The sequence below is a fragment of the Roseomonas sp. TF40 genome (genome assembly GCF_057219975.1).
On record NZ_JBXVVR010000012.1, the window covers coordinates 55,647 to 112,366 of the forward strand.

The 56,720-nt window shown below is 70.9% G+C and carries 48 protein-coding genes and 2 tRNA genes (2 of these 50 cut by a window edge); 27 read left to right on the plus strand and 23 right to left on the minus strand.

Going from position 1 to position 56,720, the window contains the following annotated elements; all coding sequences use genetic code 11:
* A protein-coding gene (locus AC2D9U_RS23400; protein ID WP_484753793.1) for an ABC transporter substrate-binding protein crosses the window boundary here: on the minus strand, positions 1–607 show its 5' portion. 215 nt of this gene lie to the left of the window's left edge; 607 of the gene's 822 nt are visible here — the first part of the coding sequence; it begins with the start codon at positions 605–607; its stop codon lies beyond the left edge, outside the window.
* A gap of 28 nt (positions 608–635) precedes the next feature.
* Positions 636–1,559, minus strand: a complete 924-nt coding sequence (locus AC2D9U_RS23405) for a dihydrodipicolinate synthase family protein (protein WP_484753795.1) — start codon at positions 1,557–1,559, stop codon at positions 636–638.
* Between the two features lie 65 nt (positions 1,560–1,624).
* On the opposite strand from AC2D9U_RS23405, the gene AC2D9U_RS23410 reads away from it, so the two are divergent.
* On the plus strand, positions 1,625–4,498 hold the full coding sequence (locus AC2D9U_RS23410; RefSeq protein WP_484753797.1) for an FAD-dependent oxidoreductase: 2,874 nt from the start codon (positions 1,625–1,627) through the stop codon (positions 4,496–4,498).
* A gap of 49 nt (positions 4,499–4,547) precedes the next feature.
* On the opposite strand, the gene AC2D9U_RS23415 is transcribed toward AC2D9U_RS23410, so the two are convergent.
* Genes AC2D9U_RS23415 through AC2D9U_RS23425 form a run of 3 tightly spaced genes read right to left on the minus strand, consistent with a single transcriptional unit; the run spans position 4,548 to position 8,148 of the window.
* Positions 4,548–5,561 (minus strand): S1C family serine protease, encoded by a 1,014-nt coding sequence (locus AC2D9U_RS23415; RefSeq protein ID WP_484753800.1) that lies wholly within the window; start codon positions 5,559–5,561, stop codon positions 4,548–4,550.
* A 30-nt stretch (positions 5,562–5,591) separates the two neighbouring features.
* A complete protein-coding gene (locus AC2D9U_RS23420) occupies positions 5,592–5,915 on the minus strand; it encodes a hypothetical protein (protein WP_484753803.1) in 324 nt (107 codons plus the stop codon).
* Between the two features lie 55 nt (positions 5,916–5,970).
* Entirely contained in the window at positions 5,971–8,148 is a 2,178-nt protein-coding gene (locus tag AC2D9U_RS23425; RefSeq protein WP_484753807.1) for a malate synthase G, read from the minus strand.
* A gap of 256 nt (positions 8,149–8,404) precedes the next feature.
* Between AC2D9U_RS23425 and AC2D9U_RS23430 the strand changes: the two genes are divergently transcribed.
* From AC2D9U_RS23430 to serA, 3 genes are all read left to right on the plus strand, one after another.
* Complete coding sequence (locus AC2D9U_RS23430) at positions 8,405–9,100, plus strand: GntR family transcriptional regulator (protein WP_484753810.1); 696 nt, start codon at positions 8,405–8,407, stop codon at positions 9,098–9,100.
* 100 nt (positions 9,101–9,200) lie between these two features.
* Positions 9,201–10,400 carry a phosphoserine transaminase gene (locus tag AC2D9U_RS23435; RefSeq protein WP_484753812.1) on the plus strand — a complete coding sequence of 400 codons (1,200 nt, stop codon included), beginning with the start codon at positions 9,201–9,203 and terminating at the stop codon, positions 10,398–10,400.
* Positions 10,400–11,986 (plus strand): phosphoglycerate dehydrogenase, encoded by a 1,587-nt coding sequence (gene serA, locus AC2D9U_RS23440; RefSeq protein WP_484753814.1) that lies wholly within the window; start codon positions 10,400–10,402, stop codon positions 11,984–11,986. Before AC2D9U_RS23435 ends, serA begins: the two co-directional genes overlap by 1 nt.
* Positions 11,987–11,993: 7 nt before the next feature.
* On the opposite strand, the gene AC2D9U_RS23445 is transcribed toward serA, so the two are convergent.
* Entirely contained in the window at positions 11,994–12,533 is a 540-nt protein-coding gene (locus AC2D9U_RS23445) for a hypothetical protein (protein WP_484753817.1), read from the minus strand.
* A 145-nt stretch (positions 12,534–12,678) separates the two neighbouring features.
* Between AC2D9U_RS23445 and AC2D9U_RS23450 the strand changes: the two genes are divergently transcribed.
* The 5 genes from AC2D9U_RS23450 (at position 12,679) to AC2D9U_RS23470 (ending at position 17,575) form a co-directional block, all read left to right on the plus strand.
* A complete protein-coding gene (locus AC2D9U_RS23450) occupies positions 12,679–13,311 on the plus strand; it encodes a dioxygenase family protein (protein ID WP_484753820.1) in 633 nt (210 codons plus the stop codon).
* A gap of 86 nt (positions 13,312–13,397) precedes the next feature.
* Positions 13,398–14,540: an ATP phosphoribosyltransferase regulatory subunit gene (locus AC2D9U_RS23455; protein ID WP_484753823.1), complete on the plus strand. Its 1,143-nt coding sequence runs from the start codon at positions 13,398–13,400 to the stop codon at positions 14,538–14,540.
* Positions 14,541–14,544: 4 nt separating this feature from the next.
* Positions 14,545–15,834 carry an adenylosuccinate synthase gene (locus AC2D9U_RS23460; RefSeq protein WP_484753827.1) on the plus strand — a complete coding sequence of 430 codons (1,290 nt, stop codon included), beginning with the start codon at positions 14,545–14,547 and terminating at the stop codon, positions 15,832–15,834.
* Positions 15,835–15,859: 25 nt separating this feature from the next.
* Positions 15,860–16,390, plus strand: coding sequence for a GNAT family N-acetyltransferase (locus AC2D9U_RS23465; RefSeq protein ID WP_484753831.1), 531 nt, complete (start codon positions 15,860–15,862; stop codon positions 16,388–16,390).
* A 66-nt stretch (positions 16,391–16,456) separates the two neighbouring features.
* A complete protein-coding gene (locus AC2D9U_RS23470) occupies positions 16,457–17,575 on the plus strand; it encodes a Calx-beta domain-containing protein (protein ID WP_484753834.1) in 1,119 nt (372 codons plus the stop codon).
* Between the two features lie 3 nt (positions 17,576–17,578).
* Here the strand turns inward: AC2D9U_RS23470 and AC2D9U_RS23475 are convergent, their stop codons facing one another.
* From AC2D9U_RS23475 to AC2D9U_RS23485, 3 genes are all read right to left on the minus strand, one after another.
* Positions 17,579–18,094 carry a VOC family protein gene (locus AC2D9U_RS23475; protein ID WP_484753836.1) on the minus strand — a complete coding sequence of 172 codons (516 nt, stop codon included), beginning with the start codon at positions 18,092–18,094 and terminating at the stop codon, positions 17,579–17,581.
* A 251-nt stretch (positions 18,095–18,345) separates the two neighbouring features.
* Positions 18,346–19,224: an RNA polymerase sigma factor RpoH gene (gene rpoH / locus AC2D9U_RS23480; protein WP_484753838.1), complete on the minus strand. Its 879-nt coding sequence runs from the start codon at positions 19,222–19,224 to the stop codon at positions 18,346–18,348.
* Positions 19,225–19,507: 283 nt separating this feature from the next.
* Complete coding sequence (locus AC2D9U_RS23485) at positions 19,508–20,533, minus strand: RluA family pseudouridine synthase (RefSeq protein WP_484753841.1); 1,026 nt, start codon at positions 20,531–20,533, stop codon at positions 19,508–19,510.
* Here AC2D9U_RS23485 and AC2D9U_RS23490 point away from each other — a divergent pair.
* From AC2D9U_RS23490 to AC2D9U_RS23550, 13 genes are all read left to right on the plus strand, one after another.
* Positions 20,508–20,789, plus strand: a complete 282-nt coding sequence (locus AC2D9U_RS23490) for a DUF6476 family protein (protein ID WP_484753845.1) — start codon at positions 20,508–20,510, stop codon at positions 20,787–20,789. The genes AC2D9U_RS23485 and AC2D9U_RS23490 overlap by 26 nt on opposite strands.
* Position 20,790: 1 nt before the next feature.
* Entirely contained in the window at positions 20,791–20,985 is a 195-nt protein-coding gene (locus AC2D9U_RS23495; RefSeq protein WP_484753847.1) for a DUF2256 domain-containing protein, read from the plus strand.
* 42 nt (positions 20,986–21,027) lie between these two features.
* A tRNA-Glu gene (locus AC2D9U_RS23500) sits at positions 21,028–21,103 on the plus strand.
* Between the two features lie 138 nt (positions 21,104–21,241).
* On the plus strand, positions 21,242–21,832 hold the full coding sequence (locus AC2D9U_RS23505) for a hypothetical protein (protein WP_484753850.1): 591 nt from the start codon (positions 21,242–21,244) through the stop codon (positions 21,830–21,832).
* A 201-nt stretch (positions 21,833–22,033) separates the two neighbouring features.
* A complete protein-coding gene (locus tag AC2D9U_RS23510) occupies positions 22,034–22,999 on the plus strand; it encodes a Bug family tripartite tricarboxylate transporter substrate binding protein (RefSeq protein ID WP_484753854.1) in 966 nt (321 codons plus the stop codon).
* 325 nt (positions 23,000–23,324) lie between these two features.
* A complete protein-coding gene (locus tag AC2D9U_RS23515) occupies positions 23,325–23,681 on the plus strand; it encodes an ArsR/SmtB family transcription factor (RefSeq protein WP_484753858.1) in 357 nt (118 codons plus the stop codon).
* Positions 23,678–24,754, plus strand: a complete 1,077-nt coding sequence (arsB, locus tag AC2D9U_RS23520; protein WP_484753862.1) for an ACR3 family arsenite efflux transporter — start codon at positions 23,678–23,680, stop codon at positions 24,752–24,754. Before AC2D9U_RS23515 ends, arsB begins: the two co-directional genes overlap by 4 nt.
* 284 nt (positions 24,755–25,038) lie before the next feature.
* Positions 25,039–25,908 (plus strand): substrate-binding domain-containing protein, encoded by an 870-nt coding sequence (locus AC2D9U_RS23525; RefSeq protein ID WP_484753866.1) that lies wholly within the window; start codon positions 25,039–25,041, stop codon positions 25,906–25,908.
* Positions 25,908–27,338, plus strand: coding sequence for a sensor histidine kinase (locus AC2D9U_RS23530; protein WP_484753870.1), 1,431 nt, complete (start codon positions 25,908–25,910; stop codon positions 27,336–27,338). The genes AC2D9U_RS23525 and AC2D9U_RS23530 overlap by 1 nt, the downstream gene beginning before the upstream one ends.
* Positions 27,301–28,656: a sigma-54-dependent transcriptional regulator gene (locus AC2D9U_RS23535; protein ID WP_484753873.1), complete on the plus strand. Its 1,356-nt coding sequence runs from the start codon at positions 27,301–27,303 to the stop codon at positions 28,654–28,656. The genes AC2D9U_RS23530 and AC2D9U_RS23535 overlap by 38 nt, the downstream gene beginning before the upstream one ends.
* A 180-nt stretch (positions 28,657–28,836) precedes the next feature.
* On the plus strand, positions 28,837–30,213 hold the full coding sequence (locus tag AC2D9U_RS23540) for a molybdopterin-dependent oxidoreductase (RefSeq protein ID WP_484753877.1): 1,377 nt from the start codon (positions 28,837–28,839) through the stop codon (positions 30,211–30,213).
* Positions 30,214–30,302: 89 nt separating this feature from the next.
* On the plus strand, positions 30,303–30,680 hold the full coding sequence (locus tag AC2D9U_RS23545) for a c-type cytochrome (RefSeq protein ID WP_484753880.1): 378 nt from the start codon (positions 30,303–30,305) through the stop codon (positions 30,678–30,680).
* Between the two features lie 118 nt (positions 30,681–30,798).
* The gene (locus AC2D9U_RS23550) at positions 30,799–31,761 is read left to right on the plus strand and encodes an MBL fold metallo-hydrolase (protein ID WP_484753882.1); all 963 of its coding nucleotides are present in this window, start codon (positions 30,799–30,801) and stop codon (positions 31,759–31,761) included.
* Between the two features lie 1,277 nt (positions 31,762–33,038).
* Here AC2D9U_RS23550 and AC2D9U_RS23555 read toward each other — a convergent pair.
* From AC2D9U_RS23555 to AC2D9U_RS23575, 5 genes are all read right to left on the minus strand, one after another.
* Positions 33,039–33,998, minus strand: coding sequence for a tripartite tricarboxylate transporter substrate binding protein (locus AC2D9U_RS23555; RefSeq protein ID WP_484753885.1), 960 nt, complete (start codon positions 33,996–33,998; stop codon positions 33,039–33,041).
* Positions 33,999–34,070: 72 nt separating this feature from the next.
* A complete protein-coding gene (locus AC2D9U_RS23560; RefSeq protein ID WP_484753888.1) occupies positions 34,071–34,811 on the minus strand; it encodes a maleate cis-trans isomerase family protein in 741 nt (246 codons plus the stop codon).
* A gap of 13 nt (positions 34,812–34,824) precedes the next feature.
* Entirely contained in the window at positions 34,825–35,667 is an 843-nt protein-coding gene (locus AC2D9U_RS23565; protein ID WP_484753892.1) for a sugar phosphate isomerase/epimerase family protein, read from the minus strand.
* Between the two features lie 625 nt (positions 35,668–36,292).
* Positions 36,293–36,382 (minus strand) — tRNA-Ser (locus AC2D9U_RS23570).
* A gap of 329 nt (positions 36,383–36,711) precedes the next feature.
* Complete coding sequence (locus AC2D9U_RS23575) at positions 36,712–37,698, minus strand: tripartite tricarboxylate transporter substrate-binding protein (protein WP_484753895.1); 987 nt, start codon at positions 37,696–37,698, stop codon at positions 36,712–36,714.
* 203 nt (positions 37,699–37,901) lie between these two features.
* On the opposite strand from AC2D9U_RS23575, the gene AC2D9U_RS23580 reads away from it, so the two are divergent.
* Positions 37,902–41,102 carry a calcium-binding protein gene (locus tag AC2D9U_RS23580; protein ID WP_484753898.1) on the plus strand — a complete coding sequence of 1,067 codons (3,201 nt, stop codon included), beginning with the start codon at positions 37,902–37,904 and terminating at the stop codon, positions 41,100–41,102.
* A 3-nt stretch (positions 41,103–41,105) separates the two neighbouring features.
* On the opposite strand, the gene lepA is transcribed toward AC2D9U_RS23580, so the two are convergent.
* Positions 41,106–42,911, minus strand: coding sequence for a translation elongation factor 4 (gene lepA / locus AC2D9U_RS23585; protein ID WP_484753904.1), 1,806 nt, complete (start codon positions 42,909–42,911; stop codon positions 41,106–41,108).
* Between the two features lie 124 nt (positions 42,912–43,035).
* On the opposite strand from lepA, the gene AC2D9U_RS23590 reads away from it, so the two are divergent.
* Positions 43,036–44,016, plus strand: coding sequence for a hypothetical protein (locus AC2D9U_RS23590; protein ID WP_484753908.1), 981 nt, complete (start codon positions 43,036–43,038; stop codon positions 44,014–44,016).
* Between the two features lie 49 nt (positions 44,017–44,065).
* Here the strand turns inward: AC2D9U_RS23590 and AC2D9U_RS23595 are convergent, their stop codons facing one another.
* From AC2D9U_RS23595 to AC2D9U_RS23630, 8 genes are all read right to left on the minus strand, one after another.
* Entirely contained in the window at positions 44,066–45,238 is a 1,173-nt protein-coding gene (locus AC2D9U_RS23595; RefSeq protein WP_484753911.1) for an MFS transporter, read from the minus strand.
* Complete coding sequence (pheT, locus tag AC2D9U_RS23600; protein WP_484753913.1) at positions 45,235–47,709, minus strand: phenylalanine--tRNA ligase subunit beta; 2,475 nt, start codon at positions 47,707–47,709, stop codon at positions 45,235–45,237. Before pheT ends, AC2D9U_RS23595 begins: the two co-directional genes overlap by 4 nt.
* A 149-nt stretch (positions 47,710–47,858) precedes the next feature.
* Positions 47,859–48,944 carry a phenylalanine--tRNA ligase subunit alpha gene (pheS, locus tag AC2D9U_RS23605; protein ID WP_484753916.1) on the minus strand — a complete coding sequence of 362 codons (1,086 nt, stop codon included), beginning with the start codon at positions 48,942–48,944 and terminating at the stop codon, positions 47,859–47,861.
* A gap of 75 nt (positions 48,945–49,019) precedes the next feature.
* A complete protein-coding gene (gene rplT / locus AC2D9U_RS23610; protein ID WP_484753918.1) occupies positions 49,020–49,385 on the minus strand; it encodes a 50S ribosomal protein L20 in 366 nt (121 codons plus the stop codon).
* A gap of 17 nt (positions 49,386–49,402) precedes the next feature.
* The gene (gene rpmI, locus AC2D9U_RS23615; RefSeq protein ID WP_484753922.1) at positions 49,403–49,609 is read right to left on the minus strand and encodes a 50S ribosomal protein L35; all 207 of its coding nucleotides are present in this window, start codon (positions 49,607–49,609) and stop codon (positions 49,403–49,405) included.
* A gap of 309 nt (positions 49,610–49,918) precedes the next feature.
* A complete protein-coding gene (locus AC2D9U_RS23620) occupies positions 49,919–50,890 on the minus strand; it encodes an ATP-grasp domain-containing protein (protein ID WP_484753926.1) in 972 nt (323 codons plus the stop codon).
* 110 nt (positions 50,891–51,000) lie between these two features.
* On the minus strand, positions 51,001–51,888 hold the full coding sequence (locus AC2D9U_RS23625; protein ID WP_484753928.1) for a metallophosphoesterase family protein: 888 nt from the start codon (positions 51,886–51,888) through the stop codon (positions 51,001–51,003).
* A gap of 11 nt (positions 51,889–51,899) precedes the next feature.
* Positions 51,900–53,450 (minus strand): ABC transporter substrate-binding protein, encoded by a 1,551-nt coding sequence (locus tag AC2D9U_RS23630; RefSeq protein WP_484753930.1) that lies wholly within the window; start codon positions 53,448–53,450, stop codon positions 51,900–51,902.
* Positions 53,451–53,581: 131 nt separating this feature from the next.
* Here AC2D9U_RS23630 and mtaB point away from each other — a divergent pair, with 131 nt between their 5' ends.
* The 3 genes in view from mtaB to AC2D9U_RS23645 are tightly spaced (at most 54 nt apart) and all read left to right on the plus strand, a layout consistent with a single transcriptional unit that may run on beyond the window.
* Positions 53,582–54,811: a tRNA (N(6)-L-threonylcarbamoyladenosine(37)-C(2))-methylthiotransferase MtaB gene (gene mtaB / locus AC2D9U_RS23635; RefSeq protein WP_484753933.1), complete on the plus strand. Its 1,230-nt coding sequence runs from the start codon at positions 53,582–53,584 to the stop codon at positions 54,809–54,811.
* Positions 54,811–55,926 (plus strand): signal recognition particle-docking protein FtsY, encoded by a 1,116-nt coding sequence (gene ftsY / locus AC2D9U_RS23640; RefSeq protein ID WP_484753936.1) that lies wholly within the window; start codon positions 54,811–54,813, stop codon positions 55,924–55,926. The genes mtaB and ftsY overlap by 1 nt, the downstream gene beginning before the upstream one ends.
* A gap of 54 nt (positions 55,927–55,980) precedes the next feature.
* Positions 55,981–56,720 carry the 5' portion of a patatin-like phospholipase family protein gene (locus AC2D9U_RS23645; RefSeq protein WP_484753940.1) on the plus strand. It continues 481 nt past the right edge of the window, so the window shows 740 of its 1,221 coding nt (coding positions 1–740); it begins with the start codon at positions 55,981–55,983; its stop codon lies beyond the right edge, outside the window.

Sequence of the window (56,720 nt, forward strand, 5' to 3'; positions counted from 1 at the left end):
CCGCATCCACGCTCGTCACCGCTTCCACCTGGCCCGCGCGCAGCGCCTGGAAGGCGATGGCGAAATTGTCGAAGGTGCGGATGTTGATCGGGCGCAGCCCGCGCGCGACGAGATCCGCGCTGATCGCGCGCGTGCGCGCTTCCTCGAAGCCGCCGATCTCCACGCCCACGGTGCGGCCGGCGAGGTCATCGACGCCGCGGATGTTGAGCGGATTGCCGCGCGCGGCGGAAAGGGCGACCGCCTGGTTCTCGTAGCGCAGCATCTGCATGATGCGCGCGCGTTCCTCGGTGTAGAAGGTGCCGGTGTTGATCATGTCCCACCGCCGCGCGGCGAGGCCCGGGATCATCGCGCTGAACTCGATGCGCACCCATTCCGGCGTCAGGCAGAGCCGGCGCGCGATCTCCTGGCCCAGCTCATAGCGCAGGCCCTGCAGCTGGCCCTGCGCGTTGACGAATTGCAGCGGCGGCAGGGTCGGGTTGATCGACATCACCAGCGTGCGCGGCTTGATGAGTTCGCTGTCCGCCACGCGCGGCGTGCAGGTGGGGGCTTGCGCGAAGGCGGGTGTGGCGGCCACGGCAAGCACCGCGGCCAGGATCATGCGACGCATCGAAGTGTCTCCCTCTCGGATCGGAACATCAGGCGGCTTGTTGGGCGGGGTAGCGTGCCCCCTCGGCGAGCAGGCCAAGATTCTGCAGCACGGCGGCCAGTTGCGGCATGTCCGCGCCGGGCAAGGGCAGGCGCGGCGGGCGCGGATCGCCCATGCTCATGCCCATCAGCCGGAAGCCCGCCTTGGTGCCCGCGACGTAGCGCGGCCCACCGACGAAGGGCAGCAGCGGCACCAGCTTGCGATACAGCGCCAGCGCGCGGTCCCTGTCCTTGTCGAAGGCGGCGGCGTGGAACATCTCGGTGGACAGGCGCGGCGCGAGGTTCGAACACACCGCCACCCAGCCGATCGCGCCCAGCCACGCGCTCTCATAGCCGAGCACGCCGGCGAAGACCTCCATGCGGTCTTCGCAGAGCGCGACGATGTCGCGCACGCGCGTCACCTCCAGCGTGCTTTCCTTCACGTAGAGGCAGTTCGGAATCTGCGCGAGCTTCGCCAGGATCGGCGGCGTGAGGTCCACATTCGCCGTCGCGGGATTGTTGTAGACCATGATCGGGATGCCGATCGCATCCGCCACGGTCTTGTAGTGGTGGAACAGCTCGGCCTCGGTCGGCACCGAATAGAAGGGCGGGATGATCATCACGCCATCCGCGCCGAGCGATTCGGCTTCCTTCGAGGTGCGCACCACCTCGCGCGTGTCCTCGGCGCCGGTGCCGATCAGCACGGGCACGCGCCCGCGCGCGGTACGCACCACCGTCTCGACGATCGCGGTGCGCTCCTCGGGCGAGACGGAGAGGAACTCCCCCGTGCTGCCAAGGGGAATCAGCCCTCGTATACCTTCGGCGATCTGGAATTCCACCAGCCGCGCCAATGCAGGCAGGTCCACCGCCGCACCGCCTTCGGTGAAGGGCGTGACGAGAACCGTGTAGCAGCCGCGGAAAGGATTTTGCGCCATCGCCATCATCCACGCTATCGAGGAGCGCATCGGAACCTCTTTCGACAGGCACGACAAGCCCGTTCATGCGGCTGACCCATCCAGACATCACCGTCTCTGCCCAAGAGGTCGGCATCACCTTCGACGGCCGCCCGATTCGCGCGCTCGCCGGGGAGAGCCTGGCCGCGGCGCTAGCGGCGGCCGGCATCGCCACCTTCCGCCACACCGGCAAGGGCGCGCCGCGCGGCCTGTATTGCGGCATGGGGGCCTGCTTCGACTGCCTCGTGACCATCGATGGCCGCGCCAGCCAGCGCGCCTGCCTCGCCAAGGTGCGCGACGGGCTGGTGGTGCACAGCGCCGCTCCCGCGCAACCCGCACCCCTCGCGCCACCGCCCGAAGCTGCGGCGGCGGAGAAGCCCTGCGACGTGCTCGTCGTCGGCGCAGGCCCCGCGGGCCTATCGGCAGCCATTGCGGCGGCGGAGCATGGTGCGACGGTGGTTGTGCTGGATGAGCGCGATTCAACCGGCGGTCAGTATCTCAAGCCGCTCGCGACGAGCCACAGCCACGCCGCGCCCGACCGGCAGTTCCGCCAGGGGGCGGCGCTGCGGGCGCAGGCCGAGGCGGCCGGCGTGGTCTTCGCCTTCGGCGCCACCGTCTGGGGCGCCTTCGCCCCCGATGAGGTGGCCGCGCTGGTGGCGGGCGAGAACACCATCTTCCGTCCGCGCCGGCTGATCCTCGCCGCCGGCGCGCATGAGCGCCCGGTGCCCATTCCCGGCTGGACCCTGCCCGGCGTGATGACCACGGGCTGCCTGCAGACGCTCGCGCGCGCCAACCGCGTCTCGCCCGGAGAGCGCGTGGTGATCGCGGGCAATGGCCCGCTCAACCTGCAGCTCGCCTGCGAGTTGATCGAGGGCGGCGTGCAGGTGGCCGCGGTGCTCGAGGCCGCGCCCAGGCCGGGCTTTGCCGCCTGGCGCCAGACGCTGCGCCTCGCCGCCAGCGCGCCTGACCTGGCCTGGGACGGCGCGCGCTACCTGCTGACGATGAAGCGCGCCGGCGTGCCGCTGCTCTGGGGCGCCCGGCCGCTGGCCGCGGAAGGCGAGGGCCAGTTCCGCGTCCTGCGCGCCAGCACCCCCACCGGCGAGATCCGCATCGAGGCCGATGCGCTGGCGCTCAACCTGGGCTTCCAGCCGGAGACGGGGCTCGCCCGCGCGCTCGGCTGCGCGCATCGCTTCGTCGACAGCGGGCTCGGCCGGCTCGAGACGATCACCGACGCCGATGGCCGCACCTCCCTGCCCAGCGTCTTCGCCGTGGGCGATGGCGCGCAGATCGGCGGCGCGCGCATCGCGCTCGCCCGCGGGCGCCTCGCCGGGCTGGCCGCCGCGCGCGACCTGCGGCAGGCGGTGCCGGAGGATGAGGGCACGCGCCGCGCGCTCGATCGCGCCATCGCCTTCCAGGACGCGCTGTGGCGCTTCTTCGCGGTGCCGGAATTCGATGCCACGGCCCTCGCCGACACCACCCTGGTCTGCCGCTGCGAGGAAGTGACGGCGGGCGAGATCCGCGCCGCGCAGCAGGGCGGGGCAGGCTCGCCGGGCGCGATCAAGAAGGCGACGCGGGCCGGCATGGGCCGCTGCCAGGGCCGCATGTGCGCCGCCACCGTGGCCCGGCTTTCCGGCGTGGCGGCCGAGACGGATTGGGCCGCGCCGCGCGCGCCGCTCAAGCCCGTGCCCGCGCTGGCGCTCGCCATGCAGCGTCCCGAATGGGTGGAGGGGCCGAGCGCCGATCCCGGCCCGGCCATCCGTGTTGCCAGCGCCCCCCCGCGTGAGAGCCAGGAATGCGACGTGCTGGTGGTGGGGGGCGGCGTGATGGGGCTGTGCATCGCCACCGCCCTGGCGCGCGAGGGCCTGGGCGTGGTGCTGGCCGAGCGCGGCGAGATCGGGCAGGGCGCGACCACCGCCAATGCCGGCAGCCTGCATGTGCAGCTTCATGCCTATGACAGCGCCGGCGATGCCGAGGGGCCGGACAGCCCGGCGGCGCAGATCCTGGCCATTGGCCCGGCCTCCGTCGCGCTCTGGCATGACATCGCGCGCGAGGCCGGGGAGAGCCTGGGCATCCGTGTCGCGGGCGGGATCATGCTGGCCGAGACGCCCGAGCAGCTTGCGCGCCTCGCCACCAAGACGGCGCTGGAACGCAGCTTCGGCGTGGACAGCCGCGTGCTGGGCGCCAACGAACTCTACGCCGAGGCGCCCTACCTCGCCCCGGGCTTCGCGGGCGCGGCCTTCTGCGCCGCCGAGGGGCAGATGGACCCGCTGCGCGGCCTCTCGGCGCTGCTGTCGCTCGCGCGCCGCGCCGGCGTGGTGCTGCGCAGCGCCTGCGGCGTGGCGCAGCTTCGCCATGACGGCACCGCCTTCCGCGCCGAGACGACCGATGGCCTCGCGATCCGCGCCGGTCGGCTCGTCAACGCCGCCGGCCCCTGGGCAGGGGACATCGCGCGGCTGCTCGACGCCCCCATCCCCGTCTCCGCCGCCGTGCAGCAGGTGCTGGTGACCGAGGCCGCGGGCAGCGAGATCATGCGCCACCTGATCCTGCACGGCAGCCGCCACCTCTCCCTCAAGCAGGGCGATGCGGGCCACCTGGTGATGGGCGGCGCCTGGCCCGGCACGCTCGACCCGCTCGGGCGGCCGCGCAACCTCCGCGGGTCGATCGAGGGCAACCTCTACGTCGCCAAGACCGTGCTGCCGGCGCTGGGCGGCCTCAACCTCATCCGCGCCTGGACCGGGCTGAACGTGCAGGTGCCCGGGCCGATCCTGGGCGCCGACCCGCGCCTGCCGGGGCTGTTCCACGCGGTGACCTTCAACGGCTGGACGCTGGGGCCCGTGGTCGGGGCGCTGATCGCCGAGGCCATCACCGGGCGCGGCGGGCCGCCGGCGGCCTTCTCGCCCGGAAGGTTCCTCCGCGGCTGAGGGATGCGTGCTGGCGGGCGTTGCCCCTCCGCAGAGGCTGGCGCGCCCCTCAGTGCAGCCGGGGTGCCTTGAGGAAGCGCGCGCGGTCGGAGGTGGTGATGGTCAGGGTGAGGCGCCGGCCGTCGCGCTCCGCCACCAGCGTCACGTTGATGCCGGCGGGTCCGCGCGACCACAGGCGGCGCCACAGGGCGGCCAGGTCTGCAGGTTCCTCGCCATCGAGGCTGAGGATCCGGTCGCCCGTGCGCAGACCCGCCCGTTCCGCCGGGCCCTTGGGGGCGAGGGAGGCAACGACGATGCCCTCTTCCTGGTCGGCGGCGTAGAGGCCGATCCACGGGCGGGGAGGTTTGTTGACGCGCCCATAGGTCAGCATGTCGCCCAGGATCGGGTGCAGCAGGCCGATCGGCACGATCATGTTGAGGTCGAGCTTGCGGCCCTTGGGGTCCTGGTGCTGCAGCACCAGCGAGCCGATGCCGTGCAGCTTGCCGTCGGGTCCGATCAGCGCGGCGCCGCCCCAGGCGGGGTGGGCGGGGGCGGTGAAGAGCGCTTCTTCCAGCAGGTATTCCCAATAGCCGGCGAAGGCCTCGCGTGCGACGACCGAGCAGGCGATGGCGCCGCCGGACGGGGTGCGGCTGCGCCCGCCTGGCTGCGGCGCGGCGGCCAGGATGGTCTGGGTGCCGGTCTCGGGCAGCGTACCGTCCGAGAGTTCGAGACCGGAGCAGTCGAGCCGGCCCAGGGCCTGAACCAGGCCGAAGCCCGTCTCGAAATCATAGGCGAGGGCGTGGCCAGGGACAGCACGCCCGGCGGCGGTGGTGATCCACACGCTCTCGGCTTCACCGATCAGGTAGCCGATGGTCAGCACCAGGCCGGGCGGCGCGCCGGGGGCGGTGATGACCACGCCGCTGCCCTCGCGCTCCGTGCCCAGCGTGCGGGCGGAGAAGGCATCCGCCGGCACGCGGGCCCGCAGCGCCACCACCTGGCTGAGCGCGGCCGGCACGTCGAAGCTGAACTCGGCCGGGTCCGGGCGCAGATCCTCGGGGATGCTCCACTCATCCTCGTCGGACATCAGCGTTCCTGTGCCAAGGGCGGGGCCTGGCTAGAAGGTGGGGCCAGGGCGGAAGCCCGGCGTGTCGATGCCCACATCGGGCGGGGTCAGGAAGCCGGGCACCGCGCCGGGGCAGCGGAAGGCGATGCGGTAGTCGGTGACGCCGATCTCGGTGCGCACGGCCTCGAATTCGCGGCCACGGGCGGCGCAATAGGCGCGGGCCTCGGCCACGCCGGCGCGCGCGGCGGTGGCGGGGCTCGCGGCCTGCATCGTCAGGGCGAAGAGCCCGCCCTCAAGCTCCACCACCGCGCTGCGCGTGGCGCAGGCGGCAAGCAGGAGAAGCGGCGTCAGCAGCAGGGCGGGGCGGGCGGGCATCGGTTTCCGGGCAAGGACAGCCAAGGTTACGCGCGGCCTTGCCCTTCTGCCAACCTCAGGCCGCGGCCTTGGCTTCGCGGCGGCGCCGGTGCAGCACGAATTCGGTGTAGCCGTTCGGCTGCGCCGCACCTTCGAACACCAGGTCGCAGGCCGCCTTGAAGGCCGGGCCGTCGAAGCCCGGCGCCATCGGCGTGTAGAGCGGGTCGGCGGCGTTCTGGCGGTCCACCACCGCGGCCATGCGGCGCATGGTTTCCTCCACCTGGGCGCGGGTGACGATGCCGTGGCGCAGCCAGTTGGCGATGTGCTGGCTGCTGATGCGCAGCGTCGCACGGTCTTCCATCAGGCCGACATCGTTGATGTCCGGCACCTTCGAGCAGCCCACGCCCTGGTCCACCCAGCGCACGACATAGCCCAGGATGCCCTGGGCGTTGTTGTCGAGCTCGGCCTGCACCTCGGCGGGCGACCAGTTGGTGTTCTGCGCCAGCGGCACGGTCAGGATGGCATCCAGGCTCGCGCGGCGCCCGCCGGCCGCGATCTCCGCCTGGCGGGCGGCGACCGAGACCTCATGGTAGTGCAGCGCGTGCAGCGTGGCCGCGGTGGGGGAGGGCACCCAGGCCGTGCTCGCCCCCGCCTTGGGGTGGCCGATCTTCTGCGTGAGCATCGCCGCCATCATGTCCGGCATCGCCCACATGCCCTTGCCGATCTGCGCGCGCCCGCGCAGGCCGCACATCAGGCCGACATCGACGTTCCAATCCTCATAGGCGGCGATCCAGGGGGCGGCCTTCATGTCGCCCTTGCGGACCACGGGGCCGGCTTCCATGCAGGTGTGGATCTCGTCGCCCGTGCGGTCGAGGAAGCCGGTGTTGATGAACACAACACGGTCCTTCGCCGCCTGGATGCAGGCCTTGAGGTTCACCGTGGTGCGGCGTTCCTCATCCATGATGCCCATCTTCACCGTGGCGCGCGGCAGGGAGAACGCGTCCTCCACGCGGGCGAAGAGCAGGTCGGCATGCGCGACCTCCTCCGGCCCATGCATCTTGGGCTTGACGATGTAGACGCTGCCCTTGCGGGAATTCATGCGCTTGCCGCGGCCGGGCGGCTGGATGTCGTGCAGCGCGATCGCCACCGTCACCAGCGCGTCCAGCGCGCTCTCGGGCACTTCGGCGCCGTCCAGCGTGACGACGTCGGTCATCATGTGGTGGCCGACATTGCGCACCAGCATCAGCGAGCGGCCCGGCAGCGTCACCGCGCCACCGGCCGGGCGCGTCCAGGCGCGGTCGGCGTTGAGGCGGCGGGTGATGGTCTTGCCGCCCTTCTCGAGGGTCGCGGTCAGGTCACCCTTCATCAGGCCGAGCCAGGCGCGATAGACGTCGATCTTGTCGGCGGCGTCCACGGCGGCGACGCTGTCCTCGCAATCCATGATGGTGCTGAGCGCGGATTCCAGCACGAGGTCCGAGATGCCGGCCGGATCGGCGCGGCCGATCTCGCTGCTGCGATCGACATGGATCTCGAGATGCAGGCCGTTGTTCACCAGCAGGATCGCGCCCGGCGCCCAGGGCTCGCCCTGGTAGCCCACGCATTGGCCGGGACGTGCGAGGCCGACCTTGCGGCCATCGGCCAGCGTCACCGCCAGCGCGCCCGCCTCGATCGCGTAGAAGGTGCTCTGCGCATGGCTCGCCCCGCCGGCGAGCGGCGCGGCCTTGTCGAGCACGCCGCGGGCGAAGGCGATGACCTTGGCGCCGCGCGCCGGGTTGTAGCCGCGCCCGCGCGCCGCATCCCCGGTCTCGGGCAGGGCGTCGGTGCCGTAGAGCGCGTCATAGAGGCTGCCCCAGCGCGCATTCGCCGCATTCAGCGCATAGCGGGCGTTGGAGACAGGCACGACGAGCTGCGGGCCGGCCAGGTCCGCGATCTCGGGATCGACATCGGTGGTGCCGACCGAGAAATCGCCGGGCTCGGGCAGCAGGTAGCCGATCTCGCGCAGGAAATCGTTGTAGGCCTGCTGGTCGATGGGCCGTGCCGGGTTGGCGCGGTGCCAGGCATCGATCTGCGCCTGCAGCGCATCGCGCTTGGCGAGCAGGGCAGCGTTGCGCGGCGCCCATTCGGCGAGGATGTTCTCCATCGAGGACCAGAAGCGCGCCGGCTCGACCCCCGTGCCGGGCAGGGCCTCGGCCTCGATGAACGCGCGGAAGGCGGCATCCACGCCGAGTTTCCCGATCTGCACCCGCTCAGCCACTGTTCAATCTCCTCAACCCTGCGGCCCAAGGCAGACAGGGGCGGGCCGGCAGCGGCGCGGGGTTTGGGGGCAATCCTCGCGGGTGGCAAGAGGGGAAGCAGGGATGTCCTACCAGGAAGATGCCCGGCGGATCGATTCATTGATCCCGTCTTGCAACAGATGAAATAAATTGACTAGGTTGTGGAGCATGTTAACCAGAAACCCTCCCCCAGTCGCCGCAACCGGGCTGCCGTCAATCGACGCGGCGTCCCTGGGCATGTCGGCGCGCCGTCTTGCGCCGGTGCAGACCCGCACGCTGGTCGAGCAGGCCGCCGAGGCTGTCGTCGCCGCCGCCGCCCGCGGTGCCTTTCTGCCCGGTGACCGGCTGGTCGAGGCCGAGATCGCCCGCGAACTCGGCATCAGCCGGGTCCCCGTGCGCGAAGCGCTGCGCCTTCTGGAAAGCCAGGGCATCGTCGTCAGCACGCCCTACAAGGGCATGCGGCTGATGCGGGTGACCAATCGCGGCGTGGCCGAGCTGATGCGGGTCCGCACGGCACTCGAGATGCTCGCGATCCGGGAGATCGCCCAGGCCGGCCCGCTGCCGCCGGAGGCCATCAGCCTCGCCCGTGAGGCCGCGGCGGCCTATGAGGCCGCAGCGCGTGGTGGCGACAAGGCCGAGATCGTCGCGGCGGATGAGGCTCTGCATGGCCAGCTCTGCCGGTTGTCGGGCAATACCGTGCTGCTGGGAATCTGGCTGGGCTTGGCGCGGCAGCTCTCCGTGGTCTGGGGGCTGGGCCATGCCGTGCGGCCCACGGCGGTGACGGTCGCTGAGCACACCGCCTTGCTCGATTCGCTCGAGCGTGGCGATTGCGACGCCGCGAGGCGCCAGCTCGCCGCGCATCTCGCCTGGCATAGCGAGCTGGATTTCGAGGCCGAGATCGAATCCCGCCGTCGGGCCCGCGACAAGGGCTGAACCACCTCCCTCTTGCCGGCCCGCAGCCGCGCCGCTAACCCTTCCCGCGGGCCACGCCCCCCCACCGGGGCGCATTCGCTTCTGGAAGGGAGCCACCGCCATGAGCACCAAGCCGGACATCCGTCCGTCGAACCCCCGCCCCGGCGACAAGCCGGCAAACCCAAAGTTTTCCTCAGGTCCCTGCGCCAAGCGTCCCGGCTGGACGCTGGAGGCGCTGGCCGGCGCGCAGCTTGGCCGCAGCCATCGCGCCAGCGGCCCCAAGGCCGCGCTGGCCGAGGTCATCACCCGTTCCAAGGCTGTGCTCGGCATGCCCGCCGATTGGCGGCTCGGCATCGTCCCCGGCTCGGATACCGGCGCGGTCGAGATGGCGATGTGGTCGCTGCTGGGCGCGCGCGGCGTGGAGATCCCGGCCTGGGAATCCTTCTCGGCCGATTGGGCCGCCGATGTGGTGAAGGAACTCAAGCTCGCCGACGCCCGCGTGGTGAAGGCGCCCTACGGCAAGCTGCCGGACCTCAAGGCGCTCGACTGGTCGCGCGACGTGGTCTTCGTCTGGAACGGCACGACCAGCGGCGTGCGCGTGGCCGATGGTGACTGGATTCCCGATGACCGCGAGGGCCTCGCCATCTGCGACGCCACCTCGGCCGCCTTCGCGATGGACCTGCCCTGGCACAAGCTCGATGTCGTGACCTGGTCCTGGCAAAAGGTGCTGGGCGGCGAGGCCGCGCATGGCATGCTGGCGCTCTCGCCACGCGCCGTCGCGCGCCTTGAATCCCACACACCTTCCTGGCCGATGCCCAAGGTCTTCCGCCTCACCAAGGGCGGCAAGCTGGTTGAGGGCATCTTCAAGGGCGAGACGATCAACACCCCCTCCATGCTCTGCGTCGAGGATGCGCTGGATGGCCTGCGCTGGGCGGAAGGCGTGGGGGGGCTGAAGGGCCTGGTGGCGCGCTCCGAGGCCAATCTCGCGGCCATCGCGGCTTGGGTCGCGCAGTCGAACTGGGCCGCCTTCCTGGCGGAGGATCCGGCCACGCGCTCCTGCACCTCGATCTGCCTGAAGATCGTGGCACCGTGGTTCACCGCGCTGGATGCCGAAGGGCAGGCGGCGGCGGCGAAGAAACTGGCCTCGCTGCTCGAGAAGGAAGGCGTGGCGCTGGACGCCGCGAATTACCGCGACGCGCCGCCGGGCCTGCGCATCTGGGGCGGGGCGACGGTCGAGACCGCCGACATCGCTGCCTTGCTGCCCTGGCTCGACTGGGCCTTCGCCGCCGTCGAGGCCGAATTCGCCAAGGCGGCCGCGTGATGCCCAAGGTCCTGATCAGCGACAAGCTCTCGCCCGCCGCCATCGCCATTTTTCGGGCGCGCGGGATCGAGACGGATTTCAAGCCGGGTCTCGCCCCCGCCGAGCTGCGCGCCATCATCGGCGACTATGATGGCTTGGCCATCCGCAGCGCCACCAAGGTAACTCGGGAAATGCTCGACGCGGCGCCGAAGCTGCGCGTGGTGGGCCGTGCGGGCATCGGCGTGGACAATGTCGATGTGTCGAGCGCGACCGCGCGCGGCGTGGTCGTGATGAACACGCCGCATGGCAATGCCATCACCACGGCCGAGCACGCCATCGCGATGATGTTCGCCCTCGCGCGCCAGATCCCGGAAGCCTCCGCCTCCACCAAGGCTGGCAAGTGGGAGAAGAACCGCTTCATGGGCACCGAGCTGTCGGGCAAGACGCTCGGGCTGGTGGGCGCGGGCAATATCGGCTCGATCGTCGCCAACCGCGCCATCGGGCTGCACATGAAGGTCATCGCCTACGACCCCTTCCTCAGCGAGAAGCGCGCCCTTGAACTCGGCGTGGAGAAGGTGGAGATCGACGCGCTGGTGGCGCGCGCCGACATCGTGACGATCCACGCCCCCTATACCGAGCAGACGAAGAACATCCTGAATCGCGCGCGCATCTTCGGACTCAAGAAGGGCGCGCGGGTGATCAACTGCGCGCGCGGCGGGCTGGTGGATGAGGCCGCGCTGTTCGAGGCCCTGCAATCCGGCCACCTCGCCGGCGCGGCGCTCGACGTGTTCGAGACCGAGCCCGCGACCGACAGCCCGCTCTTCACGCTTGAGAACGTGGTCTGCACCCCGCATCTGGGCGCGGCCACCGCCGAGGCGCAGGAGAATGTGGCGCTGCAGGTGGCCGAGCAGATGAGCGACTTCCTGCTCACCGGCGCGGTCTCCAACGCCATCAACATGCCCAGCGTGACGGCCGAGGAAGCCCCGCGCCTCAAGCCCTATATGGAACTCGCCCGCCAGCTCGGCGCGCTCGCCGGCCAGCTCACCGCCGCGCAGGGCGAGGAGATCAAGGCGATCCGAGTGGAGTATGAAGGCCAGGCGGCGGATCTCAACCATCGCCCGCTGACCGCCGCCGCGCTCGCCGGCGTGCTGACGCCCATCATGGGCGCCGTGAACATGGTCAACGCCCCCGTCGTCGCGCGCGATCGCGGCATCGAGGTGGCGGAGACGGTGCTGGAACGCTCGGGCGACTACGCGACGCTCGTGCGTGTGACCGTGGTGACCGAGGGGCTGCACCGCTCGGTCGCCGGCACGCTGGTCGGCACCGGCAAGCCGCGCCTGGTGGAGATCAAGGGCATCGCGGTGGAGGCCGATTTCGCGCCCCACATGCTCTATGTGACGAATCAGGACCGCCCCGGCTTCATCGGCCGCTTCGGCACGACGCTGGCCGAAGCCGGCATCAACATCGCCACCTTCCATCTCGGCCGCAACGCGCCAGGTGGCGATGCGATCTGCCTGGTGAGCCTGGACGCGCCGATCCCCGACAGCGTCCTGGCCGCCGTGCGCGCCCTGCCGCTGGTGGTGCGCGCGGTGCCGCTGGCCTTCTGAGGCGGCTTCAGCTCCGCCGCACGCGCCCGTCGCGGCGGCGGACTTCCACCGCCGCCGCGCCGGCGGCTTCGGCCACACGCGGCAGGCGCGGCAGGCTCGACAGGCGGCGCAGCGTGGCAGGCCCGCCGAGCGGGAAGGCGGGGCCGGTCAGCGCCGCCTCGGCCCGCACGACGCTGCCCGCATCCAGCGCCGCCGAGGCCTCCCGCAGCGATCCGATGACGAGGTCGCTCGGGGCATCGGGGGCGATGCCGATGGCCTCGCGCATCTCCGCCCGACCTAGGCGCGTGGCGTTGATCACGGTGATGCTGGCCTCGATGTTCCAGCGCGGATCGGTCTGGAAGCCCTCGGTCAGCACCTCCAGCTGCACGGCCGCCAGCGCCGCCTCGCTCGGCCGCCCGGCGAGGCGCGAGGTGTCGCCCAGCATCGCGGGCGCGGCCAGCGAAGCCGCGCGCACGGGGTCCCCGAAGCCGAGCAGCTGCTCGGCGGCCGGATCGGCGCAGGCGGCGAGGGCGACGAGGGGCAGGGCGAGCATCAGGCGGCGGCGCATCGGCGATCTCCAGGGTTGCGCCAACAGATGGCGCAGCGGCGCCGCCACACCAAGTGCCGGATTGTCGCAGATCGAGACGCTTCGTGACTTGGCCTGGCGGGGGGTGTGCTGCGCATGGTGCGGCGCAACAGACCGGAGCCAGCCGATGTCCGCCTCCCCACCCATCCTCGCCCGACGCGGCATGCTGCTGGCCGCGCCCGCGCTGCTGCTGCGCCCCGCCCAGGCCCAGACCCCGACGCAGAGCCTGCGCACGCCCGCCCAGATGGAAGGCCCCTATTATCCCCGCGCGATCCCGGCCGACGCCGATGCCGATCTGCGGCGCGTGGCGGGCCAGGCGGGGGCGGCGCGGGGCCAGCCTTTGCTGCTCACCGGGCTGGTGCGCGGTCCCGATGGCGCGGCGCTGCCGGGCACGCGGGTCGAGATCTGGCAGGCGGATCACCGTGGCATCTACCTCCACCCCGGCGATGCGCGCCTCGCCGAGCGCGACGCGGCCTTCCAGGGCTATGGCCGCGCCGTGGCGGATGGCGCCGGGCGCTACGCCTTCCGCACCATCCGCCCGGGCCTCTATCCGGGGCGCACGGTGCATATCCACTTGCGTGCCCAGGCCGCTTCGGGTGGGGCGGCGCTGACCACCCAGGTCTATTTCCCGGACGAGCCGCGCAACGACTCCGACATGCTGCTCCGCCGCCTGACCCCGGATGCGCGGCGGCTGCTGATGGCGGTGGTCACGCCGAGCGATGAGGGGCAACAGGCGGTCTTCGACATCTTCCTTGGCTGACCCAGGGGCGGGATCGGCCGGGCAGGGGTTGCGGCCGGCGCCCCCCCCTGCCACACACGCGCCGCCCTTTCGGCCCTGTAGATCCCATGACCGACGACCCGCCCAACCCCGCCCTTCTGCCCGCCGGCCTCGCCGACCTGCTGCCGCCCGAGGCGGAGCAGGAGGCGCATCTGGTCGAGCGCCTGGCCGAGTGCTTCGCCCGCCACGGCTATGAGCGCGTGAAGCCGCCGCTGCTGGAATTCGAGGACAGCCTCTTCGCCGGCTCCGGCGCCGCCATGGCCGAGCAGACCTTCCGGCTGATGGACCCGGTCAGCCAGCGCATGATGGGGCTGCGCGCCGACACCACGCCGCAGGTCGCGCGGATCGCCGCCACGCGGCTCGCGGGCGTGCCGCGGCCGCTGCGGCTGAGCTATGCCGGCCAGGTGCTGCGCGTGCGCGGCTCTGAACTCGCCCCGGCGCGGCAGATCCCGCAGGCGGGCATCGAGTTGATCGGCATCGATACGCCCGAGGCCGATGCCGAGGTCGCGGCCGTGACGGCCGAGGCGCTGCGGGGCTTGGGCGTGCGCGGCGCCTCGCTCGACATCACGCTGCCGCGCATGGCGCCCGCGCTGCTCGACGCGGCCGGCGTGGCGGGTGAGGCGCGCCGGCGGCTGGCCCGCGCGCTGGACCGCAAAGATGCGGCCGCCGTGACCAGCCTGGGGGCGGCCGCCGGCATGTCGCCCACGCTGCTGCCCGTGCTGCTGGCCGCGGCCGGGCCGGTGGATGGCGCCCTGGCCGCGCTGGAGGCCGCCGATCTTCCGCCTGCCGCCCGCGCCATGGCCGACAATGCGGCGGCCGTGGTGGCGGCGCTGCGGGCGCTCGAGCCCGATCTGCGCATCACCCTCGACCCCGTCGAGTTCCGCGGCCTGCGCTACCACACCGGCGTCGCCTTCACCGTCTTCGGCGAGGGCATGAGCGGCGAACTGGCCCGCGGCGGGCGCTACCTCTCGGGCGAGGAGCCCGCGACGGGCATGACGCTCTACCCCGATGCGCTGGCCCGCGCCGTGGCCGCGCCGGCCCTGCGGCACCGCGTCTTCCTGCCCATCGGCGCCGCGCCCGAAGCCGCCGCCGCGCTGCGCGCCCAGGGCTTCGCCACGCTGCGCGCGCTCTCGCCCACCGATACCCCCGCCCGCCTGCGCTGCACCCATGTGCTGCGCGCAGACGGCGTGACCGCCCTTCTGGAGGACTGACACAATGGCCAATGTCGCCGTGATCGGCGCCCAATGGGGCGATGAGGGCAAGGGCAAGGTGGTGGACTGGCTCGCCAGCCGGGCCGACATCGTCGTGCGCTTCCAGGGCGGGCACAATGCCGGCCATACGCTGGTGGTGGGCGATCAGACCTACAAGCTCAGCCTGCTGCCCTCGGGCGTGGTGCGCGGCAAGCTCGGCGTCATCGGCAATGGCGTGGTGCTGGACCCCGAGGCGCTGCTCTCCGAGATTGCACGGGTCACCGCGCAGGGGTTGTCGGTGACGCCCGCCAATCTGCGGATCGCCGAGAACGTGCCGCTGATCCTTCCGGTCCACCCCGCGCTCGACAAGGCGCGGGAGGTGGCGCGCGGCGCGCATGCCATCGGCACCACCGGGCGCGGCATCGGCCCGGCCTATGAGGACAAGGTGGCGCGCCGCGCCATCCGCCTCTCCGACCTCGCCGAGCCGGAAGTGCTGGCCCGCAAGCTCGACGAATTGCTGCTGCACCACAACACGCTGCTGCGCGGCCTGGGCGCCGCCACCTTCGAGAAGCAGGCGCTGCTGGAATTGCTGCTCGGCCTCGCGCCGAAGCTGCTGCCCTTCGCCGAGCCCGTCTGGGCCCTGCTGGAAGAGGCCCACCACGCCGGCAAGCGCGTGCTGTTCGAGGGCGCGCAGGCGGTGATGCTCGATGTCGACCACGGCACCTACCCCTATGTCACCTCCTCCAACACCGTGGCCGGCAATGCGGCGGCCGGGGCGGGGGTGGGTCCGAAGCAGATCGGCTATGTGCTCGGCATCGCCAAGGCCTACACCACCCGCGTCGGCTCCGGGCCCTTCCCGACCGAGCTGCAGGATGAGATCGGCCGGCGCCTGGGCGAGCGCGGGCGCGAATTCGGCACCGTCACCGGCCGGCCGCGCCGCTGCGGCTGGTTCGATGCCTGCATGGTCCGCCAGGCGGTGAAGGTGGGCGGCGTGGAGGGCCTGGTGCTGACCAAGCTCGACGTGCTGGACGGCCTGCCGGAGCTGCGCATCTGCACCGGCTACCGGATCGACGGCGATGTGGTGAAGCGCCTGCCCGCCTCGATCGCCGCGCAGGAGCGCGCCGAGCCGGTCTATGAGGTGCTGGCCGGCTGGCCCGGCTCCACCCAGGGGGCGCGCAGCTATGCCGAACTGCCGGCCGAGGCGGTGAAATACGTCCGCCGGATCGAGGAACTGGTCGAGGCACCCGTGGTGCTGCTCAGCACCTCGCCCGATCGCGACGACACGATCATGCTGAAGGACCCCTTCGCGGGGTGAGTCGCGCGGCTGAGGGGCGCGCGGGATGATCCGCATCCGCGACAGCCTGCCCGAGGACATCCCCGCCCTGGCCGCCATTTACGGCCATTGGGTGACGCATGGGCTGGCGAGCTTCGAACTCGACCCGCCCGCGGCCGAGGAGATGGCGCGCCGCCGCGATGCCGTGCTGGCGGCGGGCTACCCCTATCTCGTCGCGACCGACGCCGACGGCGCGGTCTGCGGCTATGCCTATGCCAGCGCCTACCGGACCCGCCCGGCCTATCGCTTCGCGGTCGAGAACAGCGTCTATGTCGCGCCGGGGGCGATGCGCGGCGGCATCGGCGCGGCGCTGCTCGCGGCGCTGATCGCGCGGTGTGAGGCGTCGGGCTTCCGCCTGATGGTGGCGGTGATCGGCGACAGCGCCAATCACGCCTCGATCGGGCTGCACGCCCGGGCGGGCTTCCAACCCGTCGGCATCATTCCCGCCATCGGCTGGAAGCACGGCCGGTGGGTGGACAGCGTGCTGATGACTCGCGCGCTGGGCGAGGGTAGCCGGACTTCTCCTATTCCTGGTTGACCCGACGCATCCGGGATGGTTCGGTTCCCGGGCGGATCGTCCCGCCCATGAGGCTCCCCGTCACCCATGTCCGGCCTTCTGCCCCTGGCCCGGTTCCGCAACGCCTTCGCCGAGATCGCCGAGGGGCAGTCCGGCTACCGGCACCTGACCTTCACGATCGAACTCTCCGCCGTGCCGACGGGCAATGTCGTGGTGTCCTTCGCCTCGGCGAATGGTTCCGCCATCGCCGGGGAGGACTACGTCGCGCGCAGCGGCGCGCTGACCTTCCTGGCCGGGGAGACGGCCAAGACCTTCGCCGTGCGCATCCTGGGCGACCTGCTGCATGAGGCCGCCGAGACCTTCACAATGGAACTCACCGGCGCGAGCGGGGCGGGGGGGCTCGACACCGCGCGCCAATCGGCGCTGGCGACCATCCTCAACGACGATCCGCGCATCATGCCCGCCGCCTATTTCGCGACCGAGCACGCCGCCATCGCCGAGGGCGCCTCGGGCACCCGCAACCTTGTCTTCACCGTGGCGCTGAGCGAGGCGGCGCTGACCACGGTGCGGGTCAGCTTCGCCACCAGCAACGGCTCGGCCCGTGCCGGGGAGGATTACGCGGCGCGGACCGGCACGCTGGTCTTCGCGCCGGGCGAGACGCGCAAGAGCTTCGCCGTGCCGATCATCGGCGACCTCGTCTTCGAAGCCAACGAGACCTTCTACATCGACCTCACCGGCGTCACCGGCGGGGCGGTGCTGGGGACGGAGCGGCTGCTCGCGATCGGCACCATCGTGAATGACGACCCTGCGAGCCTGCCCAGCCTGGGCTTCGCGGCCACCAGCCTCGCCACCGTCGAGGGCCAGTCGGGCAGCAAGGCGCTGGTCTTCACCCTGGCCCTCTCCGCCGCCGCGGCGCAGACCGTGCGCGTGGCCTTCGAGACCGCGAACGGCTCGGCCCAGGCGGGGGTCGATTATGTGGCGCGCAGCGGCACGGTGAGCTTCGCGCCGGGCGAGACGCGCAAGAGCTTCGCCATCACCCTGCTTGGCGACACCGCCCATGAGGCGGATGAGACCTTCTACCTCGATCTCACCAGCATCACCGGTGGGGCGATGCTGGATGGCGACCGCAGCCTCGCGATCGCCACCATCGTCAACGACGACCCGCCGCCGGTGGCGCCCAGCGCAGCGGCGGAGATTTGGCTTTAGCGATCAGCCGGCCTCGGCCAGCAGCGCGCGCAGATCAAGCCGGCGCGTGACCATGGCGAGGTTGCCCGCGGCGTCGCGCGGCCAGTCGGCCGGATCGCGGTCGCGGTAGAGCTCCACGCCATTGCCGTCGGGGTCGCGCAGGTAGAGCGCCTCGGACACGCCGTGGTCGGAAGCGCCCTCCAGCGGCCAGTTCGCCTCCAGCAGCGCCTTCAGCGCGCGGGCCAGGCTCGCGCGGTCCGGGTAGAGCAGCGCGACATGGTAGAGGCCCGTCGTGCCGAAGCCCGGCGGGGAGCCACCGGCGCTCTCCCAGGTGTTGAGGCCGATATGGTGGTGGTAGCCATCGGCGGAGAGGAACACGGCCTGCGCGCCCATGCGCTGCTGCACCTCGAACCCCAGCACGTCGCGCCAGAAGCCGAGCGCCCGGTCGAGATCGGCGACCTTGAGATGGACATGGCCGATGCGCAGCCCGCGTGTCGGGGCGGGGCGGGTGGCGGTGGGGCTTTCGAGGGTGGTGGACATCGGGGGTCTCCTGCTGTGCGCGGAAGATGCGCCCGCGGGGCAGGACGCTCCAATGGCGAATCGCGATCAGTGCCATTGGTGCGGATGATGGCGCTTCGCGATTTCATTGGTCGGCGTGATCGCTGAGGGGAAGGCGAGGGGCCGAAACGCAGAAGGCCCGGCGATGGTCTCGCCGGGCCCTGCTGGGCAGTCCGCTCCGGGCGGCAGGGCCGAGGATGGCCCTGGCCGCCCGGCTGCGCCCGCCGCGCCTGTCAGACGGCCAACCGCCTCTCGACGATCTGCGTCTTCATGCTCTTCTGCAGCTTCTCGAAGGCGCGCACCTCGATCTGGCGCACGCGCTCGCGGCTGATGTTGTATTGCTGGCTGAGCTCCTCGAGCGTCGTGGGCTCATCCTTCAGGCGGCGCTCGATCAGGATGTGGCGCTCGCGGTCGTTCAGCGTCTTCAGCGCCTCGCCGAGCAGCTCGCGGCGGTTCGACATGTCCTGCCGTTCCGCCAGCTCGCTCTCCTGGCTCTCGCTGTCATCGACCAGCCAGTCCTGCCACTCGCCATCCGAATCGGCGCGCACCGGCGCGTTGAGGCTGTTGTCCGGCGAGGCGAGGCGGCGGTTCATCGACACCACATCGGCCTCGGGCACCTGCAGCACGCGGGCGATCTTCTCGACCTGCTCGGGCTTGAGGTCGCCTTCCTCCAGCGCGGCCATCTGGCCCTTCAGGCGGCGGAGGTTGAAGAACAGCTTCTTCTGCGCCGCGGTGGTGCCCATCTTCACCAGCGACCAGCTGTGCAGGATGTATTCCTGGATCGCCGCGCGGATCCACCACATGGCGTAGGTCGCCAGGCGGAAGCCACGATCGGGGTCGAAGCGCTTGACGGCCTGCATCATGCCGACGTTGCCCTCGGAGATCAGCTCGCCGACCGGCAGCCCATAGCCGCGATACCCCATCGCGATCTTCGCCACGAGGCGCAGATGCGAGGTCACAAGCTTGTGGGCCGCGGGTTCGTCACCCGCCTCCTTCCAGCGCTTGGAGAGGTTGTATTCCTCCTCCTGCGTCAGCATCGGGAATTTGCGGATCTCCTGGAGGTAGCGGGAAAGGTTGCCCTCCGGGGCGATCGGGATGGTCATGGCAGCCATGGAAAACTTGGCCTCCTGTAACACCAGCGCCCCCCGTGACGGCGGGGTGCCGATGCGGCATCGCGTGTGGCCGGCCCTGTTTGGACCCTCCCGACCCGCGCCACCCCGGTCACGACGGGGTGGGGAGCGACGGGGCTTTCCGCAGGCAACGCGGAGAGAGCTGGCGGCATCCGCCCTGGCTCGGCTTGCCACCTGTATAGCGGGTCGCGGATGCAAGGGCAAGAAAAACCGACCCGTAAGGTTGGTTTACGCGCCGTTACCGAGCTGTAACACGCGCGTAAGTTCAGGTCGTGCCGAGCGCGTCCAGCAGGGCCTGCATGTCGTCCGGCAGGGGGGCGGCGAAGCGCAGCGCCGCGCCGGTGATCGGATGGCGAAACCCCAGCGTCGCGGCGTGCAGCGCCTGGCGCGGAAAGGCCAGCGCGGCGTCCCGCGCCGCCGGGGGCAGGGCGCGCGCGGCGGCCGGGATCCGGCGCAGATAGACCGGGTCGCCCAGCAGCGGGTGGCCGATATGGGCGAGGTGAACGCGGATCTGGTGCGTGCGCCCGGTGGCGAGCCGGCAGCGCAGCAGCGCCGCCGCCGTGCCGAAGGCGCGCTCCGTCGCGTAGCGGGTCAGCGCCTCCTTGCCCTGCCGCGCCCCGTCACGCCCGACGACCGCCATGCGCTTGCGATCCGTGGCGTGGCGGCCGATGGGCGCGTCGATCTCGCCCTGCGCCGGGCGGGGCAGGCCCCAGACCAGGGCGAGGTAGTCGCGCTCCAGGTCGCGCGTCGCGAAGGCCTCGGACAGCGCCGTGTGCGCCGCCTGGGACTTCGCCACGACCATGACGCCGGAGGTGTCCTTGTCGAGTCGGTGCACGATCCCCGGCCGCGCCTCGCCGCCGATGCCCGAGAGATCCTCCGCCGCATGGGCCAGCACGGCGTTGACCAGCGTGCCGTCGAGATTGCCCGGCGCGGGATGCACCACCAGGCCGGCCGGCTTGTCGATGACGATGAGGTGCCGGTCCTCGAACAGGATGTTGAGCGGAATCGCCTGTGGCTGCGGCGTTGCGGGTTCGGGCGGGGGCAGGCGCAGGCTGTAGCGCGCGCCGGGGCGCACCGGCTCGGCCGGGTCGTGCACCGGCGTGCCGTCCCGCCAGGCCTGGCCGGCTTCGATGAGTGCCTTGACCCGGGAGCGCGACAGACCGCCTATCGCCTCCGTCAGGAAGCGGTCGGCGCGGGTGCCGGCGGCTTCGGGCGGGGCAAGGGCGGTGCGGATGTCGCCCGCGGGATCGGGAAGGGAGTTCGGCGTGGCGGCGCTCAAATGGCTGGTCATCGTGATGGGGGTGTTGATCGTGGCCGGCACCGTGGGCCTGGTCGTGCTGCTCGTCCAGCGTGTCGGCGGCGGGGCGAGCGAGGCGGCGCTGCCGCCGGCCTCGCTCGGCCAGCCGGCGGGCACGCGGATCACGGGCCTCGCACCGGCGGAGGGGCGGATCGCGGTGCTGGTGACGCGGCCCGACGGCAGCGAGCGGATCCTGCTGGTCGAACCGCGCCGCGGCCGTGTGCTGGGCGAGCTGCGCGCGGCCGAGTGAGATGGCGCACCGCAAGCCGAACCTGCCCGAGAAGGACTGCGCCGCCTGTGGCCGCCCCTTCGCCTGGCGGAAGAAATGGGCGCGGGTCTGGGAGGAGGTGCGCTATTGCTCCGACGCCTGCCGCGACGGGCGGCGCGACGCGGCCCGGACGAAATCTGCGCGCGGCCCGCTTGATCCCGGACGGGTAGGGCGCTAGGTAGCGCCTCCCGCGGCGCTTCCGGCGTGCGGGATGGCCTTGGTCCCCTTCGTCTAGAGGCCTAGGACACCGCCCTCTCACGGCGGTAACAGGGGTTCGAATCCCCTAGGGGACGCCAAGCTCTTCGGTCAGATCGGATCGGATCCCTCGGCCAGGGCTGAGTGGTGATGCGACAGGACGGGGCGGTATTCCGATTGTTGTCGGCCGACCGGCCACGGTGTCGGTACATTGGACTCCAGGCTGCAGCGTTGGCGCCATGACCAGGTCCGTCGCGATCGACATCGACAACCCTGACCCGATCGCCCAGTTTTCCGGCGCTGCCGACATTCCGAGGACAGACTTTCGCTTCCGGTGGACGGTCACGTCGTGCCCGTTTTCGAATGAGGCGCGGGCCGGACGCGGCAACGCCGGCAGCGCGAACTGGTCCCAGGCATCTGCCAGCCGCTTCATCGACGATGCCATCGCTCTCTCGGCCGCAGCGCTAGAACGCCTTCGCGAGGCCGTCGGGGAAGAAGACCGCGCTCCGTCCGCGCCGCCCAATGATGCGGCGGTTTCCGCAACTCACTTCTCCCGGACCGCTGCCGCCTTGCGCCCCATCTCCACGCTCGCCCTGGCGCATGCGAGGCCGGGAGCGGCCTTTACGACCCCTGCGCTGTGGGCCCTGACAATCTCGTTCCAATCCTTCCGCGCTCTCGCCGCGCCCGCATCCGGCGGCTGGCCCGACCACACCGCGAGGAAGGCGAACTGGAAGGCGCCGTCGAGGAACCGTTTCTGGATGTTGTTGTGGGCCAGCATCGCATCCACGACCCGAAAACTGGTCTGCAACAGCACGGTCAGCTCCGCTTAGCCATCGCACCTATCGGGCCGAGACAAACAACAGAGAGAGGAGTCTGGATCGGTCGCCAGTTCGCGGATCGGATCGGAGGCGACGAAACGCTCCCTTGCCGCGACGAAGGGGGCATCCGTGTCGCCACGAACTCGCTTCCCCGCATGGACAAGCGCGCGTGCAGCGTGAGAGATTCCCGGCGAAGTTCTCGGAGGAAACGTCATGAACCGTCGCGCCGTGGTCCTGGCCGCGCCCGCCATTCTGCTCGGCGCCGGTGCGGTGCGCGCCCAGGCCTGGCCCACGCGCCAGGTCCGGTTCGTCGTCGGCTTCGCTCCGGGGGGCGCCAACGACATCATGGCGAGGCTGCTGGCCGCGAAGCTGACGGAGCGCCTGCCCGGCAGCAGCTTCATCGTCGAGAATCGCCCCGGCGCCAGCACCGTGGTGGGCGCGGACCTCGTGGCGCGTGCGGCGCCGGATGGGACGACGTTCATGTTCACCTCGCCCTCCACGCAGATCGCCATCCTCGTGAACCGCATCACGACGATCGATCCGATGCAGGCGCTCGTGCCGGTCGTGATGGCGTCCTCCTCCCCGCTGGTGCTCCTCTCCCGTCCGGATTTTCCCGCCCGCACCGTGCCCGAGTTCATCGCGCTCGCCCGGGAGCGCGGGTCACGCCTGACCATTTCGATTCCGGGCACGGGGGCCGTGAACCACCTGGCCATGGCCCTGCTGATGCGCCAGACCGGCATCGAGCCGACGCTGGTGCCCTATTCCGGCAACCAGCCCTCCATCACAGCGTTGATCCGCGGCGACGTGGACATGGCGCATGACAGCCTGTTCGCACCGCGCGCCCAGTTGCAGGACGGTTCGTTGCGCGCGCTGGCCGTGACCAGCGCCGAGCGCTCGCCGCTGTTTCCGAATGTGCCCAGCCTCACGGAGACGCTGCCGGGCTCCGATGTCGAATTCTGGGGCGGCTTCCTGGCGCCGCGCGGCACGCCGGAAGCGATCCTGGATCGACTGGCCGAGGAGGTGGGGGTGATCCTGCGCGAACCCGACGTGGTCGCGCGCATCCGCGGCTTTGGGGCGGAACCGGCAAGCGGCGGCCGTTCCGCCTTCGCCCGCGTCTATGCGGCGGATTGGGAGAAATGGGGCCGCGTGGTGCGCGAGAACAACATCCGCCCCGGCTGACCACGGCGCCTCTCCCGCGCGACGGCGGTTCGGCCACCAGAGGCGCCCGACGCCGTGCCGCCCGGAGAACCTCGCTGGTGGGCCAAGACCGAGCACAACCCTCCCGAGACGCTGCGGTGCTGCCCGCAGGGATCGACCGGTTGACGCTGCCAGACCCGGTGATCCGCTACAGCGGTGGCGGCCCGGACCTGCTGCGGGATCACTGGGGCCACGACCAACCAAGCCGGTTGGCGGAGGGGCTGCCCAAGGGCGGCTGCCGCAGCGACCATCGCCTTGCCGGCGCCGGTGGGTGGCGACACCCGGTTGGTTCGGGCAGTCTGGATATATGGACGAGCCTCATCTCATCGGTGCCTTCGGGGCCCTGGCACAGGATACCCGGCTCCAGCTCTACCGCCTGCTGCTGAGTGCAGGCCCTGGCGGCCTCCCCGCCGGGGAAGAGGCCCGCGGCCTCGGCACGGCGCACAACACCATGTCGACGCAGCTGGCGATCCTGTCCCGCGCCGGATTGGCGCGATCCCGTCGTGAGAGCCGGCGGGTCATCTACGCGGTGGATCTGCAGACCATGCGAGGTCTCGTTGCCTTTCCCGTGCAGGAATGCCGCGGCGGCCAACCCGAGCGCTGCGCGGCGCTGCTCGAGGCGGCCATGCCCGCATCATCCTGCCAGCCGGTGTGCGCGGCGTGAGCGCGCTGGCAGAGGCCGCGCCGCGGCGGCTTTCCTTCCTGGATCGCTGGCTGACGCTCTGGATCTTCGGGGCGATGGCGCTGGGGGTGGCGCTGGGCGCCTTGGTGCCGGGACTGCCGGGCGCGCTCGACAGCGTCTCGCTGGGCGGGACCAACATCGTGATCGCCGCCGGGCTGATCCTGATGATGTATCCGCCGCTCGCCCGCGTCCGGTACGACGCGCTGCCCCGGGTCTTCGCTGACCGGCGGGTCCTGCTGCTCTCCCTGGTGCAGAACTGGGTGATCGGGCCCGTGCTGATGTTCGCGCTGGCCGTGCTCTTCCTCTCCGACCGGCCGGACTACATGACCGGCCTGATCCTGATCGGGCTGGCGCGCTGCATCGCCATGGTGATCATCTGGAATCAGCTGGCGCGTGGCGATACCGAGTATGTGGCGGGGCTCGTCGCCTTCAACAGCGTGTTCCAGCTGCTGTTCTTCGGCGTCTATGCCTGGTTTTTCCTGGCGGTGCTGCCGCCGCTGGTCGGTCTCGAGGGGCGCGTGGTCGATGTGTCCTTCGCCACCATCGCGGGCGCCGTGCTGCTGTACCTCGGCGTGCCCTTCACGGCGGGCTTCCTGACGCGGCGCGTGATGGTCGCGCGGCGGGGGGAGGAATGGTACCGGCAGCACTTCCTGCCGCGCATCGCGCCGGTGACGCTGGCGGCCCTGCTCTTCACCATCGTGGCGATGTTCGCGTTGAAGGGCGGGGATGTGCTGCGGTTGCCGCTGGATGCGCTGCGGATCGCGGTGCCGCTCGCGATCTATTTCGTCGTGATGTTCATCGTGAGCTTCTGGATGGGCAAGCTGATCGCGGCGGACTATCCCCGCACGACGGCCATCGCCTTCACCGCGGCGTCCAACAACTTCGAACTGGCCATCGCGGTGGCCATCGCGGCCTTCGGCCTGGCCTCTCCCATCGCCTTCGCGACGGTGATCGGGCCGCTGGTCGAGGTGCCGGTGCTGATCCTGCTGGTGCGGGTGGCCCTGCGGCTTGGCGCGCGGTGGTTCGGCCTGGCGACTGCGCAGACGCACACCTGACCACGATCGATCCTGATCGATGGTGCTGTAGCTGAGTGCCATGTCGCGTTTTCCGGGTCGCCCAGTGACGCCCCGGGACGTGAAGGCGCTCCAGGCTGCGTGGGCTCCCGGCGTGGCGCCGTGGCGCTCCCTGCCGGAACCGGATCCGCTGGCCCGGGGCAGCCTTCCCGCGCGAGGACCGCCTCGGGGCGCCGCTCCGCCTGCTGCGAATTGACGGCGGCGGCAGGAAGCGGCGAAGCTGCCGCCGCATCCGGGGAACACCGGCAGGGAGGACGAAAGGGACGATGCGCCGCACCGCGCTGCCGGCACGACGCTGCCTCTACCGCCGTGCCCTGCTGGCGGTCCCGGCGACGCTTGCAGCGCCCCCGGTGCGCGCGGCGCGCCCCGTCACGCTGGGCCTTACGCCGGTCTTTCTCGATTCGGACATCGTGCTGGTGCGCCAGATCGAGGGGCACATCTCCACCCGCCTCGGCAGGCCGGTGCAGGTCGTCAAGCGCCGCACCTACCGCGAGGTCACCTCCCTCCTGCTCGCCAGCCAGCTCGATGCCGCCTGGATCTGCGGCTATCCCTTCGTGCAGCACCGCGACGCGCTGGACCTGCTGGCCGTGCCGCTCTATCGCGGTGCGCCGCTCTACCGCGCCTACCTCATCGCGCGGCAGGATCGCGGCGCCACGGCGCTGGCGGAACTGCGCGGCGACATCCACGCCTTCTCCGACCCGGAAAGCAATTCGGGCTTCCTGGTCACCAGCGCGATGCTGGCCGATCTCGGCACGGCGCCGGGCGCCTTCTTCGCGCGCAGCTTCTTCACCTACGGCCATCGCAACGTGATCCGCGCCGTCGCCGCGGGGCTTGCCCAGTCCGGTTCGGTCGATGGCTATGTCTGGGATGTCATGGCCGATCTCGAGCCGGCGCTGGTCGGCGCCACGCGCATCGTGCAGGCCTCCGCCCCGATGGGCTTTCCGCCTTTCGCGGCGCACCGGCAGGCCGATCCGGGGCTCACGCGCGCCATCCGCGACGCGCTGCTGACGATGCCGGAGACGGCGGATGGGCGGGCCATCCTGGCGACGCTGCGGCTCGACGGCTTCGTGGCGGGTTCGCCAGGGCTGTTCGATGGCATCGCCGCGCTTGGCCAACGCGTGCGCGCGGCCGGGTGATGCGCGCGCTCGCACCCCGTCGCTGGCCGCTGGCGCTGCGCGTGCCGCTGCTGATCACGCTGCTGATGATCGGCATCGCCGCCGCCATCTCGAAGCTTGTCCTGGTCCGGCTCGAGGCGACGCAGGCCGCGCATGTCGAGGAGCTGAGCGGCGCCTATCTCGATGGGCTCTCCACCGCGCTTCTGCCCGCGATGATCCGCCGCGACCCGTGGGAGGCCTTCGACGCGCTCGACCGGTCGCGCGCGCGCTACCGCGGCGTCGGCGCGCTGCGCGTGCTCGTGCTGCTGCCGGACGGCACGGTGCTGGCGGCCTCCGACCCGATGCGCCATCCGCTCGGCGCCGCGGCCCCCGCGGAGGCGACGCCCGCGCCCCTGCGGCTCGAGCAGGGCGCCGCCACGACCTGGATCCACCGCGCCGTCAGCGAAGGCGGCGTGCCGGTCGGGCGGATCGCGGCGGAGGTGGATGTCACCGCGCTTGCCGCCGAGCGGCGGGCCACGCTGCTCGCGCTGGTCGGCGTGAATGCGGCGCTGACGCTGCTCTTCGCCATCCTCGGCTGGCTGCTGGTGCGCCGGATGCTGCGCCCGGTGCTGCGCCTGTCGGAGCGCCTGGGCCAGGCCGCGGAGGGGCGGCTCGACCCGATCCCGGAGGCAGAACTGCCGCCGGCCGACACCGAGGCCGGCCGGGCCTTTCGCCGCTACAACGCCGCCGCCGCCGCGGTCGCCGAGCGCGAGGCGCTGCTGACCCGCCTGGCGGAGGAGGAGCGGCGCGCGCTGGTCGGCCGCTACGCCTCGGCGATGGCGCATGAGGTCAACAACCCGCTCGGCGGGCTGTTCAACGCCGTGCGCATGATCCAGCGCCATGGCGATGATCCGGAGCGGCGGCTCCGCGCCGCATCGCTGCTCGAACGCGGGCTGACCGGCATCCACAACATCGTCCGCGCCTCCCTCATCCTCTGGCGCGGCGAGGCCGATGCGCGGCCGGTCTCGGCCGCCGACATCGACGACCTGCGCCTGCTGATCGAGAGCGAGGCCCGGCGGCGCGACCTGGTGCTCGACTGGCAGCATGGGATCGAGGGCGGCTTCCCCGTGCCGGCCCAGGCCGTGCGACAGATCGCGCTGAACCTGCTGCTGAACGCCTGCGCCGCTTCCCCGCCCGGGGGGCGCGTGACGGTGCGGGCCGGCGTCGCGGATGCCAGGCTGACCCTCGTGGTCGCCGATGAGGGGCCGGGCCTGCCGACCGAGGCGCGCCGGCTGCTGCTCGGCGGGCGGGAGGAAGGCGTGCCGCAGGCCGGGGGCCTCGGCCTGTGGACCGTCGCGCGGCTGGTGCGCGAGCTTGACGCCAGCGTGCATCTTGCCGGCCCGCCCGGCACCCATGTCACCATCCGGATCCCCGATGCCGAGCGCCGCACGCAGCTTCCCGCCGCAGCCTGATCCCGCGCCGCATGTGGCGCTGATCGAGGACGACCCCGTGATGGGCCAGTCGGTCGCCGACTGGCTGGCGGTGGAGGGCTATCGCACCAGCTGGTTCCGGACCGGCGCCGAGGCCATCCGCGCGCTGTCCCGCCAGGCGCCCGACGCGGTGATCTGCGACATCCGCCTGCCCGACATGAATGGCGAGGAGGTGCACCGCGCGATCGCGCTGCGGTGCGGCGGCGCGCCGGTGCTGTTCGTGACCGGCCATGGCGACATCGCGCAGGCGGTGCGGCTGATGCAGGCCGGGGCCGCCGACTACCTCACCAAGCCCTTCGACATCGAGGCGCTGCTGCGGCGGCTGGAGACGCTGCTCGCGCCGCGCTGGCACCGCAGCGAGGGCTTCGTGCTCGGCGAGGCGCCGGCGATCCAGGCGGTGGAGCGCGTGCTGCGCCGCGTGGCGCCGATCGAGAGCACCGTGTTGCTGACCGGGCCGAGCGGATCGGGCAAGGAGGTCGCGGCGCGGCTGCTGCATGGCGAAGGCCCCCGCGCCCGGCTGCCTTTCGTCGCGACCAACTGCGCCGCGCTGCCCGCCGAGCTGCTGGAAAGCCAGATCTTCGGCCATGAGCGCGGCGCCTTCACCGGCGCCGCCGCACGGCATGAGGGGTTGGCGGAGCAGGCCGGCGGCGGCACGCTGTTCCTCGATGAGGTGGCGGAGCTGCCGGCGCCGCTGCAGGCGAAGCTTCTGCGGCTGCTGCAGGAGCGGGTGTTCCGCCGGCTGGGTGGCGACCGCGATCTGCCCTTCCGCGCGCGGGTGGTCGCCGCGACCAATGCCGATCTCGATGCGCGCGTCGCGGCGGGGCAGTTCCGCGAGGATCTTTTCTTCCGGCTCGCCGTCATCCGCGTCGCGATGCCGCCGCTGCGCGACCGGCGCGACGATGTCCTGCCGCTCGCCCGTCGCTTCCTCGGCGAGTTCGCCAGCGGCTTCGCGCGGCCGCTGCGGGGCTTCACGACCCTCGCCGAAGAGGCGCTGACGGCGCACGACTTCCCGGGCAATGTCCGCGAGCTGCGCAACCGCGTCGAGCGTGCGGCCGCCCTCGCCGAGGGGGAGTTGGTCACCGCTTTCGACCTCTTCCCGGAGCGCGCCCCGGCGGGCCGCCCCGATCAGCCGGTGCCCACGCTGGCCGATGCGCGGGATGCCGCCGAGCGGCGCGCGATCGCGGCAGCCCTGGCCGCGACCAGCGGCGACGTGACGCGGGCGGCGGCGTGGCTGGACGTTTCGCGTTCGACCCTGTTCGAGAAGCTGCGCCGGCTCGGCCTGCGCAGCGACGCGGGCTGAGCGGGTCCGGAAGTCCGGACGGCCGCGGAGGCCGAGTCCGGAATGCCGGACTCACGCACGGGCCGCTGCGAAGCAGATCAAGGTCTTAGGTCGAAGCCTTCTGCGCTGCAGCATGGCACCGCTGTTGCAACTGCTCCCCCGCGACGCCGCATCGCCGGCCGCGAGAGGGAGGAACGAGCCATGTCGGACAACAAGCGCGAGATCAGGGAGCGCGCGCAGGCGGAGGCGCTCGCAACCGAGGTGCTGCGCCACGGCACCAACACGCAGCGGCGGTCCTTGTTCGTCTCGGCCGCCGCCTTCGGCGCCGCGGCGATGACGATCCCGGGCGCCACGCCGGCCTCGGCGCAGACGGCGCCGGCCGCCCCCGCCGCCGCGCCGCGCCGGCCGATCCTGAAGGACGACAGCCGCGTGCTGAACATCGGCGCGACGGTGCGTTCCGGCAATTACTGGAACTTCAAGACCTTCATGACGCCGGTCGAGGAGTTCTACGTCCGCAACCACTACCCCACGCCCACCGCCGAAAACCGGCCCGTCCTGGCGCGGGAGAACTGGAAGCTGCGCATCCATGGCGCCTCGGTCGAGCGCCCTGTGGAACTGAGCTACAACGACCTGCTCGGCATGCGCAGCCGCACGATCATCGCCACCATGGAATGCCACGGCAATGGTCGCACCCTGTTCTGGGAACAGGATGGGCTGACCGGGCAGCAGGTCTCGGGCGGCAATTGGGTGCTCGGCGCTGTCGGCCAGGCCGAGTGGCAATACGTGCCGATGAGCGAGATCTTCGCCCGCGTCGGCATCAAGCCGGGCGCGCGCACCGTGCTGTTCTGGTCGGGCGTGGATGGCAACGACATGGGCCGCCCCATGCCCTTCAGCGATGTCGCCGCGCAGCAGGACGACATGGGCGTGTGCTTCGCCATGAACGGCAACCCGCTGATCCCCGATCACGGCGCGCCGGTGCGCATGGTCGTGCCGGGCTGGGGCGGCACCGCCTCGATCAAGTGGCTCACCGAGATCCGCGTCACCGACAAGCGCGTCTGGTGCCGGCTCAACACCCGCGGCGAGGTGTTCATCGGCCCGGCCTACCAGCGCCCCGAATTCAACGCGACCGAGGATGAGTTCATCGGCGTCGGTCCCGACGACATCCAGGGCCCGATGGTCACCTGGATGCCGCCGAAATCCTTCATCACCGTGCCCCTGGTGCTGGAGCGCTCGCCCTCCGTCCCCGCCAACTACCCGCTGCAGCGCAACCAGGTCCCGCGCCTCTCGGCCGGGCGGCAGGAACTGACGGGCTATGCCTGGGCGCCGCAGCATGGCGTGCGCCAGGTGGAGGTGCGCGTGGATGGCGGAGCCTGGCAGCGCGCGGAGATCCGCCCGCCCAACCTCGGCAAATACACCTGGGTGCGCTTCTCCCTGCCCTGGGAGGCCACGGCCGGCCGCCATGTGATCGAGACGCGCACCACCGACAATGCCGGCACGGTGCAGCCCGAGAGCGTGCCGCTCAACACGCTCGGCATGGCGAACTGGGCGATCCCCCGGTTCCGGGTCGAGGTCGTCTGACGCAGGAGCCGGGGGCGGCGTCGCGCGACGCCACCCCCGGTGCCCGCCCCGCTCCCCCCATGAGAGGTAGAATCGACGAGATGCGTTTCATGATCCGGGTCGTGCCGGCGCTGGCCGCGCTCACCCTTGTCGCGTCCGCCGCGACGGGCCAGCCGGCACTGTCCCCCCAGGTTGCGGAGGGGCAGCGCCTCTACGCTGAGAACTGCGCCCTCTGCCATGGCGATGATGGCCGGCGCGGTGCCGGCTTCCAGACGCCGATCTGGGGGGAACGCACGCAGATCGCGAAGTTCAGCAACGCGCTCGGGCTGTTCGAGTACAACCAGATGATGATGCCCTTCGACGATCCGACGCGCCTGACGGATGAGCAGAAATGGGCGATCGTTGCCTATATGCTCGCAAACCACGGCGCCATCGCCCGCAACGCGACGCTGGACGCCGCCGCGGCGGCGACGGTCCCCATCCGGTAGGGCAGGTCCGAAGCGTCGCCGCAGCCCCGCCCGGCTGCGCCCTTGCCAGCGCGTTCCGGCCCTCCCTACACTGTTGGTTGAAAAGGCCGGCCCGACTGGCCACCAGGGGGAGAGCCACATGAAGCTGTCGCGCCGCCACGCCATCATCACCGCAACGACGGTCCTGGCTGCCGGTGCGGCGCCCCCCGCGACAGCCGCGCAAGCGCCGGTGGGCCGCCAGGTCGCGAGCCTGCATCGCATCCGCATCGGCGACATCGAGATGACCGCGGTCAGCGATGGCATCATCGCCCTGCCGCCCGCCGTCTTCGGCGAAGCGAACCAGGCCGAAGCGCGGCGCATCCTCGGCGAGAATTTCCTGCCCACGGAAGGCCCGGTGCCGCTGGCGCTGAACGCCTTCCTGGTGAATGCCGGGGGACGGCTCTCGCTGATCGATACCGGCTCGGGCGATGCGCTTGGGCCCACCATGGGCCAACTGCCCGCCAATCTGGCCGCCATGGGCGTGACGCCGGCGATGATCGACAGCGTGGTGCTGACGCACATGCATCGCGACCATGCCGGCGGGCTTTGCAGCCGGGAAGGGGCGGCGCTCTTTCCCACCGCCGAACTCGTCATTCCCGAGGTCGAGGCCGCCTTCTGGTTCGATGAGGGCAATATCGGCCGCGTGCCGCAAGGCTCACGCGGTGGCTTCGCCTATGCGAAGCAGGTGGAGGCCGCCTATCGCGGGCGCATCCGCCGCGTGCCAGGGGGGCGGGAGGTCAACCCGGGCATCACCTCGATGGATGCCTTCGGCCATACGCCGGGGCACACGATCTATCGCATCGCCTCGGGCGCCGCGCAGCTGCTGGTCTTCGGCGACATGGTGCATTTCCCGGCGCTGCAGACGCGCCATCCGGAGTGGGGCATCGCCTTCGACGTGGATGCGCAAGCGGCCGTCGCCACGCGGCGGCGCATCTTCGACATGGCGGTGGCGGACCGGCTGCTGGTGGCGGGGATGCATATGGACTTCCCCGGCTTGGCGCATATGCGGCGGGACGCCGCCGGCTACCATCTGGTGGCCGCGCCCTGGCGTCCCTTCCTGTAGAAGGGCCTCGGGGGCAACTCCGCTCGATCCTGCCGGATCTGGTCGCTCTTGAAGCGCTCGTGGTCATGGCCGGGCCCGTCGCCAGGCTGTCTGGCGGACGCCACGAAGTTTCGAAGAAGCACCACGCCCCGTCCGACATCACTCGGCGGATCCACGCCGATCTCCATGCCGGATATCAGCCTGGAATCACGCCCGCAACCGTCCGGGAACTCTCCTTCGAGCAGTTTGTCCGCGCAATCGAGGGGTTGCCCTGCGCCCTTGGCGGCGGCTCCCATGCGGGATCCTGCAGGATGCGTGTGGCTAGAGCGCTATGCGTTCAGATGGGTCGCGGCGCTGCCGCGACGCTGAACGCATTTCTTGCTCTAGATTCAATGATTTCTAGAGCACGAGTTGCGTTCATCAGAACGCAGCGTGCTCCAGCGCCGCCCATGGCGCAGGCCTTGGAAAATGTGGCCCTCGGCGTGTGGATCGCGCGGGTGGAGGAGGGCGCGGGGTAGGCCACCCGCGCTTCCGCTTGGGTAGTGGCCGTGACAGGCTCGGCGTCAGATACAACGAAGCGAGCGGAGGGAGTTCGCATGAAGCGTGTGTTGGTCGCTGCCGCTGTGGCCCTGCCCGCCCTGGCTGTGGGTGCCTTATCGGGGTTGGGGACCATTTGGCTCACCCTCGGCACCGCGATGGCGGCGGGCTTTGGATGGATGCTGGGTGGCCTGCCTCCGGGGAAGTCTGACCCGAACCACCACATCGGCAACGGCGGAGATGGCGGTGGCAGCGGTGGCGAGGGGGGCAACTCCTAGAGCAATATGCGTCCAGATGGGTCGCGGCGCTGTCGCGACGCTGAACGCATTTCTTGCTCTAGATTCAATGATTTATAGAGCACGAGCTGCGCTCATGAGAGCGCAGCGTGCTCTAAGGTCAGGGGCCGTGCCAATCTGCCCAGGCCCGATCGAGGGGCTTGGCTGAATTTCAGAGAGGCATGCCAGCCGCGCCTGTTCCTGACAGCTTCGATGTGGCGGACACCCGCCACGCCAGGTCGATGACCGTCGGATCAAGCGCAGACTTCTCCACCTTCGACAGCTTGTCGCCGCGCGCCTTCGGTGCAGGCACGACGGATGGCGGCGACGCGCGGCTTCAGCCGTCGCAGCGCCTCGTCGCGCAGGTGAAGTGCGGGGGTCTCAAGGCGGATAGGGGCGACCAGCCGGGGCGCGACCCTCGCACCCAGGCATGGACAGGCGTGGACACAAGCTGTGGTAGCCGCGCGGGGTAGGCGGCGCGGCCCGTTACCCAGCCCGACCCACCAGCCCCGCCGACGCGGCGGCGTCCCAGCGCGCGGCATCCGCCGCCAGAAAAGCGCCCGCATCCTCCGGCCCACGCAAATCCGCTTCCAGCCCCAGCGCATCCAGGCGCGCGCGCAGCGCGGGGTCGGTGAAGGCCAAACCCAGCGCCGCATGCAGCCGCGCCGTCACCGCCGCGGGCAGTCCGGCGGGGCCGAGCAGCGCGCCCCAGCCGGCGACCTCGTAGCCGGCGAAGCCGGATTCGGCGACCGTCGGAACATCCGGCAGCGCTGGCGAGCGCGCCGCGCCGGTGACCGCCAGCAGCCGCAGGCGGCCGCCCGGCAGCAGCGGCAGCGCCGTTGCCGTGGAGGTGAAGCCGACCGGCAGATGGCCTGCCATCAGGTCCGTCATCATCGGCGCGCCGCCGCGGTACATCGCCTCTTCCAGCCGAATGCCGGCGCGACGGGCGAGGTCCTGGCCCGCGAAGGAGGTCAGCGCCTCGGTCGCGCCGATGGTGATCGGTTGCGTCGCCGCGCGCGCCGCCGCGAGGAAGCCGGCGAAGTCGGTGAAGGGCGAGGCGGCGCCGGTCGCCAACGCCATCACCTGCCGCGAGAGGATCGCGACCGGCGCGAAGTCCCGCAGCGGGTCATAGCTCAGCGTCAATTGGTGGCGGTTGATGTTGTGGGTGGAGGAGGCGATCAGCAGCGTGTGCCCGTCAGCCGCCGCCCGTGCCACGGCCTCCGTCGCGATGGCGCCGTTGGCGCCGGCGCGGTTCTCCACGACGAGCGGCTGCGGCAGGTGCGGGCGCAGGGCTTCGGCCACCGCGCGGCCCACCAGATCCGTGCTGCCGCCGGCCGGGAAGCCGATGATCAGGCGGATCGGCCGCGTCGGCCAGGATTGCGCGCGCGCAGGAGCCGCGAGGGCGGCAAGTGGCAAGGCGAGGGCGGCACGGCGCGAGGTCGACATCGGCTTGTTCTCCTGCAGAGGGAAAGTTAGCACGGATGGGGTCGGATGCGGAACGGGTTACCTCGCCGAGGCTCAGCCGGGCCGGTCGCGCAGCAGCCGCCCCGCGCCCTGAATGCGGTTCCCCATGCCGAACAGCCGCAGCAGCGCCCACATGCCCGCCTGGTTGGTCGAGACCATCGGCTTGCCGATCAGCGCCTCGATCTCCTCGGCCAAGGCGAGGCAGGGCATGTTGCCGCCGGGCATCAGCAGCGCCTGCGCATCCGGGTGATCGGCCCGCAAGGCGAGTTCGATCACCGCCGCCCGCTCCATCTCCGCGATGGCGAAGTTGTCGCGCAACTCGCCGAAGGCGCTGCGAAGCACGGTGATGCCGCAGGCGGTGAGATAGCGCAGGCTGGCCTCGCCGATCTCCGCGGGGAAGGGCGCGGCGAAGCAGACGCGGCTCACGCCGAGCGCAGCAAGGGCATCCAGCACGGTGGCGGCGGCCGTCAGGGCCGGTGCTTCGGCCCACTCGGCCATGTCGCGTCGGATCGCGGCATCCCAGTCGCGGCCCATCCAGTAGCTTGTCGCGGTCTGGCACAGCAGCACCGCGTGCACCCGCGCGTCGCGCAGGCTGGCGACCGCGCGCCGCATGTCGGCCAATTGCTGCGCCATGCCCTCCGCGTCCAGCCGCGTCAGGGTGAGGCGCGCGAAGTGGAATGACAGCTCGTGCGGCATCCAGGCCGGGTACTCGCGCTCGATCGAGGTGTTGGACGAGGGAATGAGCATACCCACACGGCGCCAGCTGGAGCCCGGTGTCCCGTCCTTCTGCGTCATCCTGCAGGTTCCTTCACGGTGCGGCGGTGGGGCTTGTCAGCGCCAGCCAATCGCGCGTGGCGCGGTCGAGCAGGCCCTCGGTGTCCGGCCGGCCCATCGGCTCCCAGAACACCTCATATTCCACCGCGCCGGCATAGGCGGCCGCGTCGAGGTCGCCGAGGAACAAGGCCAGGTCGGACGGGCCGGCGGAGAGTTCCGCGCGCAGCGGCGGCGTGCCATCCGCCGGAACGTCCAGGCCGCAGACCTGCGCGACCAGGATGTCCGCCTCCGCGACGGCGGCCGGCAGGTCGGCGTCCCACCAGGAATGGTAGAGGTCGAGTGTCAGGCCCACGCCCGCATGCCGCGCGGCCAGGGCGCGCGCATGGGAGATCTGGTTGATGCAGCCCTTCGTGCCGAGGGCGAGCGGGTGCATCGGCTCGAGCGCCAGGCGGACGCCGGCGGCGCGGGCGTGCTCGGCGAGACGGGCCAAACCCTCCGCGGCGCGACGCCAGGCCTCGCGTAGTGGCGGCGCGGCGCCGCCGGCAGTCGCGGCGTGCAGTGTGCCGCCGAGGATGACATTGACGGGCGCATCCAGCGCCGCGGCGGCCTCGAACAGCTTGGCGTCGAGGTCGGCCTGCGCGGCGGCGGCGGCTGGATCGATGTGCAGCACGTAGCCGGCGCTGTTCATCGAGGTGGCGCAGAGGTCGTGGTCACGAAGCAGACGCGCCAGTGCCTCAGGGCGCAGGGCCTCGACCGCGCGCGCGGTGAGGCCGATGCCGCCGATGCCGCGCGCCGCGAGCATCGCGCAGAAGCGCTGCACCGGCAGGTCTGGCGGCGCAGCGTAGAGGCTGACCGCGAGGCGGCGCAACCGGTCCACCGCGGCGCCTCCGAACAAGCGTGTCACGGCGTGGCCTGCGCCAAAGCCCGTCGTGTGGGAATGAGGATCGGATTGTCCACCGTGCTGCCACCCCTTCGAGGTTTGCCTCCCTCTTGCACGCTTTACAATCGAAAACCCAGTCGCCGCGGCTGCGTGAACCGTGAACCGGTCGTGTTCGCACGCGCGGTTTTGGCTTCGCGATCCTTCGCGGGTCTAGAGCAGGCTGCGTTCTCATGAACGCAGCTCATGCTCCAGAAATCATTGAATCTAGAGCAAGAAATGCGTTCAGCGTCGCGGCAGCGCCGCGACCCATCTGAACGCATAATGCTCTAGGCGCCGCGTCGTCCGGCCAAGGCGGGCAGAGCGACGGCGGGATTGTCGCTCCCGGAGCCGATGGTTGCCAGCGTCATGTAGCGGGCGCGCGGGGTGGCTCCTTCATCGGACTGCTCGCACAGACTTGCGGCACTCCCGCAAGGCCGATCAGCCGGGTGATGGCGCCCTCGTTGGCAAAGATCCCACACCATCACCCTGGCCACGACCTCCCTCGCCGAATCCTTCCCGATGGCAGGAATGTTTGTGGGAGCCTCGGATGGATCGCCAGGAAACCCTCGGAAGCCAGGGGTCATGGCGGACAGGGTGGGATTCGAACCCACGAGACGCTTTCACGTCTACACACTTTCCAGGCGTGCGCCTTCGACCACTCGGCCACCTGTCCCGCACCGGCATCGCCTTCTAGCCAGCCCCCGGAGCCTCGGCAACCCCGCCCATCGACACGCCGACGAAGGTCGAGCACCAGATGCGGGAGGCAAACACCACATTCGTGCAGGCGGCAACAACTCAGCCCGTGTCGCTGTTGGGGCAAGTCCTGGCGCATGGCGCTTCAGGGGCGAAGGTCCCCCCCCGCCGGGATTCAGGCCATCTGGCTGCCAGAGACGCAGAAGGCGGCCTTGCGGGCCGCCTTCGCTGAAATTGAGGAAGCGCTGACGCGTGACCTCGATCCTGAAGGCCGCGTAGTGGATCTCCCCCACGCGGCGAAGCGCAGGATCAGTCGGCGTATTGGCCCGCCGCCTGGATGAGCGGGCGCCACTTCTGGATGTCGGCCTGCCAGAAGGTGCGGTGGTATTCCGGCGTCGCCCGAGCGGCGGCGACGGGCGTGGTGCCGAGATCGGCGAAGCGGCGGACGATGTTCGGGTCGGCCAGCGCGGCGACAAGCGCACGGTTCAGGCGCTCGACCACCGGGCGGGGCGTGTTGCGCGGCGTGTAGAGGCCATGCCAGACGGTGACCTCAAAGCCGGGCAGGCCGCCCTGGGCGGAGGTCGGCACGTCCGGCAGCGCGGCCAGGCGTTCGGGCGTGGTGACCGAGAAGGCGCGGATGGTGCCGCCGCGGATCTGCTCGGTGGTGTTGGTGGTCTGGTCGCACATCAGGTCCACCGTGCCGGCCATCAGGTCGTTCATCGCCGGGCCCGTGCCGCGATAGGGCACGGTCGTCATGGGCGTATCCAGCGCCTTCATCAGCAGCAGGCCGCAGAGATGGCTGGCCGCGCCGATGCCCGCATTGGCGTAGTTCAGCTTCTCGCGCTCGCGCCGCACCAGGGCGATCAGCTCCTGCATGTTGTTGGCGGGCAGGTTGCGGCGACCCACCAGCGTCATCGGCACTTCGGTGACCAGGCCCACCGTCTCGAAGCCGTTGATCGCGTCATAGGGCACCCGGCGATAGAGCGTGGGGATGGTGCTCATGCCGATGTGGTGCAGCAGCACCGTGTAGCCATCGGGCCGGGCATTGGCGACGCGCTGCGCGCCGAGCGTGCCGCCCGCGCCGCCGACATTCTCGACCACCACGGGCTGGCCGAGCTCATTGCCCATGGATTGCGCCATGAGGCGCGCGACCGTGTCGGTCGGCCCACCGGCGGCGAAGGGAACGATCATGGTGATGGGGCGGGTGGGGTAGGGGGCCTGGGCCAGGGCGGGCGCGGCGGCGAGGCTCAGCGCCGCGGCGGCGCCCATCAGGCCGCGCTTGGTCAGGGTGAACATGGGGCTTCTCCTTCCTCCGAGACTTTGGTGCGGCGGCCGATCGGCGCGCCGGGCAGTGCCCTTGCACATAAGTGAAATGGCAGGCGGGCGCCAGTTTTGCGCTCGTCATTTTATATCCAGGCCGTTGCGTGGCAGTCTCAGACAGGCAGGGCCCCGCGCCGAAGGCGGCGGGGGCGCCGGCACGCGCTGATACGGGGGCAGGCATGGCCGTCTTCACCTTCCTTGCGAGCCTGAATGGCACTTTCGCCGGCACGGCGGGCGATGACACCTTCATCTGGCCCGGCGCCAATGGCTCGATCGACAGCAACGACACCTTCTTCGGGGCGGCGGGCAACGACACGCTGCGCCTCGATTCCGCGGTCGGGCTGAGCTTCACGGGTGCCGCGGCCGCGCAATGGATGGCGGGGATCGAGCGGATCACCGTCAACAACACCGGCGCGGGCAACGCGATCACCATCGGTGCCCTGGCCGGCGCGCCAGAGGGCGGCGTGCTGACCATGCTGGGCGGGGTGGGCAATGATGTCCTGGACATCTCCGCGCGCGGCGCGGGCTACAACGGCGTCCTCGACGGCGCTGGCGGGAATGACCGCTTTCTGGGAGGTGACGGCGATGACCTGTTCCGTCCGGGCACCGGGGCGGACACGTTCGTAGGCGGTGGCGGCAACGACACGGTCGAGTTCAGCCAGAGCAGCCTGCTCGGCACCCAGCCCTTCGAGGGCACGGATTCGCTGATCGGCGGCAGCGGGATCGATACGCTGCGGATTTCCGGCGATGCGGCGCCGGGGATCATGCTGAGCTTCTACCTCCAATTTCCCAAGATCGTCGACTTCGAGATCGTCGACCTGCGCGGCTACGCCGGCCCCTCGCAGGTCAATTTTGGCAATGGATACCCGGCCGACGCCCCGGTGACCGTCCTTGGCGGTGCCGGTGGAGATCACGTCGTCTCCAATGCCTTCATGATGGGAACCTACGCCACCCTGTTCGAAGGTGGAGTTGGGAACGACCGGTTCGACAACTACGCCCGTGACGTCGTGTTCCGTCCGGGCAGCGGCGCTGACACGCTGAGTTCGCCCGTGGGTGGCTCGACGGTGGAGATGGCGCTGGCCGACCTCGACCTGGCCGATTCCTTCCTGACGGACCCTTTTGACACCGGCATCATCCGCCTCACGTCCGGCGGGGTCCTCTGGCAGGGCCAGGCTGAGCGCTTCACCGGCTTCGAGCGCCTGGAGCTTGGCCCGGATGGTGTTGCGATCACGTTGCGGGGCCTGCCGCAGCTCGCGCCCGAGGACAGGGTGGCCGGCGATACCGGCTACCTGCCCGTGTTCGGCGGCGAGGGAAAGGACCGGATCAACGCACAGGGATTCTTTGGGAGCCCCATCCGGATCGAGGGTGGCGGCAACAACGACACCATCATCGGCACCGATCGGCGCGTGATGGATGGCGTGGACGAGATTGCCGCGGACACGCTGCGCGGCCAGGACGGCGATGATCTCATTCTCGGCGGTCTTGGGCGTGATGAGATCGACGGCGGTGCCGGCAACGACACGATCGATGGCGGCGGTGGCGATGACCGCGGGCTGTCCGGTGGTGCCGGGAACGATCGCATCCTCGGCGGTGCCGGGGATGACTGGATCGATTTTTCGTTGATCGAAACCGGTCAGGACAGCGTGTTCGGGGGGGCGGGGAACGACACCATCGACGTCGGGGCTATTGCGCCGATTGGCGACGATCTGTTCTCGGGCGGTTCGGGCACCGATGAACTGGACATGACGTCGTATAGCGGGGCGCCGCTGGTCATCAGCGCCGCGATGGCCGAACGAATCTCCGGTTTCGAACGGATCAGAACCTCATGGTACGTCGACAGTACCATCTTCGTGACCGACAGCCTGGCCGAGACAGCTGAGACTCCCCTGCTGATCTCGTCTTTCCCGTTTGATCCGGTGCGGCTCCTGGTCGATGCCAGCGCCGTCACCAGCGCCGGGATCAGGATCTCACGCATCGACGCCGACGCCTCCCCGGCCGGATCGACTGCCGATACGCTGATCGGGGGCGGCGGCGCCGACACCATATCACGCGAAAGCGGGGCGGATCTGGTGATGGGCGGCGGCGGCGACGACCTGATCTTCACGCCGTTACCGACAGCGAGCACAGACCCCGCGCGGCTCGACGGCGGCGCGGGCATCGACACGCTGCGGGTCTTCGGCGCGGTCAACAGCGCCGGCTTCTCCTTCGCCCAACTCAGCGGCTTCGAGATCATCGAGCTTGCCGATGCCGTGCCCAACGCCATCACCTTCGTCGCCGGCGGCCTGCCCGCGGGCGGCGGGGTGCAGTTCCGTGGCGGCAATGACAGCGATGTGCTCGATGCCGGCGCACTTGCCACCGCCGCGCATCTCAGCGGCCGCGCGGGCGACGACATGCTGTTCGGCGGCAGTGCGGGTGATTGGCTCGATGCCGGCACGGGCACCGATCTCGTCATGGGCGGTGCCGGCAATGACACGATCCGCCTGGATGATGCCGGTGCCGACGATATGGCCGATGGTGGGGCGGGCCTGGACCGGCTGGTGCTGGACCTCGATGGCAAGCGGTTCGGTCCCGCGGCGCTCGCCAATCTGACCGGCTTCGAATCGCTCGAAGTGGCCCTCGATGGCGGCCGGCTCGTGCTCTCCCAGAGCTTTGTTGCCACTGTGGGCTCTGGGTCCTTCACCCTCGATCTTGTCACCACTGGCGGGGCGGCTGGCGCGACGCTGGAGGGTGCGCAGGCCACGGCGAAGCTCGACATCCGCGGCGGCGCTGGCAACGAGTCCATCACCGGCGGGCGCGGCGCAGATGTGATCAGCGACGGCGCGGGCGCCGACCGGCTGCGCGGCGGCTTGGGGGCCGACCGGCTGGTGCTGTCCGCCGATGGCGCCGCCGACCGGCTGGTCTATGGCGCGGCCGGTGAGGGTTCGCGCGACATCGCCATCGCCGCCAACCCCGGTCTGCTGGCCGAGGCTGACACCATCATCGGCTTCAACGGGGTGGGCGATACGGGCAACGTCCTGGAGTTCACGCGCGCGGGCTTCATCGGCCTGGGTTCCAAGACGGCGATCATCGAGGTCGCGCAGGGTGCGGCGGTGGATCTCTCGACTGGGGTCGTGTTCCTCATCCATGCCAGCAATGCCGTGGCCGGCGGCTTCGCCGATCGCGCGGCGATCAACGCGGCCTTTGCCAGCCGTGTTGCCGCCGGGGACCCCGGGCAGGCCGGCTTCATCATCGCACGCGGGCCAGGCGGCACCGACGCCGCACTCTACTATCTGCGCGAGCGCGATGGCCTGGCAGGCCTTGCCGATGACGACCAGCTCTTCCTGCTCGCGGTGCTGACTGCCCCAGGGGCGATCGGCGCCAGCGAGATCAGCCTGATCTGAGGATCAGGCGTCCATCTTCAGTGCGGCGATGAAGGCGCTCTGCGGGATCTCGACCTTGCCGAACTGCCGCATGCGCTTCTTGCCTTCCTTCTGCTTGTCCAGAAGCTTGCGCTTGCGGCTGATGTCGCCGCCATAGCACTTGGCCGTCACGTCCTTCGACATGGCGCTGATCGTCTCACGCGCGATCACGCGCCCGCCGATCGCGGCCTGGATGGGAATCTTGAAGAGCTGGCGCGGGATCAGCTCCTTCAGCTTCTCGCAGATCTGCCGGCCGCGGCGATCCGCCTGGCTGCGATGCGCCATGAAGGAGAGGGCATCGACCGGCTCGGCATTCACCAGGATCGAGATCTTCACGAGATCCCCGGCCTCATAGCCATCCACCGCATAGTCGAAGCTGGCATAGCCGCGGGAGATGGATTTCAGCCGGTCGTAGAAGTCGAACACCACCTCGTTCAGCGGCAGGCGATAGACCGCCATGGCGCGCGAGCCGACATAGGTCAGCTCCACCTGCTGGCCGCGGCGCTCATTGCACAGCGTCAGCACGGGGCCGAGATAGTCGTCCGGCACCATGATCGTGGCCTTGATCCAGGGCTCCTCGATCTCATCGATCACGGAAGGATCAGGCATGTCGGCGGGGTTGTGCAGCTCGCTCACCTCGCCATTCGTGCGGCGGATCTTGTAGACCACCGAGGGCGCGGTCGCGATCAGGTCGAGGTCGAACTCGCGCGAGAGCCGCTCCTGCACGATCTCGAGATGCAGCAGGCCGAGGAAGCCGCAGCGATAGCCCATGCCGAGGGCGGCCGAATGCTCGGCCTCGTAATGGAAGCTGCTGTCGTTGAGCCGCAGCTTCGCCACGCTCTCACGCAGCTTCTCGAAATCATCGGCATCGACGGGGTAGAGCCCGCACCACACCACGGGGACGGAGGGCTTGAAGCCGGGCAGGGCCTCGGCCGCGGGGTTGCGGTCCTCGGTCAGGGTATCGCCGACATTGGTGTCGGCCACCGTCTTGATCGCCGCGGTGACGTAGCCCATTTCGCCGGGGGAAAGATAATCCACCGGCACCATCTTCGGCGTGAAGACGCCCACCTGCTCCACCGTATGGGTCGAGCCGTTGGACATCATGCGGATCTTCTGGCCCTTGCGCAGCACGCCATCCTTCACGCGCACCAGCACCACCACGCCGAGATAGGCGTCGTACCAGCTGTCCACGAGCAGCGCCTTCAGCTGGCTCTCGGGGTTGCCCTTGGGGGCGGGCAGGCGGGTGACGATGGCCTCCAGCACGCCCTCGATGTTCAGCCCGGTCTTGGCCGAGATCAGCACGGCGTCCGAGGCATCGAGGCCGATCACGTCCTCGATCTGCTGCTTCACGCGGTCCGGCTCGGCGGCGGGCAGGTCCACCTTGTTGAGCACCGGCACGATCTCATGGTTCGCGTCCAGCGCCTGGTAGACATTGGCCAGCGTCTGCGCCTCGACCCCCTGGGAGGCATCGACCACCAGCAGCGAGCCCTCACACGCGGCGAGCGAGCGCGAGACCTCATAGGCGAAGTCCACATGGCCCGGCGTGTCCATCAGGTTGAGCGTATAGACCAGCCCGTCCTGCGCCTTGTAGGCGAGCCGCACGGTCTGCGCCTTGATGGTGATGCCGCGCTCGCGCTCCAGCTCCATGTTGTCCAGGAGCTGTTCCTTCATGTCGCGCAGCGCCACCGTGCCGGTGGTCTGGATCAGCCGGTCGGCGAGCGTCGATTTCCCATGGTCGATATGGGCGATGATGGAGAAATTGCGGATGCGGTCGATCGGGACGTCGGTCATGCGGTTGCCTGCGGATTTGCCCCCCACATAGGGGCTTGCGGCCGCGGTGCAAAGCGGCGCGAGGGCCGGCGGGTGCGCTTTCGCGCTGGACAGGCCGCGCGCGCGATGGTGTGACTGCGCCCCGATGTCCTGGCTCCGCCGCGCCGCCCTGCTCGCCCTGGCGCTGCCGCCCCTTCTGGCGGCGGCGGGCGTGGCGCATGCGCAGTCCCAGTCCAACACCTGGCAGTCGATCTTCGGGCCTTCCCTGCAACGCACGGCCAATGCGGCGCTCGCCGTGATGGGCTACGCCACCGTGCCGGACGGCACGGCGAGCGACCTCTCCATCAGCCAGGGGCAGGACCGCACCGGGCTGCTGATGGGCCAGCTCGGCACGGGCTTCAACGTGTCCGAATCCGTGCCGCTCTTCCTCGAGGGCTATCTGGGCTATTCGCGCTACGACCCGCTTTTCGTCGCCACGCTGGGCGCGGAGAGCACCCGCCTGCCGATCCGCTGGAACAGCGTCTCCACCACCATCGGCGTCGGCTGGTCCTTCCAGGTGACGGACCGCATCCAGCTCCGCCCCATTCTCAACGGCTCGCTCGGCTATCTGGGCTCGGACCTCGCCGTGGCGGGCAACCTGCTGCAATACCTGACCGGCATCGACATCAAGCTGCTCGATCGTGGGCAGCTGCTGGCGGCCGGGCTGGGCGGGGCCATGGTCTTCGCCTGGTACGATTACCGCCCCGACTGGGAGTTCGAGGCCGAGCTGCGCTACAGCCGCATGCAGCTGCAGAGCATCCCCGGCACCACGGACGGCCTGACCTACCGGGCCGAGAACGGCGCCATCGGGCTCTGGACGCGCTATCGCTGGCCCACGGGGCGCGAGGCCTATGGCCGGCCCGTCCGCTACGTGCTGGAGGGGCTGCACAGCCAGTTCCTCTACGACCAGCGGGGCGCGCTCGGCTTCAATTCCCTCACCAAGATCGGCGGTGGGCTGGAATTGGACATGGGCCGGCAGGAGATCGGCGCCATGGGGCTCTACCTGCAGCGCGTGCGCCTCATGGGGCGCATCGTCTTCGGCCAGGATGTCTCCGGCTACTCGATCGGCCTGGGCATGAGTTTCTAGAGCGATATGTCATAGAGCACGAGATCCGTCCGAGAGGACGGATCGTGCTCTACAGCCGCGAGAGCCGCCACATCGCCGCCGCGCCGAGCAGCGGCCCGGGCGCCAGCACCGCGAAGGCCCCCACCCAGCCCAGCCAGGCCACGGCGAGGGGCATCACCCCGATGGCCAGCGCCGTCAGCAGGAAGCCCAGGCTGGTCTGCACCGTCAGCATCGTGCCGACATAGTCGGGCGGGGAGAGGGTGACGGTGCAGGCCGAGAATTGCGCCGAATCCGCCACCACGGCGAAGCCCCAGACCAGCGCCAGCGGCAGCACCAGCGCCGGGCCCGCCAGCGCCGCCGCCGGGCCGATCACCAGCGCGCAGCCGCCCGAGACCAGCAGGCAGAGCGCCGCCACCTTCGCCCGGTCCCACCGGTCCGCGAGCCACCCCGCCAGCACGCAGCCCAGCGCCCCCGCGCCCAGCACGGCGAAGACCCAGGGGCCGACGGCGCCGGGCGGGCCGCCCAGCACGCCGGCCAGGAACAGGCCGATCCAGGCCCACATGGCGTAGAGTTCCCACATATGGCCGAGATAGCCCAGCGTCGCGAGCCGCAAGCCCTTGTTGCGCCAGACTTCCAGCGCCTGGGCCGGGCGGAAGGGCGGCCTTGCGCCCAGCAGCGGGCCGGGCCGGAAGCCCAGCACCAGCAGCCCCCCGGCCGCGGCCAGCAGGCCGGCGCCGAGATACGCACCCTGCCAGCCCCGCCCCGCCAGCAGGCCGGGCAGCAGGTGCGGCAGCGCCGAGCCCAGCGTCACGGCGCCGACCAGCAGCCCGATCAACAGCCCCAGATCGGCCCGCGCCCAGGAGGCAGCGAGCTTCATGCCGACCGGATAGACCCCCGCCATCGCCGCCCCCGCGACGAAGCGCAACACCAGCGCCGCCGCCCCGGCCGGCGCCACCAGCGTCTGCACCAGGGTGGCGAGGCTCGCGAGCAGCCCGCACGCCAGGAAGAGCCGGCGTGGATCATGGCGATCCGCCAGCGAGAGCACCGCCGAGACCAGCGTGCCCACCACGAAGCCAAGCTGCACCGCGGTGGTCAGCCAGGCGGCGCGGCCGGGCGTGACGAGACCCTCCGCCAGCAGCACCGGCACGGCGGCGGTGCCGGCGAACCAGACCGACAGGCACAGCACCACCGCGCCGTAGAGCGCGGCGAGGTTGCGCGCCTTGCCGGGCGGGCGCGGGTTCACCCCCGCAGCACCGCCCCGCTGGCCTTGCCCACGGCGGCGACGATCTTCTGGGCCACGGCCTCGATCTCCGCATCGGTCAGGGTGCGCTCGCGCGGCTGCAGCGTGACCTGCAGCGCGAGGCTGACCTTGCCCGGCTCCATCTTCTCACCGGCATAGCGGTCGAAGAGGGTCACCTCGGCGATCAGGGTCTTCTCGGCCCCGCGCGCGGCGCGCAGCAGCGTCTCGGCCGGGACGGTCGCATCGACCACGAAGGCGAAGTCGCGCCGCAGCGGCTGGAAGGCCGGCAGGTCGGGCAGGCCCTTCTTGCGGCGCTTGGGTTCGGCGATGGCGTCGAGGAAGACTTCGAAGGCGATGACCGGGCCGGACAGACCCAGCGCCTTCGCGACCTTCGGGTGCAGCTCGCCGAAAGTCGCCAGCACCGTCTTCGGTCCCTGCCGCAGCACGCCCGAGCGGCCGGGGTGGTAGAAGCCCGGCGCGTCGGTGGTGAGCGTCACGGCCGCCATTGGCACGCCGAGCGCGCCGAGCACGGCCAGCGCATCGCCCTTGGCATCCAGCGCATCCACCGCGCGGGCGGGGGCGGCCCAGTTCGGCGGGGTGAAGCCGGCGCGCAGCCCGGCGGCGACCTGCAACTGGCTGACCCCCGCGGCCGGGTCGCGATAGGCGCCGCCGATCTCGCACAGCCCGACATCGCCGAAGCCCCGCGCCGCATTGCGTGCGGCGGCCTGGGCGAGTGTTGCGATCGGCGTGGGCCGCATCTGGTCGAGGTCGCTGGCGATCGGGTTCTCGAGATGCAGGCTATCGGGCGTCTCCCCGAACAGCGCCGCGACCTCGCGCGCCACGAAGCCATAGGTCACGCTGTCCTGCAGCCCGCGCGCGGCCAGCACGCGGCGCGCGAGGCCCGCGCGTACCTGCTTCGGACTCAGCGCCGCGCGTGGCACCGGGTGGGCCACGGGCAGGGAGACGGAGGGCACGGCATCCAGCCCGCCGAGGCGCAGCACTTCCTCCACCAGATCGCATTCCGGCTCGATCGCCGCTGCGCCCTCGGCCGCCGCACGGGCGCGCTCGGCGGGCAGGGAGGCATCCTGCGCCAGCGCGCCGAAGGCCGCGATGTCGTTGCGCCAGGAGGGGACGGCGACGGTGATCTTCTCCGCATCCTGCGCGCGCGTCTCGAAGCCCAGCGCGGCCAGGCGGCGTTCGATCTCGGCGCGCGGCAGGTCGAGCCCGCCGAGTTCCGCGACACGGGCAAAGCGCAGCGTGGCTTCGCGCTGCCAGGCGGGCTCGGCGCCGGCGGCGACGACCTCGCTCGCCTCGCCGCCGACGATGGCCATCATCGCCGCCGTGGCTAGGTCGAGGGCCAGCGGCGGCAGCGCGGCATCGACGCCGCGCTCGAAACGATGCCGCGCCTCGGTCCGCACGTCATGGCGCCGGCCGGAGAGCGCGATGCGCACCGGGTCGAAGATCGCGCATTCGATGAAGCATTCGGTGGTGGTCTCGTCGCAGCCCGAGGGCGCGCCGCCGATGATCCCGCCCAGCGCCTCCGGCCCCGCGGCATCGGCGATGATGCCGTCCTCCTCGGTCAGGGCGTAGGTCTTGCCGTTCAGCGCCTCCAGCGTCTCGCCGGGCCGGGCCATGCGCATGGTCAGCACATCGCCCTTCACCTTGGCCACGTCGAAGACATGCAGCGGCCGGCCGAGGCCGAAGGTGAAGAGGTTGGTGACATCGACCAGCGCGTTGATCGGGCGCTGGCCGATGGCGACCAGCCAATCCTGCAGCCATTGCGGGGAGGGGCCGTTCTTCACGCCGCGGATGGCGCGCCCGAGCACCCAGCGGCAGGCGCGCGGATCGGCGATCTCCCAGCGCAGCGGGGAGGGGTAGACTGCCGTGACGCTGGGCGGCACCAGCGGCTTGAGACGCCCCAGGCCGGCCGCGGCAAGGTCGCGCGCGATGCCGTGGACGGAGAGCGCGTCGCCGCGATTCGGCGTGACCTTGATCTCGATGATCGGGTCGTCGAGCCCGGCATAATCGACATAGCGCGCGCCGACCGGCGCATCCTCGGGCAGGTCGACGATGCCGGAATGGTCGTCGCCGAGACCCATTTCCCGGGACGACAGCATCATCGCCTCGGACTTCACGCCGCGGATCTCGCCGACCTTGAGCGTGATGCCGGTGCCGGGGATGAAGGCGCCGGGCAGGGCGGCCACGCCGAGCATGCCCGTTCGCGCATTCGGCGCGCCGCACACCACCGAGTATTCGCGCCCATCGCCGAGATCGACGCGCAGCGCGCGGAGGCGATCGGCGTTGGGGTGCTGCACAGCCTCGATCACGCGCGCGATGCGGAAGCTCGACAGCGCGGCCGCACGATCCTCGATGCCTTCGACCTCGATGCCGATGGCGGAGAGGGTGGTGCTGATCTGCTCCAGCGTCGCATCCGTCTCCAGATGCTCGCGCAGCCAGGACATTGTGAACTTCATTTTTCTATGCCCTCAGACGCCGGGTGGCCGCATCCGCGGCCTTGGCTTCGCCGCGCGTCAGTCGCGCAAGCTGGGAGGTTCGGTGGGCGGCGGCGGCCGCCTTGCGGCCGCATTCTCGTGGCGCGGTCATCGTGCTTGCCTGCGTCATGCTAGATGCCCTCGTGCAGGGAAGCAGGGGAAAGCGGATCGGCCGCCCAGTGGCGCAGCCAGCGCAGATCGCTCTCGTAGAAGGGGCGCAGATCGGGCATGCCGTGCTTGAGCATGGTGATGCGCTCGATCCCCATGCCGAAGGCGAAGCCCTGCCACTCGCGCGGGTCGATGCCGCAATTGGCCAGCACCTTCGGGTGCACCATGCCGCTGCCCAGGATCTCCAGCCAGTCGCCGCCCGAGCCCAATTCGCCCGTCTTGCGGTTCCAGCCGATATCCACCTCCATCGAGGGCTCGGTGAAGGGGAAGTAGCTGCTGCGGAAGCGCACCGGCAGCGTCGCGATCCCGAAGAAGGCGCGGAGGAAATCCGTCAGGCAGCCCTTGAGGTGGCCGAGCGTGATGCCGCGGTCGATCACGAGGCCCTCCACCTGGTGGAACATGGGCGAATGCGTCGCGTCATGGTCGGCGCGATAGGTGCGGCCCGGCGCGATGATGCGGATCGGCGGCGGCTCGGCCAGCATGGTGCGGATCTGCAGCGGCGAGGTCTGGGTGCGCAGCACGGTGCGCTGGCCGTCCGAGCGCGTGCCGGGCAGGTAGAAGGTGTCGTGGTCCTGCCGCGCCGGGTGGTGGTCGGGGATGTTGAGCGCGCCGAAATTGTGCCAGTCGCTCTCGATGTCCGGGCCCTCGACCACGCGGAAGCCCATCGCGCCGAAGATGGCGGTGAGTTCCTCGATGGTGCGGCTGATCGGGTGGATGCCGCCCTGCTCGGCGCTGCCGGCGGCGAAGGGGCGGGGCGGCAGCGAGACATCGATCCGCTCGGCCTTGAGGCGCGCCTCAAGGGCGGCTTCCTCCAGCGCGGCGCGGCGGACCTCCAGCAGCCCCTCGATCTCGTTCTTCAGCGCGTTGATGGCGGCGCCGGCCTCGCGCCGCTGCTCGGCCGGCACGGCGCCGAGGCCCTTGAGCAGTTGTGTCACCTCGCCCGACTTGCCCAGCGCCGCGACGCGCACCGCCTCCAGCGCCCGCAAGTCGGCGGCGGCGGCGATCTGCGCGGCGATGGTGCGCGCGAGGCCCGAATGGTCAGCGCTCATGATCGAAGGCTCCGGATACGGAAAGGGCCGCCCCCTGCGGGACGGCCCTCGATGTCGATGCCGAACCTAGCGGGTTCAGGCCTGTGCGGGGAGGGCGCCCTTCGCCTTTTCGACGATGGCCGCAAAGCCGGCCGCGTCGTCATAGGCGAGAGCGGCCAGCACCTTGCGGTCGATCTCGATGTTCGCCGCCTTGATGCCCGCCATGAAGCGCGAATAGGTCAGCCCATGCTCACGCACCGCGGCGTTGATGCGCTGGATCCACAGGCCGCGGAAGTCGCGCTTCTTGTTGCGACGGTCGCGATAGGCGTATTGCAGCGCCTTCTCGACCCGCTCAAGGGCGGGGCGATAGGCGGTCGAGGAGCGGCCGACATAGCCCTCGGCGAGCTTCAGGACCTTCTTGTGACGGGCGTGCTTGGTAACGCCGCGCTTGACACGTGCCATGGCTCAGATCCTCCCGCTCAGCGATCGATGCCGTAGGGCAGCCACTGCAGCACGGTCAGGCCGTCCTGGTGGCGCAGCACCTGGCTGCCGCGGTTCTGGCGCTTGGCCTTGTTGGACCGGGCGGTGAGGCAGTGCCGCTTGTTGCCCGGGCCGGCCAGCACCTTGCCGGTGGCGGTGATCTTGAAGCGCTTCTTGGCGCTCGACTTCGTCTTCATCTTGGGCATTTGGACCTCCTCGGTCTTGCTCGCGCCCCACCTTGCGCCGCAACCCCTTTCGAGGCGGCGGGCCGCACCATGCGGCGGGGGCGCGTTTCCGCGGCCAGGCATGCCCAGTCAGAGGCCATGACGCGCGGAGGCGGGCTTATACGGGCGGGCGGGGCGGGGTGCAAGGCCACCAGAGAATTTCCACACCTTGCCGTGCTGGTTGACAGGCGGCCGCCACTGGCGGCCGAGGCGCCGAATGGCGCCCGCGCCCAATGGCGCGAAGGCAAGGCGGCGGATGCCGCCGCCCGCCGTCTGAGGGCACAATTAAAGTCAAGCGGCGCGGGCAACTCCCTGGCGCCACAGCAACCCGGTGAGGTGCGCGGCAATCGCCCCCATGCCGGTCTGCGCGCCGGTGCGCCCGGCGCGGGCCTCGGCCTCGGCATTATAGTTGGTGTTGGTGTTCACGTCATAGGCGAAGCTCTGGCCTTGCGCGTCCGTGATGAACTCGATGGCGCCCACGCCCACCCCATTGGCGAGCAGGAAGGCCTCCATGCGGTGCAGCAGCGGGTGGGTGAAGCCCTCCAGGATGCGGAACTTCTCGCCCGGCGCCACGGCCGGGCAGGCCGCGCCCTCGCCGATCGCGCAGGCATCGGCGGGGCAGAGCTCGAAGCCCTCGGAGGTATCCACCCGCACGGCATAGAGGAAGCGCCCGCCCACGAATTCCGCGCGGATGATGAAGGGCTCGGGGGCCTCGATGTAGCGCTGGACCAGCCAGATGCCGTCGCGCGGATGGGCCGTCGGGTCGGGATCGGCCTCGATCTTCGCCACCGCCTCGGCCAGCGCGGCCGCGCTGCGCACAAGCTGCACTCCCAAGCCCTTGCCGGCGCGGTTGTGCTTGAGGATGAGGGGATAGCCGAGCCGCGCGCCCGCCTCGGCGATGTTCTCGGTGCCGATCACGGCCAGCGTCGCGGGGGTGGGAATGCCATGCGCCGCCAGCGCCTGGTATTGCGCGACCTTGGAGAGTTCGAGCTGCAGCGCACGCCGGCCATTCACCACGGCCCGGCCATGGCGCTCCAGATGTTCGATGACCGCGCCGGCATATTCGGGCGCATGGGTGTGGCCGCGGGTGTGCGAGCTGGCGCTCATGCGGTTGTAGAAGACGCCCTCGGGCGGCGCCGCGGTGAGGTCCAGCACGCCGCGATCGAGGAACCACTCCTCGAAGGGCGTGCCGAGCGCGGTGAAGGCGGCGCGGAGGGGGACGACCCAGGGCGCGTTCTCGTGGATCACGAATATCTTGCTCATGCCGGGGCTCCTGCGGGCGTTTCAGGGGCCAAAGAAGGTGATTTTTCTTCCAATACGCAATATGCGCCCATAAAAAAGAAATTTCTACTTTGTGTCGTACTGAGTGGACCTCAATCTACTCCCGCCGCCAAGGCTGGCGCCAAGCCCGCCTCCGCCGCCGGGACCGGGCAGGGCGGCATGTCGCGGAGGAATCTGTAGCGCCCGTGCTCCTTCAGCGCCGCGAGATCGAAGGGGGTCAGCGCCGGCATGGGCAGGGGGGCGACCAGCGCCTCTTCCGCCGAGAAGTCGATCACCACCGCGCCGACCGCCGGCGCCCCGCCATGCGACGCGCTGCCGAGGAAAGCAGTGGCCGGCAGCCAGAGATGGCGCACCCCGTCCACCACCCGGTCGCGCGTGGCGTGCAGATGCCCGCTGATCACCATCGCCACGCCATGCGCGCGCAGCAGCGCCAGCAGACGCGCGCGGGGCTCGGGGGTGAGGCAGGAGGCATTGGCCGGTGCCTCATCCACCTGCTCGATGAAGAGCGGCTTGTGCAGCACCAGCGCGACCCGGCGCGCCCCAGCCGTGGCGAGGCATTCGACCAGCCAGGCCTCCTGCTCTGCCTCCCGCGCCAGGCCCGCGCCGAAGAGCTGCGCGTTCACGCCCACCACCCGCCAGGCGCCGACATCGCGCACGAAGCGATCCGTGCCGAAGGCCGCATCCCAGCGCGCGAGGCGGGGCCCGTCGATGATCTGGTTCGGATCCTGGCCCGGCGGTTCGTCGCCCACATCATGGTTGCCGGGCAGGGCCAGCACGGGCGTCGCGAAGCCTGCCAGCGCGGTGGCGGCGAAGGCCATCTCTGCATCGCTCTCGGGTCCGTTGATGCACAGATCGCCATTGACGATCACCGCCTCGGCGCCGGCCGCATCGGCGGCGGCGCGCGCGGTGCGGAAATTCGGCCAGAAGAAACCATGCACCGGGGAGAGATGCAGGTCGGAGAGGAAGACGATCTTGCTCATGCGGGTTCTCCTCAGCCGAAGGCCAACTGGCCGGGGCGGAAATCCATGTAGTAGAGCGGTGGGTGCTGCCACTGGATGGCGCGGCGCTTCGCGAAGTACTCGCGCACCGGGTAGAGGATCACGGCCGGCGCCTCGGCCTCAAACTCATCGAGCAGCGCAAGCCAGAGCCGCTTGCGTTCCTCCGGGTCACCAGCGATGCGCAGCGCGTCCACGATCTCGTTGAAGCGCACCGGCTGCCAGAAGCCCGCGCGCTGCAAGGAGTATTCGCGGGAGAGATGCACGGCGAGGCCGCCGCCCAGCGGATCGGGGAAGCGGAAGGCGATGGAGGTGGGGCGGATATCCGCCCCCGGCTGGGTCAGCAGCGAGAGATTCTCCCGCGTCTCGAGCCGCGTATTCACCCCGACCGCGGCCCACATCTGCTGCATGATCTGCACGCCCTGCAGCATCTGCAGGTAATAGGCCGGCGCGATGCGGATGATGAGTTCCTCGCCGCGATAGCCACCCTGGCGCAGCAGGTCGCGCGCCTTGGCGGGGTCATGAGCGAAGCCGCGGCGATTGGCGTCGTAGAGATCGCCAAAGGCCGGGATCTGCAGGGCGGGCATCGGCTTGTACGCGGCGCCCCAGAGCGCGCGGCCGAGCATCTCGTAGTCGATCGCGTGGTTCAGCCCGCGCCGCACCCGCGCATCGCGCAGCGCCGGGCGGCGCGTGTCGTAATAGAGGATGTGCGCGAAATCGAGCGGTACCCCCACGCCTTCCAGCGTCGGGTGCCGGGCGAGGGGCTCGATCTGCTCGGGCAGCAGATTCGTGACCAGATCGAAATCGCCTGCCCGGAGGCCCGATATGCGCGAGGAGGCCTCGGGCACCACCGTGAAGCTTACCTGCCGCGCCGGCGGGCGGCCCTGCCAATAGTCGTCATGCGCCTCGAGCACCGCGCGCTGGTCGCGCTGGAAGCTCGCCACGCGATAGGGGCCGCTGCCGATGGGCCGCGTGCGCATGCCCGCCAGCCCGCCCTCCTCATAGGCCTTGGCCGAGTGGATCCACCCGCCATAGGCGGCCAGGCGCTGCGGCATGGCCGGGTCCGGGTGCCTGGTTCGGAACACCACGCGCAGCGGGCCATCGGCCTCCACCCCGGCCAGATGGCCGAAATTGACACGGCCCTCGAAAGTCTGCGTCGTCTCGCCCCACATGCGTTCGGCCGAAAAGGTCGAGAGCACGTCGGCGGCGCTCAGCACCGTGCCGTCCTGCATCCGCACATCGGGGCGCAGCCTGGCCACCCAGGTCAGCGGGTCGCGCTGCTCGAGCGCGGTGGCGAGGAAGGGTGTGAGCCGCGACCCGCCCTCCCGTGCCTCGGCCACGAAATCGCGCCTCCAGAGCGTGTCGAAGACGTTGTAGGTGAGGCGCAGCCCGACATTGGAGATCGCCTCCAGCGGTTCGAGCGTCGGCGGCAGGGCCTGGACCGCGACGCGCAGCACGGGGCGGGTGTCCGTCTGGGCACCCGCGACGCGCGGCAGCAGGGCAGGGGCGGCGAGGGTGCCGAGAAGGGCACGGCGGCGCAGCGTCATGGCGGGGACTCCGGCTGATCGGCGCGGAGCCTAGGCAGCGGCCGGGTCAGGGCGATGACAGGGCCGTGCCGGTTGCATGACGCCCGCGCGCGGGTTCCGGTGCGGGCCGGCCCGGCCTATATCCGCCCGGCATGTCGCCCGAGACCCTCACCTTCGGCTGTCGCCTCAACGCCTTCGAATCCGAGGCGATGCGCGCGCTTGCGGCCGCGGCCGGGCTGGGCGACGCGCTGATCGTCAACACCTGCGCCGTGACCGCCGAGGCCGAGGCCCAGGCACGCCAGGCGATCCGCCGCGCGGCGCGTGAGCAGCCGGGAAGGCCGATCCTGGTCACCGGCTGCGCCGCGCAGATCGCGCCCGAGGCCTGGGCCGGCCTGCCGGGCGTGGCGCGCCTCATCGGCAATGCCGACAAGCTCCGCCCCGAGGCCTGGCGGCAGCCCATGCCGCTGAGCGACGTGATGCAGGCGCGCGACATCCCGGCCCATCCGGTGACAGAGATGGCGGGGCGCGCGCGCGGCTTCCTGCAGGTGCAGCAGGGCTGTGACCATCGCTGCACCTTCTGCGTCATCCCCTATGGCCGCGGCCCCTCCCGCAGCCTGCCGATGGGCGTGGTGGTGGACCAGGCGCGCGCCATGGTGGCCGCCGGGATGCGAGAGATCGTGCTGACCGGCGTCGATATCGCGAGCTACGGCGCCGACCTGCCCGGGGCGCCGCGGCTCGGGCAACTCGCGCGCCGGCTGCTGGCGGCGGTGCCGGAACTGCCGCGGCTGCGGCTCTCCTCGCTCGACCCGGCGGCGATGGATGCGGATCTGTGGCGGCTGATCGCGGAGGAGCCGCGCTTCCTGCCGCATCTGCACCTGAGTGCGCAGCACGGGTCGGACCTGATGCTCAAGCGCATGAAGCGCCGCCATGGTCGGGCGGATCTGCTGGCGCTGACGGCGCGCGCGCGCGCCCTGCGCCCGGACATCGTCTTCGGCGCCGACCTCATCGCCGGCTTCCCGACCGAGAGCGAGGATGACTTCGCCCAGCTTCTCTCGTTGGTCGAGGAGGCGGGCCTGACCTTCCTGCACGTCTTCCCCTATTCGCCGCGCCCCGGCACGCCGGCCGCGCGCATGCCGCAACTGCCCGTGCCGCTCCGCCGCGCGCGCGCCAAGGTCTTGCGCGAGACGGGGCAGGCGGCGGCGCGCGCCTTCCTCGAAAGCCGGCTGGGGCAGGAGGAAGACGTGCTGATGGAGCGCAACGGCCGCGGTCATACCGCGCATTTCGCGCCGGTACGGCTCGTCCCGCCCCGCCCGCCCGGCAGCTTGCTGCGCGCCCGCGCCCGCGCGATCACCGAGGACGCTTTGCTGGTGGAGGCCGCCTGATGGCGCTGAAGGATCTGTGGGGCCGGCTGCGCGGCAAGGAGACGCCCGAGCCCGCGCCGCCGCCCGCCGCCGTGCCGCCTGTCGAGGCACCCGTCGAAGCGACGCTGGCAGCGCCCGTCGAGGCCCTTGTCGAAGCGCCCCCGCCGCCGCCCGAAGCCGCGGTGCCACCGCCCGAACCCGCCGCGCCCGAAGCGCCGCAGGGCTGGTTCGGCCGGCTCAAGGCCGGGCTCTCGCGCTCCACCGCCAAGCTCACCGAGGCGCTGACCACCGTCTTCCGCAAGCGCAAGCTGGATGACGAGGCCCTTGAAGAACTCGAGGAGACGCTGATCGCCGCCGATCTCGGCGTGCAGGCCGCGCGCGTCATCGTCGAGGGCTTCCGCAAGACCCGTTTCGGCAAGGAAGTGACCGACGAGGAGGTGCGCGCCACCCTGGCGGAGAGCATCGCGGGCATCCTCGCCCCCGTCGCCCAGCCACTTGTCATCGAAAGATCACACGGCCCGCATGTGGTGCTCGTGGTCGGCGTGAACGGCACCGGCAAGACCACCACCATCGCCAAGCTCGGGCGCGAATACCGCGCGCAGGGGCTGAAGGTGATGTTCGCCGCCGGCGACACCTTCCGCGCCGCCGCCGTCGAGCAGCTCCAGATCTGGGGCGAGCGCACCGGCTGCCCCGTGGTGGTGGCGGCGAAGAACGGCGCGGATGCCGCCGGCCTTGCGCATGAGGCCCTCGCCCGCGCCCGTGCCGAGGGCATGGACCTGCTGCTGATCGACACCGCCGGGCGGCTGCACAACAAGGCCGCGCTGATGGAGGAACTGCGCAAGATCATCCGCGTGATCCGCAAGCTCGACCCCTCCGCGCCGCATACGGTGCTGCTGACGCTGGATGCCACGACGGGCCAGAACGCGCTTTCCCAGGTGAAGATCTTCCGCGAGATGGTCGAGGTCTCGGGCCTGGTCGTCACGAAGCTGGATGGCAGTGCGAAGGGCGGCGTGGTGGTGGCCCTGGCGCAGGAATTCGCGCTGCCGGTGCACATGGTGGGGGTGGGGGAGAAGGCCGAGGATCTGCGCCCCTTCGCCGCGAAGGATTATGCGCGCGGCCTGGTCGGGCTCGATTGATGGGCGCGCCGCCTTGCGCATGATATCTCAACCGCCGGTCGCAGGAGATGACGCATGACGAACCCGATGCAGCGGCGCGGCTTGCTGGCCCTGGGCGCTGGCCTCGCGGCCACGGCCTGCGCCGCCCCCGAGCGCGGCGCCCCGGTGCCCCGTGGCGCCACCGCGCGGGCCAGCGTGCTCGGCCTGCCGAATGAGCGCTTCCTGCTCGCCCATGGCACGCGGGAGATCGAGCGCGAATTCGCCGCCGCCACGGCGCGGCGCAATGCCGCGCTTGGCGCCCGCGACCCCAACAACCTGCCGCGACTCGATGCGTTGGCGATCTCGGGCGGGGGGGAGGACGGGGCCTTCGGCGCCGGCGTGCTCTGCGGCTGGAGCGAGCATGGCACGCGCCCGGTCTTCGACCTCGTCACCGGCGTGTCCACAGGGGCGCTGACCGCGCCCTTCGCCTTCCTGGGCCGCAGCGCCGATGCGAATCTGCGGCAGGTCTATACCGGCATCACGATTGCCGACGTGCTGCGCCAGCGCTTCCTGGTCGCGGCCGTCTTCGACGATGCGCTGGCCGATACCGCGCCGCTCTTCGCCACCATCTCGCGCCATGTGGATGAGGCGATGCTGGCGGGCATCGCGGCCGGCTACCGGGAGGGCCGGCTGCTGCTGGTCGGCACCGCCAATCTCGACGCCCAGACGCCGGTGATCTGGAACATCGGCGCCATCGCCGCCTCGGGCGATCCGCGCGCGCTGGATCTGGTGCGCAAGCTGCTGCTCGCCTCGGCCTCCATCCCCGGCGCCTTCCC

Coding starts and splice junctions, on each gene's coding strand:
- AC2D9U_RS23405 (WP_484753795.1), bottom strand. CDS start 1,559: ATGGCGCAAAATCCTTTCCGCGGCTGCTACACGGTTCTCGTCACGCCC.
- AC2D9U_RS23410 (WP_484753797.1), top strand. CDS start 1,625: ATGCGGCTGACCCATCCAGACATCACCGTCTCTGCCCAAGAGGTCGGC.
- AC2D9U_RS23415 (WP_484753800.1), bottom strand. CDS start 5,561: ATGTCCGACGAGGATGAGTGGAGCATCCCCGAGGATCTGCGCCCGGAC.
- AC2D9U_RS23420 (WP_484753803.1), bottom strand. CDS start 5,915: ATGCCCGCCCGCCCCGCCCTGCTGCTGACGCCGCTTCTCCTGCTTGCC.
- AC2D9U_RS23430 (WP_484753810.1), top strand. CDS start 8,405: ATGTCGGCGCGCCGTCTTGCGCCGGTGCAGACCCGCACGCTGGTCGAG.
- AC2D9U_RS23435 (WP_484753812.1), top strand. CDS start 9,201: ATGAGCACCAAGCCGGACATCCGTCCGTCGAACCCCCGCCCCGGCGAC.
- serA (WP_484753814.1), top strand. CDS start 10,400: ATGCCCAAGGTCCTGATCAGCGACAAGCTCTCGCCCGCCGCCATCGCC.
- AC2D9U_RS23445 (WP_484753817.1), bottom strand. CDS start 12,533: ATGCGCCGCCGCCTGATGCTCGCCCTGCCCCTCGTCGCCCTCGCCGCC.
- AC2D9U_RS23450 (WP_484753820.1), top strand. CDS start 12,679: ATGTCCGCCTCCCCACCCATCCTCGCCCGACGCGGCATGCTGCTGGCC.
- AC2D9U_RS23455 (WP_484753823.1), top strand. CDS start 13,398: ATGACCGACGACCCGCCCAACCCCGCCCTTCTGCCCGCCGGCCTCGCC.
- AC2D9U_RS23460 (WP_484753827.1), top strand. CDS start 14,545: ATGGCCAATGTCGCCGTGATCGGCGCCCAATGGGGCGATGAGGGCAAG.
- AC2D9U_RS23465 (WP_484753831.1), top strand. CDS start 15,860: ATGATCCGCATCCGCGACAGCCTGCCCGAGGACATCCCCGCCCTGGCC.
- AC2D9U_RS23470 (WP_484753834.1), top strand. CDS start 16,457: ATGTCCGGCCTTCTGCCCCTGGCCCGGTTCCGCAACGCCTTCGCCGAG.
- AC2D9U_RS23475 (WP_484753836.1), bottom strand. CDS start 18,094: ATGTCCACCACCCTCGAAAGCCCCACCGCCACCCGCCCCGCCCCGACA.
- rpoH (WP_484753838.1), bottom strand. CDS start 19,224: ATGGCTGCCATGACCATCCCGATCGCCCCGGAGGGCAACCTTTCCCGC.
- AC2D9U_RS23485 (WP_484753841.1), bottom strand. CDS start 20,533: ATGACCAGCCATTTGAGCGCCGCCACGCCGAACTCCCTTCCCGATCCC.
- AC2D9U_RS23495 (WP_484753847.1), top strand. CDS start 20,791: ATGGCGCACCGCAAGCCGAACCTGCCCGAGAAGGACTGCGCCGCCTGT.
- AC2D9U_RS23505 (WP_484753850.1), top strand. CDS start 21,242: ATGACCAGGTCCGTCGCGATCGACATCGACAACCCTGACCCGATCGCC.
- AC2D9U_RS23510 (WP_484753854.1), top strand. CDS start 22,034: ATGAACCGTCGCGCCGTGGTCCTGGCCGCGCCCGCCATTCTGCTCGGC.
- AC2D9U_RS23515 (WP_484753858.1), top strand. CDS start 23,325: ATGGACGAGCCTCATCTCATCGGTGCCTTCGGGGCCCTGGCACAGGAT.
- AC2D9U_RS23525 (WP_484753866.1), top strand. CDS start 25,039: ATGCGCCGCACCGCGCTGCCGGCACGACGCTGCCTCTACCGCCGTGCC.
- AC2D9U_RS23530 (WP_484753870.1), top strand. CDS start 25,908: ATGCGCGCGCTCGCACCCCGTCGCTGGCCGCTGGCGCTGCGCGTGCCG.
- AC2D9U_RS23535 (WP_484753873.1), top strand. CDS start 27,301: ATGCCGAGCGCCGCACGCAGCTTCCCGCCGCAGCCTGATCCCGCGCCG.
- AC2D9U_RS23540 (WP_484753877.1), top strand. CDS start 28,837: ATGTCGGACAACAAGCGCGAGATCAGGGAGCGCGCGCAGGCGGAGGCG.
- AC2D9U_RS23545 (WP_484753880.1), top strand. CDS start 30,303: ATGATCCGGGTCGTGCCGGCGCTGGCCGCGCTCACCCTTGTCGCGTCC.
- AC2D9U_RS23550 (WP_484753882.1), top strand. CDS start 30,799: ATGAAGCTGTCGCGCCGCCACGCCATCATCACCGCAACGACGGTCCTG.
- AC2D9U_RS23555 (WP_484753885.1), bottom strand. CDS start 33,998: ATGTCGACCTCGCGCCGTGCCGCCCTCGCCTTGCCACTTGCCGCCCTC.
- AC2D9U_RS23560 (WP_484753888.1), bottom strand. CDS start 34,811: ATGACGCAGAAGGACGGGACACCGGGCTCCAGCTGGCGCCGTGTGGGT.
- AC2D9U_RS23575 (WP_484753895.1), bottom strand. CDS start 37,698: ATGTTCACCCTGACCAAGCGCGGCCTGATGGGCGCCGCCGCGGCGCTG.
- AC2D9U_RS23580 (WP_484753898.1), top strand. CDS start 37,902: ATGGCCGTCTTCACCTTCCTTGCGAGCCTGAATGGCACTTTCGCCGGC.
- lepA (WP_484753904.1), bottom strand. CDS start 42,911: ATGACCGACGTCCCGATCGACCGCATCCGCAATTTCTCCATCATCGCC.
- AC2D9U_RS23590 (WP_484753908.1), top strand. CDS start 43,036: ATGTCCTGGCTCCGCCGCGCCGCCCTGCTCGCCCTGGCGCTGCCGCCC.
- pheT (WP_484753913.1), bottom strand. CDS start 47,709: ATGAAGTTCACAATGTCCTGGCTGCGCGAGCATCTGGAGACGGATGCG.
- pheS (WP_484753916.1), bottom strand. CDS start 48,944: ATGAGCGCTGACCATTCGGGCCTCGCGCGCACCATCGCCGCGCAGATC.
- rplT (WP_484753918.1), bottom strand. CDS start 49,385: ATGGCACGTGTCAAGCGCGGCGTTACCAAGCACGCCCGTCACAAGAAG.
- rpmI (WP_484753922.1), bottom strand. CDS start 49,609: ATGCCCAAGATGAAGACGAAGTCGAGCGCCAAGAAGCGCTTCAAGATC.
- AC2D9U_RS23620 (WP_484753926.1), bottom strand. CDS start 50,890: ATGAGCAAGATATTCGTGATCCACGAGAACGCGCCCTGGGTCGTCCCC.
- AC2D9U_RS23625 (WP_484753928.1), bottom strand. CDS start 51,888: ATGAGCAAGATCGTCTTCCTCTCCGACCTGCATCTCTCCCCGGTGCAT.
- AC2D9U_RS23630 (WP_484753930.1), bottom strand. CDS start 53,450: ATGACGCTGCGCCGCCGTGCCCTTCTCGGCACCCTCGCCGCCCCTGCC.
- mtaB (WP_484753933.1), top strand. CDS start 53,582: ATGTCGCCCGAGACCCTCACCTTCGGCTGTCGCCTCAACGCCTTCGAA.
- ftsY (WP_484753936.1), top strand. CDS start 54,811: ATGGCGCTGAAGGATCTGTGGGGCCGGCTGCGCGGCAAGGAGACGCCC.